At 50.4% G+C, this 57,671-nt stretch carries 37 protein-coding genes, 1 tRNA gene and 1 other annotated feature (2 of these 39 only partly in view); of the genes, 3 read left to right on the top strand and 35 right to left on the bottom strand.

The window, feature by feature from the left end:
• From GPK90_RS05880 to leuS, 21 genes are all read right to left on the bottom strand, one after another.
• On the bottom strand, positions 1-9,211 hold the 5' portion of the coding sequence (locus GPK90_RS05880) for a GLUG motif-containing protein (RefSeq protein WP_215702490.1). It extends 1,490 nt beyond the left edge of the window; the window shows 9,211 of its 10,701 coding nt (coding positions 1-9,211); the start codon lies at positions 9,209-9,211; the stop codon falls past the left edge of the window.
• A 22-nt stretch (positions 9,212-9,233) separates the two neighbouring features.
• Positions 9,234-9,962, bottom strand: a complete 729-nt coding sequence (locus tag GPK90_RS05875) for a hypothetical protein (RefSeq protein WP_118531987.1) — start codon at positions 9,960-9,962, stop codon at positions 9,234-9,236.
• Positions 9,959-10,459, bottom strand: a complete 501-nt coding sequence (locus GPK90_RS05870; protein WP_118597876.1) for a hypothetical protein — start codon at positions 10,457-10,459, stop codon at positions 9,959-9,961. The genes GPK90_RS05875 and GPK90_RS05870 overlap by 4 nt, the downstream gene beginning before the upstream one ends.
• A 4-nt stretch (positions 10,460-10,463) precedes the next feature.
• A complete protein-coding gene (locus GPK90_RS05865; protein ID WP_118531983.1) occupies positions 10,464-10,703 on the bottom strand; it encodes a hypothetical protein in 240 nt (79 codons plus the stop codon).
• 28 nt (positions 10,704-10,731) lie between these two features.
• A complete protein-coding gene (atpD, locus tag GPK90_RS05860) occupies positions 10,732-12,090 on the bottom strand; it encodes a F0F1 ATP synthase subunit beta (protein WP_118531981.1) in 1,359 nt (452 codons plus the stop codon).
• Between the two features lie 17 nt (positions 12,091-12,107).
• Positions 12,108-12,890: a F0F1 ATP synthase subunit gamma gene (locus tag GPK90_RS05855; protein WP_215702489.1), complete on the bottom strand. Its 783-nt coding sequence runs from the start codon at positions 12,888-12,890 to the stop codon at positions 12,108-12,110.
• The gene (locus GPK90_RS05850) at positions 12,877-14,223 is read right to left on the bottom strand and encodes a F0F1 ATP synthase subunit alpha (protein WP_215702488.1); all 1,347 of its coding nucleotides are present in this window, start codon (positions 14,221-14,223) and stop codon (positions 12,877-12,879) included. The genes GPK90_RS05855 and GPK90_RS05850 overlap by 14 nt, the downstream gene beginning before the upstream one ends.
• A gap of 12 nt (positions 14,224-14,235) precedes the next feature.
• Complete coding sequence (locus GPK90_RS05845) at positions 14,236-15,003, bottom strand: hypothetical protein (RefSeq protein WP_118531975.1); 768 nt, start codon at positions 15,001-15,003, stop codon at positions 14,236-14,238.
• A 21-nt stretch (positions 15,004-15,024) separates the two neighbouring features.
• Positions 15,025-15,270: a F0F1 ATP synthase subunit C gene (locus tag GPK90_RS05840; RefSeq protein ID WP_182426812.1), complete on the bottom strand. Its 246-nt coding sequence runs from the start codon at positions 15,268-15,270 to the stop codon at positions 15,025-15,027.
• 100 nt (positions 15,271-15,370) lie between these two features.
• Positions 15,371-17,326, bottom strand: a complete 1,956-nt coding sequence (locus GPK90_RS05835) for a hypothetical protein (protein ID WP_215702487.1) — start codon at positions 17,324-17,326, stop codon at positions 15,371-15,373.
• 17 nt (positions 17,327-17,343) lie between these two features.
• Positions 17,344-23,538: a hypothetical protein gene (locus GPK90_RS05830; RefSeq protein ID WP_215702486.1), complete on the bottom strand. Its 6,195-nt coding sequence runs from the start codon at positions 23,536-23,538 to the stop codon at positions 17,344-17,346.
• 508 nt (positions 23,539-24,046) lie between these two features.
• On the bottom strand, positions 24,047-24,886 hold the full coding sequence (locus GPK90_RS05825) for a hypothetical protein (protein WP_215702485.1): 840 nt from the start codon (positions 24,884-24,886) through the stop codon (positions 24,047-24,049).
• A gap of 281 nt (positions 24,887-25,167) precedes the next feature.
• Positions 25,168-27,150 carry an alpha/beta hydrolase family protein gene (locus GPK90_RS05820; RefSeq protein ID WP_215702484.1) on the bottom strand — a complete coding sequence of 661 codons (1,983 nt, stop codon included), beginning with the start codon at positions 27,148-27,150 and terminating at the stop codon, positions 25,168-25,170.
• A gap of 194 nt (positions 27,151-27,344) precedes the next feature.
• Positions 27,345-28,301, bottom strand: a complete 957-nt coding sequence (locus tag GPK90_RS05815) for an ABC transporter ATP-binding protein (protein ID WP_015554648.1) — start codon at positions 28,299-28,301, stop codon at positions 27,345-27,347.
• The gene (locus tag GPK90_RS05810; protein WP_118735511.1) at positions 28,301-29,305 is read right to left on the bottom strand and encodes an ABC transporter ATP-binding protein; all 1,005 of its coding nucleotides are present in this window, start codon (positions 29,303-29,305) and stop codon (positions 28,301-28,303) included. The genes GPK90_RS05815 and GPK90_RS05810 overlap by 1 nt, the downstream gene beginning before the upstream one ends.
• Positions 29,306-29,318: 13 nt before the next feature.
• Positions 29,319-30,215: an ABC transporter permease gene (locus GPK90_RS05805; RefSeq protein WP_021904909.1), complete on the bottom strand. Its 897-nt coding sequence runs from the start codon at positions 30,213-30,215 to the stop codon at positions 29,319-29,321.
• 12 nt (positions 30,216-30,227) lie between these two features.
• Positions 30,228-31,160, bottom strand: coding sequence for an ABC transporter permease (locus tag GPK90_RS05800; protein ID WP_117469697.1), 933 nt, complete (start codon positions 31,158-31,160; stop codon positions 30,228-30,230).
• A gap of 203 nt (positions 31,161-31,363) precedes the next feature.
• Entirely contained in the window at positions 31,364-32,956 is a 1,593-nt protein-coding gene (locus tag GPK90_RS05795; RefSeq protein ID WP_215702483.1) for an ABC transporter substrate-binding protein, read from the bottom strand.
• 267 nt (positions 32,957-33,223) lie between these two features.
• Entirely contained in the window at positions 33,224-34,111 is an 888-nt protein-coding gene (locus GPK90_RS05790) for a MurR/RpiR family transcriptional regulator (protein WP_215702482.1), read from the bottom strand.
• Positions 34,112-34,397: 286 nt separating this feature from the next.
• Positions 34,398-35,993 (bottom strand): ABC transporter substrate-binding protein, encoded by a 1,596-nt coding sequence (locus tag GPK90_RS05785; RefSeq protein ID WP_215702481.1) that lies wholly within the window; start codon positions 35,991-35,993, stop codon positions 34,398-34,400.
• A gap of 388 nt (positions 35,994-36,381) precedes the next feature.
• Complete coding sequence (gene leuS, locus GPK90_RS05780) at positions 36,382-38,793, bottom strand: leucine--tRNA ligase (protein WP_118531955.1); 2,412 nt, start codon at positions 38,791-38,793, stop codon at positions 36,382-36,384.
• A 178-nt stretch (positions 38,794-38,971) separates the two neighbouring features.
• Positions 38,972-39,244 (bottom strand) — a binding site (T-box leader).
• Positions 39,245-39,434: 190 nt separating this feature from the next.
• On the opposite strand from leuS, the gene GPK90_RS05775 reads away from it, so the two are divergent.
• Positions 39,435-40,193, top strand: a complete 759-nt coding sequence (locus GPK90_RS05775; protein ID WP_015554655.1) for a sulfite exporter TauE/SafE family protein — start codon at positions 39,435-39,437, stop codon at positions 40,191-40,193.
• A gap of 182 nt (positions 40,194-40,375) precedes the next feature.
• Here GPK90_RS05775 and GPK90_RS05770 read toward each other — a convergent pair whose 3' ends face one another.
• Entirely contained in the window at positions 40,376-41,395 is a 1,020-nt protein-coding gene (locus tag GPK90_RS05770) for a glycosyltransferase family 2 protein (RefSeq protein WP_215702480.1), read from the bottom strand.
• 407 nt (positions 41,396-41,802) lie between these two features.
• Here GPK90_RS05770 and arcC point away from each other — a divergent pair, with 407 nt between their 5' ends.
• A complete protein-coding gene (gene arcC / locus GPK90_RS05765; protein ID WP_215702479.1) occupies positions 41,803-42,732 on the top strand; it encodes a carbamate kinase in 930 nt (309 codons plus the stop codon).
• Between the two features lie 355 nt (positions 42,733-43,087).
• Here the strand turns inward: arcC and GPK90_RS05760 are convergent, their stop codons facing one another.
• The 10 genes from GPK90_RS05760 to GPK90_RS05715 form a co-directional block, all read right to left on the bottom strand.
• Entirely contained in the window at positions 43,088-43,882 is a 795-nt protein-coding gene (locus tag GPK90_RS05760; RefSeq protein ID WP_117484145.1) for an RnfABCDGE type electron transport complex subunit B, read from the bottom strand.
• 13 nt (positions 43,883-43,895) lie between these two features.
• Complete coding sequence (gene rsxA / locus GPK90_RS05755; RefSeq protein ID WP_021904899.1) at positions 43,896-44,471, bottom strand: electron transport complex subunit RsxA; 576 nt, start codon at positions 44,469-44,471, stop codon at positions 43,896-43,898.
• Positions 44,472-44,486: 15 nt separating this feature from the next.
• Positions 44,487-45,320, bottom strand: coding sequence for an electron transport complex subunit RsxE (rsxE, locus tag GPK90_RS05750; RefSeq protein ID WP_117484144.1), 834 nt, complete (start codon positions 45,318-45,320; stop codon positions 44,487-44,489).
• Positions 45,321-45,333: 13 nt separating this feature from the next.
• Entirely contained in the window at positions 45,334-45,951 is a 618-nt protein-coding gene (locus GPK90_RS05745) for an RnfABCDGE type electron transport complex subunit G (RefSeq protein WP_015554660.1), read from the bottom strand.
• Entirely contained in the window at positions 45,938-46,882 is a 945-nt protein-coding gene (locus GPK90_RS05740) for an RnfABCDGE type electron transport complex subunit D (protein ID WP_015554661.1), read from the bottom strand. The genes GPK90_RS05745 and GPK90_RS05740 overlap by 14 nt, the downstream gene beginning before the upstream one ends.
• 12 nt (positions 46,883-46,894) lie before the next feature.
• On the bottom strand, positions 46,895-48,223 hold the full coding sequence (rsxC, locus tag GPK90_RS05735; protein ID WP_021904897.1) for an electron transport complex subunit RsxC: 1,329 nt from the start codon (positions 48,221-48,223) through the stop codon (positions 46,895-46,897).
• A 242-nt stretch (positions 48,224-48,465) separates the two neighbouring features.
• On the bottom strand, positions 48,466-50,340 hold the full coding sequence (locus GPK90_RS05730; RefSeq protein WP_215702478.1) for an ABC transporter ATP-binding protein: 1,875 nt from the start codon (positions 50,338-50,340) through the stop codon (positions 48,466-48,468).
• Positions 50,337-52,097, bottom strand: a complete 1,761-nt coding sequence (locus tag GPK90_RS05725) for an ABC transporter ATP-binding protein (RefSeq protein ID WP_215702477.1) — start codon at positions 52,095-52,097, stop codon at positions 50,337-50,339. The genes GPK90_RS05730 and GPK90_RS05725 overlap by 4 nt, the downstream gene beginning before the upstream one ends.
• A gap of 58 nt (positions 52,098-52,155) precedes the next feature.
• Positions 52,156-53,505 carry an MATE family efflux transporter gene (locus tag GPK90_RS05720; RefSeq protein WP_215702476.1) on the bottom strand — a complete coding sequence of 450 codons (1,350 nt, stop codon included), beginning with the start codon at positions 53,503-53,505 and terminating at the stop codon, positions 52,156-52,158.
• Positions 53,506-53,706: 201 nt separating this feature from the next.
• Positions 53,707-54,699, bottom strand: a complete 993-nt coding sequence (locus GPK90_RS05715; RefSeq protein ID WP_215702475.1) for a DUF4397 domain-containing protein — start codon at positions 54,697-54,699, stop codon at positions 53,707-53,709.
• Positions 54,700-54,904: 205 nt separating this feature from the next.
• Between GPK90_RS05715 and GPK90_RS05710 the strand changes: the two genes are divergently transcribed.
• Positions 54,905-54,977: transfer RNA gene (locus GPK90_RS05710), tRNA-Thr, on the top strand.
• Positions 54,978-55,237: 260 nt separating this feature from the next.
• Here GPK90_RS05710 and rlmB read toward each other — a convergent pair.
• The 3 genes in view from rlmB to cysS are tightly spaced (each overlapping or abutting the next) and all read right to left on the bottom strand, a layout consistent with a single transcriptional unit that may run on beyond the window.
• Positions 55,238-55,984, bottom strand: a complete 747-nt coding sequence (rlmB, locus tag GPK90_RS05705) for a 23S rRNA (guanosine(2251)-2'-O)-methyltransferase RlmB (RefSeq protein ID WP_015554667.1) — start codon at positions 55,982-55,984, stop codon at positions 55,238-55,240.
• Positions 55,974-56,450: a Mini-ribonuclease 3 gene (locus GPK90_RS05700; protein ID WP_215702474.1), complete on the bottom strand. Its 477-nt coding sequence runs from the start codon at positions 56,448-56,450 to the stop codon at positions 55,974-55,976. The genes rlmB and GPK90_RS05700 overlap by 11 nt, the downstream gene beginning before the upstream one ends.
• On the bottom strand, positions 56,435-57,671 hold the 3' portion of the coding sequence (gene cysS, locus GPK90_RS05695) for a cysteine--tRNA ligase (protein ID WP_118531943.1). It continues 173 nt past the right edge of the window; only the last 1,237 of its 1,410 coding nucleotides appear in the window; its start codon lies beyond the right edge, outside the window — the gene reads right to left on this strand; the stop codon is at positions 56,435-56,437. The genes GPK90_RS05700 and cysS overlap by 16 nt, the downstream gene beginning before the upstream one ends.

Here is a 57,671-nt window from a genome sequence, read left to right as displayed (position 1 = left end):
GGTTTGTGAAGCTCTCCGGAAGATGGATCGACTCATTTAAGTCATGAAGCATTCCATCGGTTCCGAGAACTGTCAGATACTGGCTGTCCTGATATGTATCTGCGAGCACTGCCCCGTAGACAAGCTCCGGATCCGTCTCCAATCCGAACAGGGTTCCGTTCTTCACATAAGCGAGCCGGTCGAGGTCCTCCCCGTCGTAGTGGATGAACTGGTGGTAGACGGAAAGCTTCTTTCCATCGTATGTAAAGGTATGGACTGCCTTCGGTTCCTCCCACTGAATGTCAGAGAAATCGCAGTGCGATACGACGCTTCCGCTCTCCACATCCCAGACATCGCCGTTTAAGTCGAGCGCTTTTCCGTCGCGCAGGTTCAGGAAGCTTCCCGCGATCTGCTTTCCGGACGCACTCCGGATCCCGGAACCGGTCAGGTAATACTGATCCCCGTTCCATGCCATGACGGAGGACACAAGGTCCGTCGCCAGAACATCATAGGTCTGTGTAAATCCGAGTTCCGGTGCCGAGAGCGTTACGGTAAGCGGCGTACTGTAATTGTACGGCATCGTATAGATCCGGTCGGTCGTGTTGACACTTAAGACTTCCCCGGATCCATCTGCAACCGTCATCGTCACTCCGACAACGTCGGGAGCGAGTTCAAACGTGATGGACGCCGGTCCCGAAGCGGATACCCAGAGGTACTGCTCGTCGGTAAGATCCCGAAGTGACAACATCGAAGTCATCGCGCCTGTCGGGATCGGAACTCCCCAGAAGCCGTAGGAGCCATCCTCATAGTTGATGAGGTTTGTCTGTGTCTGATCCGGATACGGGTAGAAGCTCTCCCCCGTCTTTACATACGGGAAATGTGCCGTATACGTATCATTATTTCCAGGCTTCAGGTTCTTATAATCCCAGTAGCTGGAATTCAGGCTCAAAACATTCGTGTAGAACGCATTGGTACCAAACACATTCGCATCCGTAACAAAATACTGGTACGGAGCAACGGCTGCCGGATCATCGAATTTCGTCGGATCCTTCGCATTTGCATTCAGCTTAAGTTCCGCATACGGTTTTCCGCTTCCGGTGTAATCCTGGATCTTCGAACCGTTCTCGCCCCAGAGCGGTGTGCCGTTTAATTTCAGTCCGCCCCAGACAGCTGCCTTCGGAGCTGCTCCGTTCACGGTCCGGATCCCCTCATCGTCAAGAGTCCTTGTCGGTCTTAAATAAGTTGAATCCGTATCTGTGTACTCAGTCGTGTCCAGATAGAAAGTACCCCAGACGGTCGGTGTACTCGATCTGCCCGTCACGGTTACATCCGAAGTCAGAACGAGATTATTATAATTTTCGCTGCTCAGATAGTCATTTCCGTGGGCAACGACAGCACCCGTTGCATCTCTCTCCGGATTGCTGTAGGTGAGACGTCCGACAAAAGCGCCTGCCTGCTCAACAGATTTGACCGTTCCTCCGAAGATACCTTCCTTCACCATCGCGCGGTTGTATGAAATGTATCCACGGTTATCGTATTTGTAGTCGTAGAGGATTCCCGCAAATGCACCGGCTGCAGAACCAGTCGCCTCGACATCCGCATTGCAGTTCATATACGTATATCTTCCGGCGATCGCAATTCCGGTGATACCGCCAACCCCCGTGACGCCTTTGACCTTTGTGTTATTGACAACGAAGAAGCTGGCGGCCGTTCCGGTTCCCTCGTTTCTTCCGGCAATTCCGCCGACACCCATCGAAGTTGCTCCGGTTCCCTGAACTGTACATCCGACAACCGCAACCTGAGAGATCCCCTCCTGGGCAGATGTATTACCCATGATGCCGCCGATATAGTTTCCGCTTCCCTCGACCGTTGAATCAACGACGCTCGAGTAGTAGATACCGCCACTCTGCCCGTTTGAAATACCGGCAACGTAGGAAGTTCCGGTGATCACGGACTCTTTTACGAGTGCGCGGTTCACTTTCGCTCCACTCTGGATGATTCCCATCGTGTAGCTTCCGGTTCCCTTAATATAGGAGCGGTATACCATGGCATCATCGATCCTCGTCCACCAGCTTCCGATTCCGAGGATACCTGCGGTGGTTCCTCCGCCGGAGACATAAGTGTACTGCACCTTCGTGTTCGTGATCGGTGCACTGTCTCTCGTCGACTCGGAGAACAGGGAGCCGATACCGCCGGTATAGTTTTTGCCGCTTACAAAGACCGGATATCCGCTCTCACCGACCGTAAGGTTTCCGGACGGCACGCCCTGAGCGAGACGTCCGGCGATACCGCCGTTATAACTATAACCACTGACATAGATTCCTTTGACCGAAGCATCTGTAATCGTCGCTTTTGTTCCGCCGACGATACCGCCGACGCCCTCACTGTACGGTGCAACGATCCGGTAGGTAAAGAGTGTGTCCGATGGAAGACCGTCGAGGGACGTATAGTCCACCGCGTCTCCTTCCGCCATGATGTTGCTGATCGCACCGGTCGAGTAACCGGCAAGACCACCGACATAACTCGATGTCGAGGAAACCGAGATCTCGATATTCTTTAAGGAAGCATTCGTGATCGTACCTGTGTTCGTTCCGATCATACCGACCTGGGATGCCTGATAACCGGTAAGTTTTACCTTCTCGAACTCGCAGTTCTCGATCTTACCCTGGTTTGTGGAGACAATACCAAAACCGGTTCCCGCCTTTGTTCCGTTGTTGATCGCGATATCGGCAAAGCGCAGGTTCTTCATCTCCCCGGCGATCACGTTGATCATGGATTCCGCAGCACTCGCTGTGCTGTACTCCTTTCCGCCAAAGGTGATCGTATACTTTCCGCCGTCGCTCTTTGTCTCACCGACGAGGGAATTGATCTTTAAGCCCATCGGGATCTTTCCGTTCGTTACATACTTGGAAAGATCGATGTCCCCGGCGATCCGGAAGTTCTCGAAGTTCTGTCCCGCCTCTGTCATCGCAGCATACCACTCTTCCGCATCGCGGATCGTCCGCGCGATGACGGTTCCCTCTCTCACGAGGATCTGGATCGCAAGGCGCTTCTCCACACCATCTTTCTTAAAGACTGCGAATGCCGGGTAGACGGACTGGAATTTCGTCGGCTGTACATCCGAATACTGGATTCCAAGCCCATCGACTGCCTTTTTAGGATCTGAGGAGGAAAAATCGAGTCCATCCGCCTCAATGCGATTCAAAAGGAAACCGTTTCCGCCGTTCTCTGCGTATACCTCGACGTTATAGACACCACTGCTCAGCTGATAGATCTCCGCTCTTCTCACTTTCAGGTTTTCATCCGGAAGTTCGCGCGGGGTCTGATCTGCGAGAATTTCCCCGGAAACATTCTTTAACTGCGGAAGATATCCGTCCTCGATCCGATAGCCGCTGCTGCCCTCGATATCAAAGCTGTTTCCGATTCGTCCGCGGTTTCTGAAGAAGTTCTGGGTCAGGAATTCCCCTGCCGCAGAGAGGTAAGTCGCTGTAAGAAGCTCCACGGAAGTTCCCGTTCCGACGATCTGGCCGCTGTAGGCAGTGCCGTTTGTGACTGCACACTGTGCAACACCACGTATATTTCCGTAGATACGGTTGATATTGGAACCGCTTCCGGAGAGGTTTCCGATCGAGATGACATCATCAACCGAGACGTTATCCGTCGCAATTCCCAGAATTCCGCCGAGGTCTCCGGTCGAGCTTGTGATATCCGTCAGGGATACCGCCTCACTGACGTCGGAGCTTCCGGCTCCCACGATCCCGCCGGTGCCGCCAAAAGCGGTATTGATCGTTCCGTGAGAGTAAGCATTTGATACAGATCCGAATGTCTCGACGTATCCGACGAGACCTCCGACTCCGTTCGCACGGACTCCGTTCTTCGCCTCGATGTCAAGCCCCGATGCGTAGGAGTTCTTCACCGTGAGACCTTTTCCGTAACCGACAAGACCGCCGACCGAAAGGGCGCTGTTTCCGTAGGCTGCTGTCCGGATCGATACATCTTCCATCCGGCAGTCCTCGACTGTGCTGTACTCAAGGTAGGAAACAAGACCGCCGATGTTCGACGGCATATCGGAGAGCGTCACCTTTGAGGCACGGATATTCTTTAAAGTCGTGTTGTTTAAAACCTTTCCAAATATCCCGGCCTGCATGGACTTCGCCTTGTTGTCCGCGGAGTCATTTGTGATTAGTTCAACATTTTCAAAATTGATGTCTTTGATCTCCGCTCCGGATACGACCGAAAAGATCGTGGAGCCGACACCGCTGATATTCTTTACCGTATGTCCGTCACCGCTTAGCTTTCCGGTAAACGGAACCTTTTCCGTGCCGACCTGCATCGCTGCGAGGTTCTTTCCGGTGAAGTCGAGATCATCCACAAGGATAAAGTTCTCCGCCGGGTACTGGTCCAGATAGAGCCAATCCTCGAAGCTTGCGATCTCGCGGTAGAAATCAGCCTCAATATAGTTTCCGTCCTGACCGCAGGCGACAGTCGTCGTCTCGTGGCTCACCGTGTTGATCTCGTAGGTAATGCTCGTATAGAGATACTTTCCGGTAAAGGATTTCGGATCGCTGACCTTCACGCGGACGACGTACATGCCGTTTTCTGTATACTGGTCAGGAACCTCCGTCGTCAGGCCATCGATGCCGATTCCGGTAATCTTCTGCTGGTTGTTGCTCCGGTAGTAGAGGAGGATTTCCGCCTCTTTATTTGTCTGGCTGACCACACGGCTGCTGACAAATTCCGGAACATCTGCACCCGGTGCCGGCGGCAGGGCGATATTCTCCTGCGCCGTCTCCATCGCATCCGACATATTGATCCGCGGATAGTATCCGCTCGCGAGCTGGCTCTCGATCGTAAAGGCATCCGGATTCTTGAAAGCCTTCTCATACCAGACACCGTCCCAGAGTCTCTGGACCGCCGTCGCCGTTCCGAGATCCTTCGGATATACCGCTACGGAACTCATCGAGATATGGTAGAGATCCGTCGAGCGCGCGCCGCTGTTGTTGGCGCCGACCGTAGACCCGCCTTTATCGTAGATCTTGTAAACGGACTGTTTTCCGTTTTCATACGTATAATAGTAGGTGTCTCCGACAAAGAAGCTGTTCCGGACGGTACCGCTGTTTTCTCCGACAATTCCGGCAGTCCGGCTCATTGTCCACTCACTGTTGTTGTACTCGTTGACCGTATTGTTGATCACAAAGGTATCCTCGATCAGACCGGTCGCCGAGTTCGTACATGCCATCGCACCATATCTGCCGGATGCAACCGTCACATCGCCTCCATAGACGACGCTCTCCATGACAACGTCCTTTCCGTAGACAACGCCGCGGCGGATCGTTCCCTGGTTTTCGCTGCACACAATACCAATGTAGCTTCTCGCGTGGAGCTCCTTCTCAAGTTTGATGGAGAAGTTTTCAATCACGCCGGATTTATAGTTCGTATATACAAGGAATCCGTTGCTGTAGTTCGGTCTCGTCCGCCCGAGCGACATCGTCATCACAATATTTTTGATGGTTCCATAGTTCATGGTGACAATTCCGCCTGTCTGCGAGATCTGTGAAGTAGGAGAAACGGTTCTCCGGTAATTGAATACAATGTTCTTTACCACGCCGGTACTCTTGAGGGTTCCGATCACCGCTCCGTAGTTGCTGCCCTCCGGGAAGGAAAGCGTATGCCCCTGGAAGTCAACGGTTCCGGCAAAGTTCGATACATAGCTGGAATCCGTCCTCTCGATATCCGCGATGACCGCGAACTTTCCGTTCGGATTTGCATTCAGCTTCGTCCGGAACTCCGTCCAGTTCGAGATCGTATCCATTCCGGTCTCCGTCGTGAAGTTCACTTTTGAGAGGACAATGTCCTCGTAACCGCGGACGCTGATCAGGAGATCGACCTCATATGTCCAGAATCCCTTACAGTCAAAGCTCTTTGCCTCCGAGATTCCCTGGTCTCCCGCTGTATCATACGGGAAATCATAGGAAATCCGGCTGATCTCCTTTAACTTGGAGGAGTCAACGTCCATACCGTCCGCTCCTTTTAAGAGCAGGGTGTATGTTCCGTTCTTCAGTTCCTTCTTCCGGTCGTTTAACGTAACCGTCACGGAAGATTTCCATCCGGATCCCGCAGACACAATGGACTCGAGATCAAGCGAACCGGTAATTCCCTCACCTGTTGTAACATAGAGTCTGTTCGGATCCGGGAACGTGTAGTTCGTCTCATTCTTTCCGCTGTCGTAGTAGACGTTGTAGTTCTGCGCCGTGAACTCAATACGGTAATCCGTATCCATCTTCAGGTTGTTGAAACGAAGGCTTTCGTACTCCGTATTTGTCTTGATCATTCTGGTCTCGACAAGGCTTGCCTCCGATACAGAGTAGAGCTTTACCGTGATCGTTCCTTTATCGACGGCATTGTCCAGGTCATCGAAATAGAAGTGGTAGATCTCGATGAAGTTCGAGAGTGTGAACACGCCGTCATGGCGGATTCCCGCCGTCTGCTTCAGGGTACGGAGCTGAAGGCTGTTTGTCGACGCGCCAACGTTGTATTCACTTCCGCCCTGAGCTGCAACAGCTCCGACCGATACCGTGTAAACAGTCATGGAGTCAAACGGATCATCCTGTCCTTCTCCCTCGCGGAACTGCAGTTCTGCTCTCCAGCCCTTCATGAGAAGCTCCCAGGCATTCGTATTTTCCGTCGGTGCTGTTCCCGTGAGAACGACCTTCGGGACAGACGCATCTGTCGAATCGTGATCCTGAATCACCATGCTCGCAGTACCGGCCTGCACCGGCACTTTTTCGAGTTCTTTCCTTGAGAGGATCTCCTCGTTCTTCCATGTCTTTGTATCGGAAGAGATCTCGACCGGAAGGCGCTCCATAAGAGTCAAAAGACCCTCAAGTGTCTTATCTGTATCGATACTGAGTCCGATCGTGAACGAAGAATCCGTGATATCCGCGGAGTCGACATCCACATATGCGTTTCCGAGAAGACTGATCGGAGCCGTGTAGACGGAAAGTCTTCCTAGCTGCATGTTTCTCTGCCAGTTTTCCGTATTTTTATCATTCAGATCATAATCCGCACGGGCAACCATATAGAACGAGCTTCCGGACGGAAGGTTTGTGATCATAAACTCATTCGCTTTTCCATCCGTGGAAACTGCCCTGCGGTAGCGCGTATTGATCCCGTCTCCCGTCTCGTCAAAGGCCGGCACATCTTCTCCCTGCTGGTTGACCACATAGAAATAGCAGTTCTCCATCGCCGCATGGTCCGTGTTCTGGATCTGGACGGAGATCGTCTGGGTCCCGACCGTGTTTCCTGTCTCGCGGAGTGAAGCTTTCGGCTCCACTTTGCTCGTATGAGTCGATCCCCTTGTGATGCTGTCCGATGTCAGTTCAAATTCATTCCGGAACCGGTCCATGACGCGGATCGTGTAATCATAGGTCTTATTGGAAGAAAAACCTTCTTTGGAAAGCCAGTCTCCCGCTGTTCCCTTTTTGATATTTCTCACGATCGTACCGCCGACGTTGTAATCCTCACCGCCGGCCGTCACCTCGATCCTGCTGATGTACGGGATCGCGGAGATCCGTTCATCGGAAGTCGCGACATCCTCTGCGAGGATCCTGTCGATCCCGATCTGATACGGGAGGAAGGTATCTCGCTCAGAGAATGTCAGCCGCATCGGGCGAAGTGTCGTCATCGGAAGTGTCGAGATCTCGATGGCATCCATGAATGGCTTTGTCACCTTGATACCTTCATCGTTGCGGAAAACGATATCTCCGCTTAACTGGTACGTCGTTCCCGGTTCCAGGTTTGTAACCTCGAGCGTACCTTCTTTTTTCATGTTTTTACGGCTCTTCTGGGTTCCGTTGACACTGAACCGGAAGACGACACGAACAAGACGGCTCTGATCATCCGTGATCTCAACCTTGCCTGTCATGCCATATACGCCGACATTGATATTGGAAAGTGTCACTGTCGGTTCCTTAAATTCATCCGGACGTACGTCAGAATCGCCTCCGTCGGAGGATCCATCGCCTGTGTCTGCACCGGAATCGCCGTCTCCGGACTGGTCAACGCTGCCGCTGCCTCCGGATGGGGAGGACGAACTTCCGCCGCCTCCGCCGGAACTTCCGCTTCCGGAGCTTCCGCTTCCGCTTCCGGAGTCGGATGCTCCGCCTCCGCCGGAGCCGCCGCTGCTGCTTCCGCTGCCTCCGCTCGCAGATCCGCCTCCCGCGGAACCGGAGCCGCTGCCGGAATCGGAGTCGCCGGAGCTGTCTCCGCTGCCTTCCTCTGCGAAGGTGCTGTCCGTATAGAGACCGCTGTCATCGCTTCCGTTATTTCCATCCGTGCTGCCGGACTCATCGATCTCCTCGTTCACCTGTCTGTTCCCATCGGCTCCCGGTGTTACCGGAAGTGCCGGTGTGACAGAGGTGTCCGCATTTGCGACAGTCTCTCCGTTTGCATGCTCGCCGGAAGATCCCGGTCTTCTCTGCTCACGGTCCGAACGGTCGGCCGGGTTTGTCTCCGCCTCCGTCTCTGGCTGTATTTTCTGCTCTGTGGAGCTGTACTCTGCGACGAGACCGAGCTGTTTTAAAAACTCATCGTAGGACATGCTGACCGAACCGATCTTGACCGTGTCCCCGTAAGTGATCTTTGTCTGCCCGTAGACAAGTCTTCCGTCATCGTAGCTGTAATAGTGGATGCCGGAATCTCCAAGGTACATGATACTGTTTAAACGGATCCTTGATTCGTTACCGGAAGAGGTCACGGTCATCGGCTGGGTGTTGATGTAGAGACCTTTTCCTGCTGTGGAGAGGATATACTCCTCGTCCTCTGCTGTCTGACCGTCAATATCATATGCAGTACCATTGCTCAGGAGCATACCTTCATACGGTTCATACGACTCAAAATCGTTTGTGATGAGTTTGAGATCACCGTTTAAATAATAGAGCGCCGTTCCCTCCTGTGCAAATAACGGGTAGGTGATATCGACGGATTCTTTCTTATCGCCGATAAAGTACCGGTTTGCTCTGCGGTACAGCGCTTCATCCTCTGTGCAGGCACGCATCGAAAGGACCTCTTTGTCTTCCTCCGGCGTTCCGTCTGCCTTTAAGGTATCTGTGATGTCCTTTTCTGTCACTGCAAATGCCGGAAGCTGAAGCCAGGCCAGAGTCTGAAGGCGGTATGTGTAGGCAAATACCACCACCGCAAGCAGCATGGCTGCCATCGCGATAATTTTTTTCATAATCCAGTTCCCCCTTTGCTTCCTATTTGTTCTCCATTCTGTTTAACGTTCCCGGTCTCGCAACAAGAAGATACCAAGTTCCGTTCGCTTTCTTCATCGTGTCTGTTCCCATGTCAAGGACATCCCCGTTCGCAAAGGAAGCTGTGAGTTCCGATTCCCCTGTCTGGACAACCGTGCTCGTTCCTGCCGCATAGTCGAAATACTGGAGTGTATTCCCGTATCTCGCCACAGCATACGAAAGCGCCGGGACTTCCACACTGCCGCCGTCCCAGCGAAGTTCTGTATTTTCAAGGAATATATAAGTGTCCACGCCGTCGAAGAGATATCCGCCGGCATTTTCCGCCTTCAGATTTCCGTCTCTGAGAACGACCGAGTTGTTCTCGATCGCCATCGTACTGAAATGGGACAGGCGGTATACGCTGTCATTTCCCGCATACCACGCGTAATCAAACGGCAGAAGTGCCATTCCGTCCGGCTGGTACAACGGTTTGGAATTCAGGGTCTGCGTTCCGTTTTCATCCCGGATCGTCACCTCTTTATCCGTGTACTGGACTCTGCATTTTCCTGTATATTCGACTTTTACATCTCCGAAATAGTTGTATGCTCCGTCCTTTAAGACGACGGAGTCCATATCTCTCTTAAAGATCAGGACCAGGGCAGCGATCACAAGGACTGCAGCCATGATCCCGAGGCTTAAGAGCCGGTCCCGGAATCCTCTGCCTTTTCTCTCTAATTTTGTTCTGCCTTTCATGACTGCTCCTCCATATCTTTCAGTAAAAAGTACGCGCTGTAAACGATCAGGAAAATTCCGAGGAATCCGAGGATCACCGCAACATAGAGGTCAAACCTCGTCTCCCTCAGGTACCCGCTCAGGACATTTCCGACCAGCAGAGCGACAAAGATCAGAATGCTGTTCAGAAGATCCCTTAAGAATACGCGTCCGCCGCCTCCGGCGACTGCTTTTGCCGCCGCAAGGAGGAAAAGGAAAACCAGATGCGGCAGCTCCATCTCGACCCGGAAGATCACGGACGAGAGGACGAACAGGAACCCGAGAAGCGATACTGCAAAACAGACCGCCTCCCGGTCGCTCCGGTTTATGAGAAATCCATAGACGCCGCGCGCTCTTCCGTTCCACGAAAACTTTCTTGTTCCGATCACAGCGAGCAGGGAACCGATGATTCCCGCCGCAAGCGTCAGCAGTATGAAGTTTTTAAACAGGACGATTCCCGCGATCAGTTCATCTATCATAGTCTCATTCTCCCGTGATCAGAAGTTCAAATTCGTTATGGCTGTGCATAAAATATCCGGTTACATTTTCGTAAGTCTCCGTCCTGTCCCCGCTCACGATCTCAACATTTCCTTTGATCTCGCCAAGGACCGGCATATAGTCTTTCAGGATCAGAAGGTTGTAGGTGCTGCTCACGATCCGGATCAGATCGACATGTTCGAGGACCTTAAGGCCTTCGTGAAAGCCGAGGATCCTGGCTGTCATAATTCCCTCCAACTTGATTCCTCCCTTTCTACTGTTTCTGTTTCATGCTGCCGATCATGAAGAACTCGTCCTCATCCCGGTCATCGTAGGAACCGTTTAAGATCGCCTCCACATCGTCAAGGACGTCTGCGATCTCAACATAGACTCCCGGGATCCCGGTAAAGTCCTGAGCTACGAACATCGGCTGTGTAAAGTAATTTCTTAACTTTCTTGAGCGGTAGAAGATCTCCTTATCCTGCTGGGAAAGCTCCTCAATACCGAGGACTGCGATGATCTCCTCAAGTTCCTGATAACGCTGGAGATAGGCGATGACCTTTTCATGAAGATCATAGTGACGTTTTCCGACACGCTCCACTTCCATTAAGGTACTCGAAGTCTGGAACACATCGACTGCCGGATAGAGACCTTTCTCTGCGACCTTACGGCTTAAAACGACCTGACCGTCGAGGTGTCCCATGATCGTCTGAACTGCTGCATCCGTGATATCGTCGGCCGGAATATAGATCGCCTGGAAGGAGGTGATGGATCCGTCTCCGGTGGAGTTGATCCTCTCCTCGATCTCGCTGACATCAGAGTCTAAGGTCGCCGGATAGCCGTTCTCGATCGGCATACGGTTCTCCATCGCGCTGATCTCGGAATATGCCTGAACTGCACGGTAGATATTATCGATGAAGAGGAGGACATCCTGATTTTTCTCATCTCTTAAGTACTCCGCGAGTGTCAGTCCGCCGTAGATCGCATGGGATCTCGATGCGGAGTTCTCTCCCATCTGTCCGAAGACCATCGCGATCTTGTCTAAAAGTCCGGATTCTTCCATCTCGTCGTACAGCTCGCGGCCCTCTCTGGAACGCTCACCGACTCCGGTAAATACGGAGTTGGAACCGAGACCCTGATAGACATTGTGGATCAGCTCCTTGATGACAACGGTCTTACCGACTCCGGCGCCGCCTAAAAGTCCCATCTTGAAACCTTTCTGCATCGGTGCAAAGAAATCAAGCGCCTTGATCCCGGTCCAGAGCATCGATCCGTTGACATCGATCGTTCCGAGCGGAAGCGGATCCGGATATACCGTGCGTTTTCCCTGGCTTTCGATCGGTTTCTTATCGATCGGATCACCATACGGGCTGAACACGCGTCCGAGGATCGCATCAGAATATTCCATCTGAAGTCCTTCTTCCGCTTTATAGACTTCTGTTCCTCTTGAAAGTCCGGCTACATTTGAAAAGGGAACAAGGCTGGCTATGTTTCCCTCAATATCTTCTACTTCAAAGCGGTAGGTCTTCTCTCCCTTGACCGCGTACATCATGTCTCTCTTCTTGACCTGTACGCCGGAGAGCAGAACTTCTACCAGCAGATCTGAAACTGAAATGATTTTTCCTGCTAACATGTTTCTTCCTCGCCCCTTTAGTACATCTTATTTTTAATGAAGGTATCAACAACCTTCTGGAATTCCACGTTTCTCTTTTCCCTGCGCTCTTCCATCACTTTCTCCTCCTCGATCTCATCGATCTTCTTTAAGGATTCGGTCGTTGCATTCTGGCGCAGGATGTTCTCTGCCGCACGGCTGTTCACGACTGCCAGCATCAGTTCGTAATACACATACGTCTCCATGAGGCGGATCATGATCCGGTTGATGTCTCCCTCGATCGCAAAATCCTCGGTATGCGTTTTCTTTCCTGACTCATCCCGGCTGATCGGGAAGATCTGGAGTTTCCGGAAGTAGATGTTCGTCGTATTCTCATAGTGGTTGTAGATCAGGTTGATCCCGGAACACTTCTTTGTGCGGATCTGCTTTTCCAGAAATTTCTGGATCCGGCCTGATTCCTCCTCCAGACGGGAATATGGGATCTGGTCCCAGACATTTTCAAGACCCGCAGAGCGGAGTTTCTTTCCGATCAGGATCTTCACATCCCCCGCCGGATCCTTGTGCAGCTGGTCATTCACCTGGGAATTGTAGTTGCTGCAGAAGCCGAAGTCGCTTCCGATGTAGATATTGATCTTCGGGGCATCTTCATTCACCCGGAAGATCTTTTTATCGAGGATCAGGTTCCGGTTGTTGACGATCGCTTCCATCATCGCGTAAAGCTGGTCTTCCATCATCAGATACTTGTCTGCCTGACGTTTTGCCTTATCGACACGGATCAGGGAATGGAAGTTCATGACTTTGACTACATTACGAATGCTCATTTCCCTCTGCCGCTCCTTCCTGTAAAATCGCGGAAAACTTGGAAATACATGTCTCTGGTGACTGCGGGCTGTATTTGTACTGGATCAGACCCTCAAGGATCTTTGCGCCTCTCTTTAATTTTGCTCTCATGAGCGGGCTCATCTCATCCATATTGGCGAGCTCATAAACTTCCCTCGTCTCGAGGTAGCTTAAGAGTTCTCTTCGTACTTTTGTACCGAGTTTCTTTACCTTCTCCTCCTGTACCGCTCCGCCAAGACGGGATACGGAGAGTCCGTAGTTGATCGCCGGTTTCTGTCCTTTATCAAAGTTTTTCTTTGAGAGAACGATCTGTCCGTCCGTGATGGAGATGATGTTTGTGGAGATATATCCTGTGATATCCCCGCCCTTTGTCTCCACGATCGGAAGGATCGTGATCGAGCCACCGTTTAAGTGCTGACATCCTCTCTCCAGAAGTCTGGAATGTGTATAGAAGATATCCGGCGGATATGCCTCACGTCCCGGTACATGACCTAAGAGCAGGCTGATCTCTCTGTGGACATCCGCATGGCGTTTCAGGTCATCAAGAACGAGAAGGACATCGTTTCCCTCCATCATAAACTTCTCTGCGATCGAAGCCGCTACATACGGGGTCAGGTAGAGCACCGGCGGCGTGTCATCATTGAATGCCGCGAGAATGATCGTGTAGCTCATGCAGCCCTTTGCAAGGAGCTCCTGATAGACGCGCTTTACCTGTTTTTTCGTCTTGCCGATCGCCACATAGATACATACCATATTCTTTCCCTTCTGGTTTGCGATGGCATCTAAAGTGATCTGGGTCTTTCCTGTCTTTTTATCTCCGATGATGAGCTGACGCTGGCCTTTACCGATCGGGTAGATCAGATCGATCCCGGCGATCCCGGTCTCGAGCGGACGGCAGACTTTTCCGCGGTCCATGATGGAGATCGGCTCATTCTCGATCGCGATCGGCTCTGCGTCCTCGAGGACCTGATCAGTCATTCGGTCGCGTCCGAACATATCAACGACTCTTGAGAAGGAGCTTAAAGCGAATGCCGCTTTGTAGGTCTCCCCTGTTCCGCGGACCTGATCTCCGATAAATACCGGTCCATTGCTCTTTACGACGGTGACACAGATTTCCGATCTGCGGATCGCGTTGACGTATCCCTCCGCGCCGTTTCCGATCAGGACTCTCTCCATGAAAACGGCATTTTCCAGTCCACGGACCGTCAGAATGTATTCTTTTACAGCTGTCACCAGACCGATTTCATAACTGTTGCGTCCGGCTTTGATCTCTTCAATTTTTTTATCAACCAGACTCTTGCTGTAACTTTCCATCTTTGCTTCTCCTTATATACTGTAATCGAACATCCGGTTTCCGCGGACAACGCGGACTCCCTCGCAGATCCCTTCATCGTAGACCGTCTCGACCCGCCCGTCTTTTCCGGCACTCTCCGGATTTCCGGTATAGACAGTCGTCTTGTCACTGTAAAGATCCGAGAATACGGAGGCATACTCGCGGAATCCGCAGGCATCCATCGTACCATTCTCATCAAGATACTGCTCCAGAATCTTTAACTCTTCCTCATCCAGACACTGTCTTAAGATCTGCTCCTGCTCTTCCGGATCGAGAGTTGAAAGACTGTATGCAGTTTCGAGCGGAAGATCCGTAAGGATCCTGCCGGCCGCTTTTCCGGTCTCTGCCATCGGACCCGGATCCAGAGAAAGGATCCCCCGGATCTCTGCGCTTCTGTCCACCGCAAATTCGTTCCGGACATTTCTGTATGCTTCGCCGAAATCTGTCTGTCCTGTCGATGCCGGCGGCAGCTCCAGACCGGCTGCGGGTGTTTCTGCGACAGTCTGGACCTTCGCCGGATTCTTTGCAGGCGCGTCCTTTTTCATCAGGTTGACTCCATAGAGCCGCTCTTTTTCTTCCAGTTCTTCAAGCTTTTTCTTTTTTTCCTCATACAGCCGGTCAAAGACGGAGAGCTCGCGCATATACCGCCCGTTGACCTGCCCGGTTACCCGGTCCGATACCTGCCTGATTACCAAAAACATAAATGCGATCATAAGCAGGAGAACCACCAGAACCGCCAGGAATATCATGACATACCGCATGGTCTTGCACCTGCCTTTCGATTAGTAGATCAGTGGATTGAAATAGAGAAGCAGGAATACAAACGCGAACAGTAACAGGAGCAGGACGGTCAGCACGACCGCCACCGTCATAATCCCCTGAATAACGTCAGATTTTGTCTCCGGGTTTCTTCCAATCGCCTCTGCCGCCTTGGAACCGAGAATTCCAAGACCGATCCCGGCGCCAAGGAACGCAAGTCCTAACATCCAGCCGATCGCTGATATTGTTGTGGATAAGATTGTCTCCATTTTTCTTTCCTCCATCTTGCGGGGAAATGTTTTCTCCCCGCTGCTTTTTCTTTATCAACAGGATCCCGATCCTGTTTTTCTCATAATAACCTGTTTCCGATTACTCCCCGACCTTCGTCTCATCTTCAGTCCTGATGATCAGAGGCTTGTCCGCCGGGATTGTCTCAAACAGCGGTTCAGCGCTCTTTAAGACGATCTCCGAATTATTTTCGGAAGAAGATCTGTCCGCGTCATCATTCACCGTTGTCCCGTCCGAAACATTCTGGGAAGATGCATCCTGGGAAGAAGCATCCTGGGAGGATGTACCGCCGGATGTGCTTCCGCCAGATGTGCTTCCACCGGACGTGCTTCCACCGGACGTGCTTCCGCCGGACGTGCTTCCACCGGATGTGCTTCCGCCGGATGTACTGGAGCTTCCGGAACCGCTTCCGCTGTTGTAATACGGGTTCTTTGCCGTGATCGTCTTTAAGACAGTCGCCTGACTGCTGTTCGCTGCAAAGATCTGAAGCTCCAGACGGTAGGTTCTCACATCTTCTCCAACCGCTGCATCAAACCATTCTGTGACTTCACCGTTTGCCGCTTCGCTGACATCGACCTCATTTTCGCTGAGTTCGTTTCCGCTCTCACCATAGAGAACGGCTCTTGCGCTGTACGCCGGATAATCGTCGTTGATGCTAAGAGCATACTCGATACCGGAGCTCGTGATGGAACGGACGGTGAAATCGCAGTTGACCGTCTTCGTCCAGACCCTCATGGTATCCATGACCTTGAAGGAACCTTCGTCCTCATCGCTCTCATCATATTCCGGATAGTAACCAAGTACCACTCGGTATTTCGTCTTGGGAAGAAGTTTCTCTGTAAAACGGTAATCACTGTCATCCGGGCTCACAAACGCGTGCGCGATATAATTGTCATCATTCGCAGAGTGATTTGCCTCATAAACACGCAGCTCGATCACACCATAGTATCCGAACGGGTCGGAAATTGCAAATGAAGTATCAATATAGGAAGAATCACTTGTCACCTGTTTTAACTGCATGGACTGGCGTCCTAAGATCGCCTGGTCGGATCCGCTGTTGTCGATGCTTCCGCCATCGCCTCCTCGTCCGCCGGATCCACCGTTTCCTCCTGCTCCGCCATCACCGCCGTTTCCACCGTTTCCACCGGAACCGCCGTTTCCGCCGGACCCACCGATACCTCCGGATCCACCGATACCTCCGGTGCCTCCGGTACCTCCGGTGCCTCCGTTTCCACCGAGACCGCCGTTTCCGCCTTTACCGCCGAGGCCGCCGCTTCCGCCGACACCGCCGCTTCCGCCGACACCGCCGTTTCCGCCGTCTCCGCCGCGGATCGTGTAAGAGTAGAGCTTCTGGCCGAGATTATACGGATCTTCCACGACTTTTAAAGAGCCGAGGACCTGACCGAGATCGACCGTGCGCTCGAGTCCGAGATCCAGTGCTTCATCCTTCACGGTAAATGTGATATCCCCGGTCTTAAAGGATTGTGCATCAAGGATCTTGAGATCAAGAAGGTCGTTCATCACATGGACATTTCCGGAGCGGTCGCCCACCATAAATGCCCAGCCTTCTGCCTGAAGGCTTCCGGTGTTGTCGGTGATCCCGCTTCCGGTCATCAGATATTTCCGGTCTGTCAGTTTGTAAAAGGCCGGTTCACTGAGATCCGTAATCTCATAGCGGGAGTCAAGTCTTTCTACGGTTCCATCCGGATAAAACCGGTAGCCGCCTCCGTAGACCGTCAGGGATTTTGCCCCCGGATCATACGCAACTGTCTGGCGTCCGAGAGAATATTCTTTCTTATTATCATCGACCAGATTGTATCCTTTATTCCAGCTGCGGTATATTTTTCCTTCTGAGCCAATCTCGATCTTTGCGTAGCTGTTGTCATATACGGTCCCGCCTGCGGGCACCGCATATTTCTCCGACTGAGTATTGGCTGCGCTCACGACCCCCACGCTGAACCCTGCAACGGCTGTTGTCACAGCCGCTGCAAAGATCACGAAGGACCGCTTTGCTTTTCCTGTTAATGCTCGTTTCATCTCTGTCGCCCCTTCTGTTACGGAGTAAATATGATCGTATCTTTATAGATCTGACCACCATCTTCTTTCAGGAACTGGATCGTTACCGCATACTGGACATCGTCCTCCGAAAGTTCGATCGGAATTGTCGTCGTATAGGTTGACGTTGTTCCTTTCTGTGTAAACAGTCCTGTCGTTCCTGCTGATACCGTCTTACTCTCGGTATGAGCTGTACCCTGGCTGTCAACCCAGTTTACAGTCGTCTGGATCATCTTGATGTTATCAAGATTATAACCGTTGTATACAAGGATCTGGATCTGGTTTCCTGCATTTCTCTTGATCTGGATGCTGTCGAAACGACCTCCCCAGGTATCCATCGTCTTCTCTGCAGACTCGTAAGCCGCAAAGCTCTGCTTCTGGGCATCGGACATCTTTTCGATCTCGCCCCAGGTAAGTCCCGTCTCGGTTCCCTTGTTCTCCAGATCTTTTCTCGCATAGATGTGGAGCTTGTATTCTTTGTTTGAATCAAGGCTGCTGATCTTATCTGTCGTGGAAACGGTCACAATACCGTCCGAGACATTCTTTTCCCAGACACACATCTGATCATTGTTTTCAACGATCTTGTTGTCGCTGTCGTAGAGTGCGATCACATATTTACCTTCCGCAAATGCCTTGTTCGGATCCTGCGGGGTAACCGAGATGCTGAGTCCCTGTCCGTTGTTTACCGGTCTCGTTTCTACATAGAAGCCAGGATCGATCAGCTTATCCCAGTTGATCGTTGCAAAATAATTTCTGTTTCCGATCACGGACTCACCATTTGCGTCTTTCGCACGGATATAAAGACGGTACTGATGTCCAGGCTGCATCAGTGTGTTCTTTGAGAGATCGATCTTTTCGGTCATCTCAGACATGTAGCTTCTCGCGCGGCCGTCCTTGTCGATCCATGTTCCATCGCTGTTCTTTGTATAGCCCATTGCCGCAAGGATCGCGTCATTGCCTGCCACAACATGCTGCAGTTCAACACCATTTACGACTTCTTTCAGCTCATAAGTGATATCGAAGCCCTCTGTCAGGGAAAGACCGTAGGAAACATTCACACTCTTGTCTGTGTAGCTTACATAGTTGATATCCGATGCTTTAATTCCGGTGATATCCATTCCGTCCATCGTCTGGACAAAGTAGATCGCTTCGCTGTTCCTGTCGTTGTCAAGAAGCTCCTTTAAGGTATCACTTCCCATTGCCTTTCCAAGAACGTGGATCTCATACTCGGTATTCTGGCTGAGACCGGTGATCTGGCTTGTATAGTACGCAGCCTGATCTCCCTCGATCGGGATCTTTTCCTCAAAGACCGGATCTCCTGTCGTCTCACCTCGTCTGTAGACGCGGACCACGATATATCTCTTTCCGTCCTCTTCTTCCGCCAGAAGATCACGGCTGTTGGTACGGAACTGGAGGCGGCAGGTTGTAAGCGCTGTCGTTCTCATAACATCATTGATCGTCGGACTTAAGGTTCCAACGTTCACAGACATCTGGTTTGCATCCGCATCCTTGTCGAACATGAGTTTTTTCTCCACCTTGAGAAGCGGCTGGAGTGTTCCGCCGACTTCCTTGTAACCGGAAGTTCCGAGACGGAGCTGGAGGACCTGTTTATTGAATTCCTCCTCCTTCTGTTCATCCGTATAGGAGGACGGGAAGATATTCGATCTATTCTTGAACTTCAGAAGAATATCTCCATCCTTTTTGTTCTTCTTCGCATCCTCCGGCCAGAGACTGTCAATCTTCGTCACATCGTTGACTGTATACACTGCCATCCACGGAGTAGACCGAAGGTACGGATCCTTGCGGACAAGATTGCCGTTTGCGTTGATCGTATAGTACCACTCCATATACTGGCTGCTCTCACCGTTGTCAAGGGACTCCACGATATAATTTCCGGTCGTGCCTTCCGCGCTGTTTTCATTGGCCGGTGCATTCGTCAGATAGTACTGACCTCCGAAGCCGGAATCATACTGAAGGTTTACTGTAAAGGTTACCTTCTTTCCGCTCGTAATTCCTTTTAAGAGGGAGAGATCATAACCCACATACTGGTTTCCTCCGTCTGTCGTTCCGGTAAAACCAGCATAGTAAGAGGTATACGAAGTTCCGCCTTCCGGTGTTCCTGTCACGGTTACGCGGCTGACACGGTTCAGATCGATCGCATTATTCTTTACGATAAACTCAAAGCGCACCGTATTGGAATTGTTTGCATATGACACACGGATAGCAAGGTTGTTCTTTATATCGGAAGGTTCCATCGGCGGCGTATACATATGGGACGCCAGCGACAGGGTTGCGGAGGTCGGTTGGCTGCCGTTCTCCATGACATCTTTCTCATTATAGAGGACCTGATTCATCTTGATGGTGTAGGCCTGTGTGGCATCTCCCATCGCCATCTTCATGATCCCGTAATCGCCATCTGTTCCGATATAAGAAAGTCCATTTGTTGTCGGTGAAATTCTCTTCGCACCGAGAAATACTTCGCCGAGTGTGGTATCGTCCGTAATAGCCGTCTGTGCGAGCATGGATGATTCATCCACATCGTCGTAGTGGTATTTCCACTGCACTCCGCCCTTCTCGATCTTTTCGATATACATCTTTACGTCCGGAGACTGCTTCGGTGTGTCGACAACTCCCGATGAGAGCAGGGTGCCCTTACTGAAGCTTCCTGTCACATTGTTCGGGAAGATATAGTTGGAGTTGTTTCGGAAGGTCAGTCTCGCCTTGTATGCAAATACATAGTGCCATCCTCTCGTGACGTTTGAGTTTGGTCCCGCAAAGATCGAGACGGTACCGTTCGACGGACTATTGAAGTATGAAGCAGCTCCGCCGTTCGTGTTGCCGACCTTCTCCTCCTCGCTCATCCGGAGTCCCCAGGTGTTCCACACGGAATCCATCGTGCTCGTCACGCCGTTTACCGGATCCATAAAGAAGATATTGATCGACGGGAGCGAACGGTCATTCGCATTGACCGGAAGCGTAAATTTCAGTTTCGGGGAGTTATCCTTGCCCCAGTCTGTCCACTCGGTCGGATCATTTCCCTTATCTGTATCGGAATCGTTCTCATATCCGAGAATATCCTTCTCCGTCATTACATAGTAAGTGACAGAGTTCGCAAGTCCGCCTTCGTTGTTGTAGTTCGCGCGGAGGTTATATCCGACGATCGTGTCGTCCGCAAGGTTATCTTTTGTCGTTCCCTGCAGATAGGAGTTTGCCTTCGCGTTCGTGATGGGAGTCACAGTCACACCGGAAGTCAGCGGGCTCGGGAAATCCGGAACCTTCTCATCGTAGCTTACGGAGTAGTAAGTGGTACTTCCCGTCTCGAACGGAAGCTGGTTCTCATAATTTGACAGGTTCTGGGCAGAATCTGCCAGGTAGGAGTAGTTATATGTATAGTCGTAAACACCGAGGATCGCGATCGTATACTTGGATGCTGTCAGCTCTGCGGAGGAAAGGCCGAAGGTCTGGGCGCTGATCTTTAATGCGTCCTGACGTCCGTTTTCGCCCCAGTACTTGCTGACGAAATCACCCGTATACGGTTTGCTGTTGTTCGTGTTGTCGATATAGACGTCAACCGGACCGGCTCCCAGCGGAGTTCCGGAGGTGTTGGCACCTGTATAGATCGCAGCACGGACCATCTTGACCGATTTCGTTGAAAGATTTGCAGTGTCTTCTGTATCGGTATCTTTACCGAAGTAGACCGATACACCGACGTTCACAGAGGAGTCCGGAACAACGTTCACGGAGATCGGGCTGTGCTCGCCTGTACTTACAACGCAGTCACCGAGATATGTCCTCGTGAAATTCTTTGTCACCGGATCCTCAACGTAGCCCCATGCGGAGATACGGTAGCTGGACTTTGTCTTTAATCCGTACTGGAGGATCGGAATGTTGTATTTTCCTTCACCATCTGAGTAGTTGGAGTCCTTGGAGTTTAAATTGATCTTCATCGTTGAAGTGTAGTTTCCGCTGCTCTCGATCATGATCTCCAGCGGATGGGTCTCTGATGAAAAGATCGTTCCGTACTCCTTCGGGTCGATGGTAAGAACACCGTTGAGAGTTGTGTTCTTATCGAGGTCTGCGATATTCTCATTCCAGGTATAGTAAAGGGAAACCTCACCCTTGGAAGTCATCATGAATCCGTCGGACGGATCACTCGTAACTTCAACATTCTTTTCGTTATCGTAATAATTCATTGTGACGCGCACAATGTACTGGTGACCTTTTTCGATCTTGTTATTTCCATCTTTTGTCGGTCCGATATAGAGGGAGGTATTCGGCTTCGTGGAAGTCAGGGTTTCGATCAGTGCCCCCCTGTTCTCCGGATCCAGGATCTCCCAGGTATAACCGGTAACTGCCTCATCCTCATCCTGTACTTTTACAGAGAGATCAAAGTAGGTCTGGCTGTTTGCGTAGCCGGCCGGTTTTCCGTCAAATTTCGGAGTCTTCTTTAAGGTCTTCCATGTCTGGGTAGTACCGCTCGTCTTCCAGACTCCGCCCACATAGGACTCAAGTTTTACACTGTAAGTCTTATCACTCGTAAGAGTATTATTTCCGCCGTTTAAGGCTGTAAAGTCAGAAGCCGTGTCGAGTGTTACGAGATTGCTGTGATCTGCAAGCTCGGTCGCACTGACCTCTTTTCTCATGATCTCTTTTCCCTTGGAATCAAGGATCGTGATCCTTGCCTGGGTCGCTTCGGAGTAATCCATTCTCTCAAGGGTTACAACGAATCCGTCTTCCTTCGCATACGCCTTATCGAGGTTTAATCCCGAACTGTCTGTATAGAATGTACGGTTGATGTAATCCCTGCTTCCCGTAATATTCTTTAACAGATACCCGGATTTTACGACCAGACGGTATTCCTGATCCGGACTTAAGTTGGAACATGTCACGGTGTAGGTCTCATCTGCCGCGAAGTTGATCCTCGTGTTGTCCGCTTCCCCACTTACCTCAAGCTCGACCGGCTGGCCGTTCTTATCGTAAATGTAAACGCTGCCTTCCTGACCGTTTAAGACATCGTCCTCATCGGTTACAGTGAAGGTTGCATCAAGAGTACCAGCTGTCAGCGTGAATTCCGTGATCTGGAAGGAGGCCTGTGCCTGGGTCTCCGGATTGTTTAAGCTTCCGTTCGTACCCTTTTTTCCACCGGATCCGTTGGAACCGCTCTGACCGTTGGAACCGCTTCCGCCATCGGAGCCATCATCTCCGCTGCTTCCTTCATCGCCGTCCTGGCCTTCGTTTCCATCTTCACCGTCTTCTCCGTCTTCGCCGTTGTTTCCGATCTTTCCTTCTTTTCCTTCGTCACCCTGCTCACCAGCCGCACCGGTCTCCCCGGCCGCGCCTGTCTCTCCTGCCGCGCCTTCTTCTCCGGACTGACCGTCGATAACGTCAAACTTAAATTCCGGTGCTACCCAGTCTTCTGCGGACTGCACCTGAATATTGTCATCTGCGTTTAAGAGCATCTCCTGAAATGTCATACGGCTGTTTCCCTGGGCATCAGAAATAATCTGGTCACCGAAGTCATAGCGGACTCCATTGCCCAGAGTAATATAGGTTCCATCCGCAACGACCTGATACTGATGGTTCTCATCCGCAAGACAGATAATTCCCTGTTCCGGGTATTCTGCCTCTATCCATCCATCAACTGCTATCTCCTCGCCGGAGGGCAGGTGTAAGGACGCGCCGTTTGAGTAGAGCATAAAGCGGTCATCGCCGATCTTCCAGATAAAGTTGTTGAAGGAGATCTCATTCCCGTTGTTCTCAACGGAGAATCCACCGCTTGAAGCCGCAATAACGGTATTTTTTTCTACTCCATAGTGGTTTACAAGTCCTGTGTTGATATCATCCAGATTTACAAGGACGCCATCGGACAGCGCACTGGCAGAACCATCTGCATAGTGCAGGAAACTTTCTTTCCCAACGCTGCGCTTTGTTCCTTCAACATCGTGAAAGACAAGTTCATTCGGGAATTTTCCTCTTACCTTTGTTCCTCCGGAGAAATAGTACGATTCCGGGGCTGTTTCTTCGCTCCCACTTTTCTCGCTTTGCGTACTTTGCCAATCTGACGACAGAACATAGCCATCCGCCGCCATCGAGGATTCTCTCGCTGATGACATAAAGATCCCGGCTGATAATGTTCCTGCGGCGGCAAGCAGCGTCGTTGCGCCGATCGCAATCAGTTTTCCGTATTTCGACATTTTTTCTCACCTCTTGATTATGCTGGGGACATATCTGTAAGCTTTTTCACATACTTCTGTTCATAAGTATCCCATAATACATAATGCTACCATGTTTGGAAAAAAATGTCTATATTTCTATGGTTTTTTGCCTATTCGCGTCGATTTCTGTACTAAATACATAAAGTTTGATGGATTTTATCCATTCCGTTCAGTGAAATTTCAGAGCTGTTATCCGTGTAGCGACAGATTTTGTCCTGCTTCTCTTCCTATTATAATGTGTCTTTTTATAATATGTCTCTGTGCCATAGGGAACTTTTTGAATTTTCCAATCATAAAAATAGACTACACCTTGGCACATTCTCTTGTCTCGCGCGGTCGCTTGCGACAATCTACATCTTCGCGCGGGTGCGCACCATTGGCGCGTTAGTGCCTTTTGTGTAATAGGAAATTCCTCGGAATTTCCTATTACACAAAAAATGCCTCCGGATATCGTTACTGTATCCATGAGGCATCTTTCTCTTCTTATTTAGTTCACCATATCTTCCAGATCTTCTACTTCCCCGGCGATCATGATTCTGGTCCCGGAATCCATAGACTGGATCAGCATTCTCACATAGGACTGGGCGAGCTGGATCCCGCAGAGAGATCTGTTCTTCGCACCGGACTGCTGACAGTTTACAACCAGAGCCGGATAGCCTTCCGCACCCTCCTCCGGTTTTAATATCATTCCAAAGTTGGAAAAAGCACGCATTGCTTCCAGATTGACAAACTGAGTTGTCAGAAGTCCTTCCGGCTTCTTTCCGGCGATCACGCCGAAACCGTCTGCTTCCGGATCCGTGATCCAGTAATCATTTTCCGTAAGTTTCCGGTACGGTGCAAGACTGCCCGGATCATTCTCACTTCCGAAGGTGCTCTCCAGACGGTAAACACCATACACCTCAGAATCATCATCCTGTCCACCGGAAACATAGCAGTTGACCGAAAAATTTTCCTGCCAACCGGTATCCGTTCTCGAGAGGTAGAGAAGTCTCGAGTTCCCCGGAAGCTGTTTTCTCTTCGCGCGGACAACCTTCTCGCTGGAGGTACGATCTTTTGTTGTTTTTACTGTATCTGTTTCGGTGTCCAGATTATTGATGATCAGGAGCAGGCTGTTTACATCGTCACCAATCCCCATCTTATCGATCCAGCGTCCTTTATCCTGCTGGGTCTTCCAGCCGAGGTCTACCTCTACCTCATCATCGGGCATCTCTGCGTCCATCGTGATCGTATCGACTTGCGCAGATCTTACTGCGCCAGACGCAGTGCCGCCGAAAATCCCGATCGCCGCTGTCAGCGCAAGAACTATCGCAAATAAGCGTTTCCGCATGCAAAAATCTCCTTCTCTGATCCGGTCCCGCCGCAAAGCTTACTGCTTTCGCATTCCCACAGGGATCACGTTTTTCGAAAACCGGATATAAAATCGAATTCCTTCCGGGATCTGTAAAGACAGACCCACGCTTATATGTATCGTACCATACTTTACACCGCTTGTCACTGAAAAATCTACACTGACGAAATTTTGCCACAAAAATTCCATAATAAAGGCTGCCCTTTCGGACAGCCTCTTTCCTTTAATATAAATTGCTGATTTTTCTGTTGTCTGCCATCTTACTTCAAATACTTCTCAAACCACTCCATCATCTCCGTCATTCTGCGGATTCTGTGTTTCGGTTTACCGCTTCTTGAGAGTTCGTGGTTCTCGCCATGGAAGAGGCACATGCGGGCTTCTACACCAAAGTATTTTAACGCGGAGAACATCTGGATCGCGTCGCCCATCCAGCAGCGGTAGTCTTCGTCCGACTGGATAAAGAGGGTCGGGGTTTTCGCCATGTTAGCGTATTTTAACGGGGAGTGCTGCCACATCTTTTCCGGGCTGTTCCACGGATCTGCCTTGATCTGATCCATATTGAAGTAATAGCCAATATCGGTGGTCATGCACTTGGATACCCAGTTGGAGATACTTCTCTGGGAGCAGGCCGCTGCGAATCGTGTGGTGTTTCCGATCACCCAGTTTGTCATAAATCCGCCGTAGCTTCCGCCCATAACGCCCAGGTGCTTCTCGTCAACCTGCGGATAGCGCTTCAATACCTCATCTGTGAGTGCCATGCAGCATTCAAAGTCGATTCCGCCGTGCTTTCCGGTGATGTCTGCGAACTCATTTCCGCGTCCGTCACTTCCAAGCGGGTTCGTAAAGAATACGAAATATCCGGCATTCGCGAATACCTCACTCTCGTGGAAAAAGGTCGGTCCAAAGGTTGCCCGCGGGCCGCCGTGGATCGTTAAGATACCAGGATATGTCTTATTCGGGTCGAAGTTCACCGGTTTGATCACATAGCCGTCCAGCTCCAGATCTTTATATGTAAAGGTAAACTCCTCAACCGGGCAAACACTTCTCTCCGCCATCACCGCGTCGTTAAAGGAAGTGAGCTTCGTCTCCTCTTTTCCGTCAAAGGCGTAACACTCAGTGAGTCCCATATCACGCATGCCTGTAAAGTAAATGGTATCGCCGGACTTCGCCAGTGTGTGGACGCTTCCCTGGCGGTCCACGATCGTCTCCATGTGACCCTCAGCGTCAAAGGTACGAATCACGCTCTGTTTTCGCAGCGTCGCGATAAAGTAGATCTTGTCGTCGTCATGGATCGCGGAAGCTCCGTCCGCAAACTTGCAGTCGCAGCAGATCGAGTTGTGGACGCTGTCATCATAGTCGGAAAGAAGCTCTACCCTGCCGTTCTCCACCGTATACAGCTTGTCATTCTCATTAAAGCCGTATTCTTTCATATAGGAACCGAAGAAGGTTACTTTTCCCTTGAGGATGCACGCGTAATCGATGCTCATATCCTTTTGCTCTACAAGAGTCTTTAACTCACCCGTGGAGATCGTATACTGCTTTAATCCCTGGTAGACATCCTTTTTATCCGTGTAAAGGCTGGAAACATAGAGGATCGTATCATCGCCCTCGACCCAGGAACTCTCGACATTCTCGTAATCCGGAGTCACAATCTCACAGGAACCGCTCTCCATGTCATAGACTGCAAGTCTCGTTCTCTTCTTATTTACAATGCCCTGACCATTCGCCCAGAACGGAAGCTCATCGAAGACTTCATAGTCTTTCTCGTCCTTCCACGCCTTTAAAGCAGCTCTCTTCTCCTCGCCCTCTTCCATGTGGGAGAGATCCGGCTTGTTGTAATCATATTTCACTGTGAGGACAAGTTTCTTTCCGGCTTTTTTCATCTTCACTGCCTTATACGGAACAGCGAACGCGAACTGTGCCTCACCGCCATGGATGTTCAGGGTGTAGAAGCAGGTCCAGTCTTCCTCGTTCTTCGCTTTTTCCTGATAAGTCTTCTCACGGTCCGCAATAAAGAGGACAGTCTCGGAATCCATCCAGATAAACGTGCGCTCTTTCTTTACGCTTGTCAGTCTGGACGTTTTCTTTGTCTCCATATCATAGAGCCATAAGCAGGACTCATAGCAGTTGTCCTTCTCGTTGGCATCCACCACCGCCATCACCGCGTGCTTTCCATCCGGTGCCGGGGTAAAGATCGTGGGATAATGATAATTTGTAAAGTCTCTGATATCGATCTGTTTCATGGTTCCAGGTCCTCTCTTTCCTTTTTATATATGTAGTTTTATCGCAGGATCATTTCCCTGTCAAATTTATTATACTTACAAAAGAGGCTGCCCTCACAGCCCTGCACAGCATCCACTGCATCCATTTCTGTCGGCATTTCCTATTACACAAAATACCCCCGCCAGAATACCGGCGGGGGCATACGAATGTCTCCTTATTTGCCTTCCGTCAGATGGCATGCCACGAAATGATTCGGTTCGATCTCGCGGAGCACCGGTTCCTCGCTTCTGCAGCGGTCTGTCGCATACGGACAGCGGGCAGCAAAACGGCAACCTGGCTTCGGGTTGATCGGGGAAGTGATCTCACCCTTTAAGATGATACGCTCTCTCTTCTTTTTCAGGCTTGGTACCGGAATTGCAGAGAGCAGAGCCTGTGTATACGGATGAGTCGGCTTATCGAAAAGCTGCTCAGACGGAGCTTTCTCGATGAGCTGTCCAAGATACATAACCGCGATATCATCCGCAAAGTGGTTGACAACGGAAAGATCGTGTGTGATGAAGATATAGGTCAATCCCATCTGTTCCTGAAGATCCTGCATCAGGTTTAAGATCTGTGCCTGAATGGATACGTCAAGGGCAGAAACCGGCTCGTCGCAGACGATAAGCTTCGGCTTCATCGCAAGCGCTCTCGCGATACCGATACGCTGGCGGCGTCCACCGTCAAGCTCATGCGGATATGTATTGATCAGGCGGTCTGCAAGGCCTACGACCTGCATCAGCTCACGCACACGGTCCATACGGGCTTTCGGGTCTGTAATGAGCTTCTGGAGCTTTAACGGCTCAGCAATGATCTCACTGACTGTCTTTCTCGGGTCAAGGGACGCGTACGGGTCCTGGAAGATCAACTGCATGTCACGTCTTAAGAGACGGAGTTCATTTTTGTTCTTTTTACATACATCCTCACCGTCGAAAATGACCTCACCGGAGGTCGGCTCGATGAGACGTAAGATCGAACGTCCTGTGGTGGACTTACCGCATCCAGACTCACCTACGATACCGAGGGTCTTTCCACGTTCCAGAGTGAAGTTCACGTCATCGACCGCATGGAGCAGTCCCTTTGGAGTGTTGAAATATTTTTTCAGGTGTTTTACTTCAAGGATCGTATCTGCCATTACTGCTCACTCCTTTCAATGGAAAATCCAGGCTCTTCGTAGCGGACGCAGCGCACATAATGCGTATCGCTCGCCCACTTCTTTTCCGGTCTGTCTTTTTTGCACGCTTCTGTGCAGTACTTACATCTCGGGGAGAACGGGCAGCCTTTCGGAAGGTTTGTCGGATCCGGCATCAGGCCCGGAATCGGCTGAAGTCTCGCCTTGCGGTCCTCAATGTTCGGAAGCGAACCGAAAAGACCTTCTGTGTATGGGTGCATGGTATGGTTGAAGATATCTTCCAGAGTTCCATGCTCAACGATCTGTCCAGCATATACAACGGAGACCTCATCACAGACCTCTGCGATAATTCCCAGATCATGGGTGATCATGATCATCGCGGATCCAAATTTCTTTCTTAAATCCTTCATCGTCTCGAGAACCTGTGCCTGGATTGTCACATCGAGAGCGGTTGTCGGCTCATCGGCAAGAAGGAGCTTCGGGTTGCAGGCAAGAGCCATAGCGATAACGACACGCTGCTTCATACCACCGGAGAACTGGTGCGGATACTCGCCGAAACGTTCTCTCGGGATACCTACCACTTCCAGCATATCGCCGGCTCTCTGTTCAGCCTCTTTCTCACTGATCTTATCATGGAGCTTGATAACCTCGGCGATCTGGTCGCCGACGGTGAGCACCGGGTTTAAGGATGTCATCGGATCCTGGAAGATCATGGAAACGGTATTTCCACGGATCGCCTCCAGCTCCTTCTGCGGCATATTTAAGATATCTTTTCCGTCAAGAAGGATGGAACCGTTTTTAATAACTCCCGGCGGGTCCGGAACGAGACGCAGGATTGAAAGAGCGGTTGTTGTCTTTCCGGATCCGGTCTCTCCTACAAGTCCTAATGTTTTTCCGTGCTCTAACTGGATATCGATGCCGTTTACCGCCTCTACAACGCCGTCATCGGTCTCATAATGGATCACAAGATCCTTAATATCAAGAATTAAGTTTTTGTTATCTTCCAATATTTTGTCCTCCCTACTTCTTCAGTTTCGGGTCTAACGCATCACGAAGACCATCGCCTAACAGGTTCAGGGAAAGGATCGTAATGATGATCGCAATACCCGGGAATACGGTCAGGTGCGGAGCGTTTCTTAAGTAAGCACGTCCGCCGGAAAGCATTGCGCCCCACTCCGGTGTCGGAGCCTTTACGCCGAGGCCCAGGAAGCTTAAACCGGATGTGGAAAGGATCGCGGATGCAACCTTTAAAGATACCTGAACGATGATCGGTGCCATACAGTTCGGGAGAATATGGGAGGAAATGATCTCGAAGTTGTTTGCTCCGATACATTTCGCCGCCTCTACAAATTCCTGATCCTTTACGGTAAGGACGGAAGCCCGGACGATTCTCGCATAGCCAGGGACAGAAGAGATCGCGATGGCAAGCATTAAGTTGAAGATGCTCGGTCCAAGTGCGGATACGATCGTGATGGAAAGAAGAAGGCTCGGTACCGCAAGGAAGATATCCATGATACGCATGATCACGTTATCGATCTTTCCGCCGTAGAAGCCTGCGATCGCTCCTAAGGATCCGCCGATCAGAAGTGCGATGGATACGGCTATAACGCCAACGCTTAAGGATACTCTTGATCCGTGAACAAGACGTGCCAGAATATCGCGTCCGAACTCATCTGTTCCGAGCCAGTGAGCTGCGCTCGGAGTCTGGAGACGGATAGCTGTGTTCTGTTTGATAACAACGGTATTGTAATCGAACAGGAAATCCGCAAAAATGGAGATCAACACGAGGAAAACGACGATCCCAAGTCCGATCATTGCCATTCTATTCTTTTTCAAACGGCGCCAGATCTCTTTAAACTGGCCGCGCTTCTTTACAGTCGCGCCGGATGCCGCTTCCTGATTCTTTGATGTTCCCATACGCTTTCCTCCTTATTTTTTCTTATACTGCGCTTTGATACGCGGGTCAATGAAAGCGTAGAGAATGTCCACGCAAAGGTTTACGATACTGAAGGTAATGGTCATCATGATAACGCCGCCGAGGACTAACGGGGCATCTTTACTCTTGATGGAGTCTACCAGGAGACGGCCAACGCCCGGCCATGCAAATACGGTCTCGGTAAGAGTCGCGCCGCCAAGAAGGGAACCGAACTGAAGTCCGATAACGGTAACGACCGGGATCAGCGCATTCTTTAATGCATGTTTCCGGATCACCATCTTCTCCGGCACACCTTTCGCTCTCGCGGTACGGATGTAATCCTGACGGATGACCTCAAGCATGGAGGAACGTGTCATACGACAGATCAGCGCCGCATCGCCAGTACCGAGTGTGATCGCCGGCATGATGTAGTTCTTCCAGGATCCCATACCACCGGACGGAAGCCATCCAAGGTTTAAGGAGAATACGATGATGAGCATTAAGCCCAGCCAGAAGTTCGGGGTCGCGACGCCTAGCAGGGCGGCGACCATTCCGACATTATCGATCGCGCTGTACTGCCTCGTCGCACTGATGATACCGATTGGGAGTGCGATCGCTACTGCTACCAGGATCGACCAGAACGCAAGCTTTGCTGTATTCGGGAATGCAGCCATGATCGTCGGGAAAACATCACGTTTTGTCTTGTAGGATTTACCCATATCGCCGTGAAGAAGGTTCAGCATATATTTTCCGTACTGAACGATAACCGGCTGGTCAAGTCCGAGGTCTTTTCTTGTCGCTTCGATCGTCTCTGCGTCTGCCGACTCACCTGCGATCATCGCTGCTGTATCACCTGGTGAAAGGCTTAAGATGAAATAAACCATAAAGGTTACGCCGATCAGTACCGGGATCAGCATCGCAAGTCTCTTTAACACATATTTGCTCATGCACACCATCCAATCTACCGCATCCCGCGGCTGTTTTTTTGTGTTTCCGAAACCCGTCTGTCGGGGCCGAAGTTCCGGATCCTTGTCTCAGGGTTTCTGGAATGTTTTCCGGGCTTTCACCGGATTCTGGAAAGAGGTACGGATCCCTTTTCGTGACCCGTACCCTGTTTTTGCATGGACTCTGTCCTTTTGGGGATCAGATATTATTTTTCGTAATGGCAGTTGCCAAGGTAATGCTGTGCGCCTTTGTGAAGCTTGAAGCCTTTTAAGTCTGCGCGGACACCAACATTATCGTATTTGTAGTATAACGGGCACCACGGGGAAATCTCGTGGAGACGATCCTGAAGCTCCTTGTAGAGACCCATACGCTTGGTATCGTCGCTTTCCTTCTGAGCAGCGATGATGAGCTCATCGACCTTCTCATCTGTTAAGAATGCACGGTTACCGGTCGCACCATGGTTCTCAGAGTAGAATAACTGGTAGGTGCTTCCGTCTGCGTCAAAGCTTGTGTTGGACCATCCGAGGATGAACATCTCATGATCGCCTGCATTTAAGGAATCAAGGAATGCGCCCCACTCATATGTAGAAATATCAACGGTGATTCCAACTTCAGCGAGCTGTGCCTGAACGATCTGCGCGGAACGTGTACGAACGTCACCGTTTACATAGAGGTTGCACTCAAATCCATTCGGATAACCTGCTTCTGCAAGGAGCTCTTTTGCCTTTTCCGGATCATACGGATAAGCTTCCTCCTCTTCAGACCAGCCCGGGATCGTGGAGTTGATATAGCTGTTTGCTACAGTTCCACGTCCCTCAACGATCGTATCAACGAAGGTCTGCTTATCCAGTGCGTAGTTGATTGCCTGACGGACTCTCTCATCGGAGAACTTCTCTTTCGTTGTATTCATTCCGAGATACTCGATGGAAGAAGACGGCTGGGAAAGAAGCGCTACGTCGGAGTTTGCTTCCACATTCGCACAGTCTGTCGGGTCAACGTTCCATACAAGATCGACTTCTCCTGCCTCAAGAGCGATCGTTCTTGCACTTCCCTCCGGGATTACGCGGACGGTAATGGAGGTTGCGATCGGTTCCTCACCCCAGTATTTTTCGTTTTTTGTAAGGGTGTAGTGATCGTTCGGAACCCACTCCGTAACCGTGAACTCACCGGATCCGAGTACATTCTCCACATCGCCGTAAGCATCGCCTGCTGCTGTGACAGCTGCCTCAGAAACGATACTTAAGTTTGTCTGGGTAACGATTGTCTTGAACGCTGCGTATGGCTGTGTAAGCTTGAAGGTTACGTGGTAATCATCGTCAGCGATAACCTCTGCGATCTTTGAAGTATTGGACTTTGTCTTCGGCATATCCTTCGCACGGTCATACGTAAACTTTACATCCTTCGCAGTTACCGGCGTTCCGTCAGAGAAGCACGCATCCTCACGGAGCTTGAAGGTATACTCTGTATCACTCTTCATCTCATAGCTCTCAGCCAGATCAGGAACAAGGTTACCGTCATCGTCGATATCCATCAGTGTGCTGTATACGTGATGGATCAGTACTCCGGATGTGGTATCCTGCTGTCCTGCCGGATCCAGTGTTACAACATCTGCACCCTGAGCCACAACGATATCCGTCTTTGTGATCTCGCCGCTTCCGCCGTTATCGGTAGTTGTCTGCGCGCTGCTGCCTGCCGGTGCGTTTATAGACTGATCAGCGTTCCCTCCTCCGCAGGCTGTAAGGATCATAGCTGCTGCCATTGCCATTGCTGTTGTTCTTGCAATACCCCTTCTTTTCATTCACAAATTCCTCCTGTTATTTTCTTCCGCTCCCCACAGCGGTCGTACTTCATAACGGTAGCATATGTCAGTATTCACTATACCCGTCATGCAGTACTTAGTTCGTTCTTATAGACCAAGAATAACAGTTTTGAACATATTTGTCAATAAAATTCAATTTACAAGGGGTTGTTTTAGCAATTTTCACAAATTGCTGTGACCTTTTTTGTATTGTATTTACTATACTCCTATTAAGCTAATAGGTTGAACTGTCCGAAGATCCACTGCCTATAAACCGTCTTTAACGAAGTCGATGCTGCCGATCGCACTTCTCACTTCCGAGAGGCGCCCACGGCGTTTATTCGTCTCCTCCGGGTTATCCATGGCAGAGAAATATATCAGGGCGTTCGCCACAGACATATATCCCATCACGGAATTATAAAAGAACAGGTCGTGGTTATTGCAGGTAAAAACGGTCGTTCCGTAGGACGCGATCGGTGAAGTCCTCTGATCCGTGATGGCGATCTGCGGGATCTTCTTCTTGTCGAGATATCTTGCGGTATTCACGATATGTTTCGCGTATCCGGGTGCGGAAAAGATGATCGCGCAGTCCTCCGGCGTGGCGTGGGCCAGATAGTTATTGTAGAGAGCCCGGCTCAGATTCGAGAGATCGAGCGCCTCCAGTCCCAATGTCAGGAGTCTTCTCGTCGTATAGGCACAGAGCCCTGTCACCAGCTCGCTTCCCACCACATAGATCTTCCGGGACTGCCTGATGATGGCCACCGCGGAGAGGATATCCTTTAAGGAGACCTGTTCAAAGGTCTTCGCGATCACATTTTTCTCGTTCGTGACAAACTCCCGGAACATTTCTTCCTTATCGTGGTCACCGTACCGGATCCCGCCCACATGATCCGCGATTCTGTTTAAACCGTCCCCATGGACCAGTCTCGTCTGTAAATGTTCCCGCAGACGGTTCTTCATTTCCACGAAGCTCTGGGCCCCGATCTTCTTCGTGAACCTTAATATGGTCACCTCCGTCACACCCAGTGTCTCCGAAAGCTCTTTCAGGGAGTAAAAGCAGACCTGATCCGGATATTTGAAGATAAAATCCGCGATCCTTTTCTGAACCGGGCTGAGTTTTTCATAGCTTGCGTTTACTTCTTCGAGAATTCCCATGCTCATCTCCTCCTGTTTTACTATTCAGCCCTATCCCCATTTTATCAGCGAATTCCCTGAATAGTTATAATTCACTATACATCGTACTATACATGATAGTGACATTATAACCGAACAATCCATGCATTTCCAGTATTTTTTGTGTAATTTTCAAAGAATGTGCCCTTACACCTCCGGGCATCCCGTGTGACCGCTTGCGGCGATCTGCATCTTCGCACGGTTGCGTGTCGTTGAAAAGGGGCAGACACCTTCATGTCTGCCCCCGTCTTTCACATTTTAAATATTATCAATCTTCATAGTGGCAGTTGCCAAGGTAGTGCTGTGCGCCCTTGTGAAGCTTGAATCCCTTTAAGTCTGCGCGGACACCGACATTGTCGTTTTTGTAGTATAACGGACACCACGGGGAGATCTCGTGGAGGTATACCTGAAGCTCTTTATAGAACTCCATACGCTTGGAATCATCACTCTCTTTCTGTGCGTTGATGATCAGCTCATCGACTTTGTCATCGGTTAAGAATGCACGGTTACCGGTTGCTCCATGGTTTCCAGAATAGAATAACTGGTAAGTACTTCCATCCGCGTCGAAGCTTGAATTCGACCATCCGAGGAGGAACATCTCATGCTCACCTGCATTTAAGGAATCGAGAAGAGCGCCCCACTCATAGGTAGAGATATCAACCGTGATTCCAACCTCTGCAAGCTGGGCCTGAATGATCTGGGCGGAACGGGTACGAACGTCGCCGTTTACATAGATCTTGCATTCGAATCCATTCGGATAACCGGCTTCCGCAAGAAGTTCTTTCGCCTTCGCCGGATCATACGGATAAGCTTCCACCTCGTCGGTCCAGCCCGGGATCATCGAGTTGATGTAGCTGTTTGCTACAGTTCCACGACCCTCAATGATCGTATCAACAAATGTCTGTTTATCCAGCGCGTAATTGATCGCCTGTCTGACTCTCACATCCTTGAATTTCTCTTTTGTCGTATTCATACCGAGATATTCGATGGAAGAAGACGTCTGGCTCAACAGCGTCACATCCGGATTTGCCTCGATGTTCGCACAGTCTGTCGCGTCAACGTTCCATACAAGATCGACCTCTCCTGCCTCAAGGGCAATGGCGCGGGCGCTTCCCTCCGGGATCACGCGGCAGGTGATCGTTGTAGCGATCGGCATCTCACCCCAGTATTTTTCGTTTCTTGCAAGGGTGTAGTGATCGTTCGGAACCCACTCGGTAACTGTGAACTCACCGGATCCGAGAACATTGTCAACATCACCGTAAGACTCTCCCGCTGCTGTGACCGCTGCCTCGGAAACAATACTAAGGTTCGACGAAGTAACAATGGTCTTAAATGCCGCATATGGCTGTGTCAGCTTGAAGGTAACATGGTGATCGTCATCTGCGATAACCTCTTCGATCTTGGAGGTATTGGATTTCGTCTTCGGCATATCCTTCGCACGGTCAAATGTAAACTTTACATCCTTCGCTGTAACCGGCGTGCCATCAGAGAAGCATGCGTCCTGTCTCAGGGTGAAGGTATATTCCGTGTCACTCTTCATCTCGTAGCTCTCTGCCAGATCCGGAACAAGGTTGCCATCATCATCGACATCCATCAAGGTACTGTACACATGTTTCATAAGTACACCGGAAGTGGTATCCTGCTGTCCTGCCGGATCCAGGGTCACGACGTCAGAGGCCTGGGCAAAGACGATATCTGTCTTTGTGATATTTCCGCCGCCGGAGCTTTCCGCTGTTGCCTGAGTCTCACTGCCGCCTGCTGCCGCGGTCGTTGCCGCTGCATTGTTTCCGCCTCCGCACGCTGTCAGCACCATTGCTGCTCCGACAACGGCTGCCACCGATCTCGCTGCTGTTCTTTTTTTCATTCACATGCCCTCCTTCAAGTTATTTCTGTTTCGTCAGAGTGTTGTTGGTAATCGTTGAATGTAAATATTTACTATACCTATATATACACTCTTTTCTGAATTTCATGATTAAAGAATATCATTTTCTAACATCTTTGTCAATAAAGTTTTCCTTTCTGCGTATTTTTTGTTTAATTTGTTTGTTTTATTTGGTTTCAGCCTTTCTATAGTCATAATCTGTTTACAATTTGTTCAAAATTAACAAAAGGAGGTTTCCGGCATGTATAGTAAATACTGACATTTCGGCAGTGAAAAAGGGCGGGACCGCAAGGATCCCGCCCGGAATTTTTTCAAATACTTATATTGGCACGAATTTTTCAGATGATCCGACAGTTTCTGTCACTCCATCTTATTTTACAACAAGGTTTACGATCTTCTTCGGAACATAGATCTCCTTCACGATGTTTCCGGTGATCTTTCCTTCTACCGCAGCTTTACCTGCAGCGATCGCATCCTCTTTTGCGATGTCAGCCGGAACCATGATGACCGCTTTTACCTTACCATTTACCTGTACGGCAACCTCGATCTCATCGTCCTTCATTGCTTCCTCATCGCACTCCGGCCATGTTGCATGGAATACGCTGTCCGTGCCGCCGAGTTCTCTCCAGAGTTCCTCGCCAAGATGCGGTGTGAACGGAGCCAGTAAGATCACGAATGTCTTTAATGTCTCCTTGTCGATTCCGCCCTCTCTCTTCGCAACGTCTGTGAGCTTGTTGCAGTACTCCATGAATCCGGATACTACGGTATTCAGGCTGAACTGGTTGAAACGTGTCTCGATATCGTAGACAAGCTTGTGGCGGAGCTTCACCATCTCCTTTGTCTCCTTGATATCCTTGTCCTTGCTGTCCATCACAAGGTTGTAGAAACGATTTAAGAATCTGGCAACGCCCTCGATTCCTCTGTCGTCCCACTCGGCATCCAGCTCCGGCGGTCCAACGAAGAGCTCGTACATTCTTAACGCATCACAACCGTAATCTCTTACAAGATCATCCGGGGAAACAACGTTTCCTTTGGACTTACTCATCTTGATACCGTTCTTGCCGGTGATCATACCCTGGTTGAACAGCTTCTTGAACGGCTCATCGAAGTCGATCACTCCGATATCGTATAAGAACTTCGTGTAGAATCTGGAATACAGAAGGTGAAGAACGGCATGCTCAACACCGCCGATATACATATCTACCGGAAGGTACTTGTCTGCTTTCTCTTTAGATACAAGTTCCTTGTCGTTCTTGTTATCTACATAACGTAAGAAGTACCAGGAGGAACCAGCCCACTGAGGCATTGTGTTTGTCTCACGTTTTGCCGGAGCGCCGCAGCACGGGCATGTGGTGTTTACCCAGGAGTCGATCGCCGCAAGCGGGGACTCACCGGTACCGGTCGGCTGATAGCTCTCAACCTCCGGAAGTTTTAACGGAAGCTGGTCTTCCGGAACCGGAACATTGCCGCACTTCGGACAGTGAACGATCGGGATCGGCTCGCCCCAGTAACGCTGACGGGAGAATACCCAGTCACGGAGCTTGTAGTTCACAGTCTTCTTACCAATACCCATCTTCTCGATGATGTGCGGAGCTTCTTTCTTTAATACGGAGGACTCCATGCCGTTCCACTCACCGGAATTGATCATGGTTCCCTTCGCGTCTGTGTAAGCTTCTGTCATATTCTCGATCTCTTTGCCATCCTGGGCGATAACCTGAATGATCGGGAGACCAAATTTCTTTGCAAACTCAAAGTCACGGTCGTCGTGTGCCGGTACGCACATGATCGCTCCGGTACCGTAGTCAGCGAGAACATAATCAGACAGCCAGATCGGAACTTCCTTGCCGTTTAACGGGTTGATCGCATAGGATCCTGTGAAGACGCCTGTCTTTTCCTTGCCCTGGAGACGGTCTACGTTGGACTTCATGGAAGCGTCGAAGATGTACTTCTCAACAGCCTCTCTCGTCTCATCCGTTGCAAGCTCTTTTGCAAGCTTATGCTCCGGGGAGAGTACCATAAAGGTTGCGCCGTGAAGCGTATCCGGTCTTGTTGTGTAGACAGTGATCTTCTCGTCGCGTCCCTTTACCGGGAACTCAACCTCTGCACCGTAGGATTTGCCGATCCAGTCGGTCTGCATCTTTTTAACCTTCTCCGGCCAGTCGAGCTTGTCGAGGTCGTTTAAGAGACGGTCTGCATATGCAGTGATCTTTAACATCCACTGACGGAGGTTCTTCTTTGTAACCGGTGTACCGCAGCGCTCGCAGCAGCCGTTTACAACTTCCTCGTTCGCAAGGCCTGTCTTACAGGACGGGCACCAGTTGATCGGGAATTCCTTCTCGTATGCAAGACCTTTTTTGAACATCTGTACGAAGATCCACTGGGTCCATTTGTAGAAGGACGGATCTGTCGTGTTTACTTCCATATCCCAGTCATAGAGCGCCGCGATCTGGTTGATCTGACGTTTGATATTTTTGATATTGGACGCTGTGGAGATTGCCGGATGAACGCCCATCTTGATCGCGTAGTTCTCAGCCGGAAGACCGAATGCGTCCCATCCCATCGGATGGATCACATATTTGCCCTTTAATAACTGATAACGGCTCCATACATCGGAGATTACATAACCTCTCCAGTGACCTACATGAAGTCCGCTGCCAGACGGATATGGGAACATATCCAGGCAGTAATATTTTTCTTTCTTTCCATCATTGACATTGATCGGATTCTTTTCCCAGTTCTCACGCCATTTGCTCTCAATGGCGGTGTGGTTGTACTGTGCCATGACGATTTTCTCCTCCATTTCATATCGTTGAAGGCGGTACAGAAATACGCTCCGCGGATTTCGCCCGCCGCCGCTGCATTTACCAGAATCCAGGAAGATCCTGATTCTGTTTCATTGCCCCTGAGCGCCCTTTAAAGACGTCCGGCAATAAAAAAAGTCCCTCTATCTCTATCATTTTTATAGAGACGTGGGGGACTTACATTCTCACGCGGTACCACTCTATTTCATACTGGGTCTTCACCCGTATGCACTCTTTTTCCGATAACGGCGGAAACCGGCAATGCCTACCAAGAATACCGACGGGCAGTGCCTCGTTTTTCACTGCTTACGCCCACTTTTTCAGCATGCTGCTCCGAGGCGAGTTCGGAAAGCTTCTGGATGCTGCCTCGCACCGGCCGGCAGTTCTCTGTGCTCCGTATTCTCTCTTACTGGTCCTCTTCGACGCATTTTAACTCAATAAATTTACCATAGAATCCAGGTTATGTCAAGGTGTCCTGCACGGTTCGATTCTGCAGAAAACCGATTGACTTTTTGAAAATTCTTATATAGTATGGAAGGACAGGTCTCTGCCTGAATTTTATCAGAAAAAGCGGTATTGCGGCATTTTTTCTGCCCGCCGCCAAAATACAAGGGGGATATCCATGGAATACATCCATAATCTGATCTGGCTCTGCCCGCTCCTCTTCATTGCGGGATTTATAGACTCTATCGCCGGAGGAGGCGGCCTGATCGCGCTTCCGGCTTATATGATGTGCGGAATGCCGATCTACTATGTTTACGGCTGCAACAAGTTCCAGTGCGCCTTCGGAAGCACCGTTGCGGCATGGAAATACTTTAAAAACGGCTGTCTCGACCTTAAGATCACGCTGATCAGCGCAGTGACCTCGTTCCTCTGCTCCATGCTCGGAACCAGAATCATCTTTTACCTCAAAGAGGAACAGATCCGCTCGATGTTAATGGTACTGCTTCCACTCACCGCGGTCCTCGTGATCTTTATGAAGAACGCCTGGAACTATACCGATACGAAAAAGCCGCTGATCCTACCGAATGTGCTCCGCGCCCTTTTCATCGGAATGACCATCGGTCTTTACGACAGTCTCTACGGGCCGGGCGGCGGTACGATCGCCATGCTGCTCTTCACGTTTCTTTTAAAATACGATGTCCGCACTGCCTCCGGAAACGCGAAGCTCACGTTGATCGTTTCCAACTACACAGCGCTTCTCTCCTATATCCTTTCCGGAAATGTGTTCTACATGATCGCGATCCCATGTGCCGTAAGCAACGTTCTCGGAAACTATATCGGTGCCGGCTTCGCCATCAAAAACGGCGCGAAGATCATCCGGCCGGTGATGATCTGCGTGGTCACAGTGCTGATCGTGAAAATTGTTCTTGGAAAGTAAGATGATACGAGCGTGCTTATTTTACATAGGCACGCTCGTTTACTATCATCCATTCAACCGTATCCGTTTTCCCGCTATTTCCCTCTTACCAAGCCGGAAACTGCCTGCGCTTTCCATCCCAGCTTCCGTCCGGGATCGGGTTGAAATAGTACCATTTTTCATTGATCTCGATCTCTCGGCACTTAGTTAAATCCAAAGAACTTCTGCGCGATCTTATATCCCGCGATGGAGAGGGATCTTCCGCCTTTTCCAGGAAGGTTCATGCCCTGTCCCAAGAAGCCCCAGCGGAGGCGCAGGTAGAGCGCCGGATTGGATTTCTTTAACTCTTCCCACAACGCTTTCTTCTTTGCCATATTCTCCTCGCTGCCGGATTTGATCGCGAGGATCGAGCAGATGACCATCATGATCTCTAAGTAACGGACCATATAGTGGCGGAGCTTCTTATTCTGGATCTTCGTCACATCATAGTAGCCAAGCATCAGCTTCGTCACGCGGATCTGCTGGTCGATTCTTCCGATCATGACCTGTTCATTGACAGACTGGTCGGAGCGGCCGATAAAGTAGCGGTAGAAGTTCACATCCAGGTAGTACATCGTATGTACATGCGGGAGCGGCTCGTAGACGAAGATATTGTCCACGTAGAATGTGTGCTCCGGGAGCTCCAGTTTACAGTCTCTCAAAAGTTCCGTTCTGTAAACGACAGAATGCATCAGGATATACTGGCCTGCAACGAACACCTTCACATCGCTCCAGGTAAAGATCTCGTTCTTCGGAAGCGCCAGATTATAGTTCATGACTTTCTTGTGCTTCGCGCCCTGTTTCTCATAGACAAAGTTTGTGATCAGCATATCCAGGGTATCTTTTCCGTAAACAAAGCGGCGCAGGGTGTCGAGCACCTGCCTGTAGGCCTGCTCATTTACCCAGTCATCGCTGTCCACAACCTTAAAATAGATTCCGGTCGCGGCCTTTAATCCCGCGTTAACCGCAGCGCCGTGTCCACCGTTCTCCTGGTGGATCGCCTTACAGATACCCGGATATTCTTTCTCATAACGGTCAGCGATCTCCGCCGTATTGTCTTTTGTGGAACCATCATCCACGATCAGGATCTCCACCTCATTTCCGCCCGGAAGCAGAGACTTGATACAGTTTTCCATATACGCCGCTGAATTGTAGCATGGAATTGCTATCGATAACAGCTTCAAAATTGTTTCCTCCTTACGTTCCCCGTGTTGGGGATCATTCACTGCCGCCACACAGAGCGCACGCCACAGTGATCTCTCGACTCAGTTGTTCCTATTTTAGCATAAGTTATCTGAAAATGCAAAAAATTATTTCTTTCAATTCTCTTTCATTCCGGCATAAAATTCATCCCGTAAGCTTCTGCCGCCGCAGCGCCATATATAATTTTCAGTTCAGGAAATTTCTCCTGTACTCAATCATAAAACTTTGAGTTTTTTCTTCCATAATCTATCAAAATATGGTAAAATATCTGAAAATACACAGGCGCAGACCGTTTTGTGCCGGTCCGCGGAGAAAACTTATCCGCGGCTCCCGCGCAATTTTATCTGCCCAGACGATATCGGTACATAATAGAAATGAGGTATTAGATATGGCAAAGAAAAGACTTGTTTTAGCACTTGGACATGACGCTCTCGGAACGAACCTTCCGGAGCAGAAGACAGCCGTTACAAAAACAGCGAAAGCCATCGCTGATTTTATTCAGGACGGCTGGCAGGTTGTGATCACCCACGGAAATACTCCGCAGCTCGGTATGATCCACACCGCGTTAAATGAATTTGCGAAAAATCATGAAGGTTACACTCCGGCTCCGATGTCTGTCTGCTCCGCAATGAGCCAGGGATATATCGGCTACGATCTCCAGAACGCTCTCCGCTCCGAGCTTATCAAACGCGGCATTTACAAAGCTGTATCTACGATTTTAACACAGGTTACAGTTGACCCGTACGATGAGTCCTCCTACACTCCGATGAAGGTGGTTGGACGTGTGATGAACGCCGAGGAGGCAAAAGAGGAAGAGGCAAAGGGTAACTTTGTAGTAAAGGAAGGCGACGGCTACCGCCGTATCGTTGCGGCTCCGAAGCCGGTCGCAATCGTTGAGATCGACGCGATCCGTGCTCTTGCGGATGCTGACCAGCCGGTGATCGCCGCAGGCGGCGGCGGAATTCCGGTTATGGAACAGGGCTCCCACCTAAAGGGTGCCAGCGCTGTCATCGAGAAAGACCGTGCGGCAGGACTTCTCGCGAAAGAACTTGACGCTGATGTCCTGATGTTCATCACAGGTGTTCCGAATGTCGTATTAAACTACGGCAGTGACCATCCGATCAACATCGATAAGATGACAACGGCTGAGGCAGCCCGCTATGCCGGGGAAGGCCACTTTAAGACAGGGTCGATGCTGCCGAAGGTTGAAAGCTCCATCGACTTCATCAACGCAGGAAAAGGTCGACGCGCGATCATCACTTCCCTTGATGGTGCAAAGAGTGCTTTAGCAGGTAAAGGCGGCACGACGATCCAGTAGGCAATACATTCTGATTTGGCTTAGGTCAATCTTATTTAAATCTGGAACAAACAAGAATATGATCCCAGGGAGTTCTATACAGGCACTTCTCTGGGATCTTTTTTCAAATAATCTTCTCCCAACTGTTCTAATCATCCAAATCTCTTTAGTGAAAATAATAAAGAATGCACCTTGGCGTATTCTCGCGCGGTCGATTGCGACAATCTACATCTTCGCGCGAGTATGTATCATTGTCACGTTAGTGCCTTTTGTGTAATAGGAAATTCCTTGTACTCTCCTATTACACAAAAAAGACCCGCCAAAAAGCATTTCTGCCTTCCGCGGGTCTTTCATTTTTCTACAAGTTGTTATCCAATCAGATAATAACATGTGCCGGGCACTTAGCCGCGCACTTGCCGCAGCCGGTACACTTTGTATAATCGATCACAGCAACGTTGTTATCCATATGGATCGCATCGAATTCACACTGCTTTGTGCAGAGCGTACATCCGATACAGCCTGCCTCGCAGACCTTCTTGACAGCCGGTCCTTTGTCGTGGGAGCTGCACTGTACGAGGTGGTTTGCCTTGTACGGAACAAGCTCGATCAGGTGACGCGGACAAGCCTCCGCACACTTACCACAGGCAACACACTTCTCCTTGTCGACAACGGCAACACCGTTTACAACATGGATCGCGTCAAACTGACATGCCTTCACACAGCTTCCGGAACCGAGACATCCGTAGTTACAGCCCTTGGAGCCGCCGCCCGGAACTGCATCTGCGATCTTGTGACAGTCGTCAATACCATAGTAGTTGTATTTCACAGTTGCCTTATCGCAGGTACCTTTACATTTTACAAATGCAACCTTCTTCTCAGCGGAACCAGCCTCAACGCCCATGATCGCAGCGATCTTTTCTCCTACCGGAGCGCCGCCGACCGGACACTGGTCAACCTTTGCCTTGCCCTCTGCAATTGCTTTTGCAAGAGCGTCACAGCCTGCGTAACCGCAGCCGCCGCAGTTGTTGCCCGGAAGCTCTGCACGAACCAGAATTTCCTTCTCGTCTACTTCTACTTTAAACTTCTCGCTGGCGATTCCAAGGAGTACGCCGATGACGATACCGACGATACCGACAACCGCAGCAGCGATGATAATGCCTGTCATGTTCATCTCTCGTTCCTCCTTAAATCATTCCGGAAAATCCGAAGAGAGCGATCGACATTAAGCTTGCTGTGATCAGGACGATCGGGGATCCCTGGAAAGCGTGCGGCACATCATTGTGCTCGATCTTCTCACGGATACCTGCAAGCAGGACGATGGCGATCAGGAATCCAACGGAAATACCGATACCGTTTACGACACTCTGAATGAAGTTGTAGCCCTTCTGTACGTTTGTCAGCGCAACACCGAGAACCGCACAGTTTGTTGTAATTAACGGAAGGTATACGCCGAGCGCCTCATAAAGGCTTACCATGTTCTTCTTTAAGAACATCTCAACGAACTGAACCAGAGCCGCGATTACAAGGATAAATACGATCGTCTGTAAATACTCGATATGGAGCTTTACAAGAACGAAATCATAAACAAGGCTTGTGCAGGCAGATGCGATCGTAATAACGAATACGACTGCAGCGCCCATACCAGCTGCTGTCTCTGTTTTCTTGGATACACCAAGGAACGGGCAAAGACCGAGGAACTGGCTTAAAACAACGTTATTCACCAGGGCAGAACCGATGGCGATCAATAAAAGTTCTTTCATTTTTCCATTTCCTCCTTAATTTTCTTTGCCGGCGTCTGCTGCTTCCGTCTTAGCTGCCTCTGCCGCTTTTGCAGCCTCAGCTGCCTTCTTAGCTGCGAGAGCCTTCTCTGCCGCTGCCTTCTTTGCTGCCGCTGCGGCTGCTGCTTCCTCTGCCTTCTTCTCAGCAAGAGCAGCATGGTTTGTCATGCTGACACAGCCTGCACAGCTTGCGCAGTTACCGCCGCATACAAGGTCAGACTTCGGTGCGTCACCGTTGGTCGCGCATGGAAGACGGAGCTTGTTCTGGATCGCGGAAAGCATAGCCAGAGTGAACAGAGCACCCGGTGCAAGGATGATGATGGAAATGTGGTAAGCTTCCGGAATGATGGTGTGTCCGAAGATCGCACCTGCACCGAAGAACTCACGGCACATACCGATGACGGTAAGGGAAAGGGAGAATCCAAGTCCCATACCAAGACCATCGAAGAAAGATTCAACCGGACCGTTCTTGCAGGCATATGCCTCTGCACGGCCAAGGATGATACAGTTAACAACGATAAGCGGGATATAAATACCCAGGGATGCATACAGGGACGGAACGTAGCCCTGCATTAAGAGCTGTACGACTGTAACCAGGCTGGCTACGACTACGATGAATGCCGGAATACGGACTCTGTCCGGAATGATCTTACGCAGTGCGGAGATCAGCAGGTTGGAAAACATCAGTACGGCTGTTGTGGAAAGTCCCATGCCGAGACCGTTGATGGCGGATGTTGTCGTCGCAAGAGTCGGACACATACCTAACATCAGGATGAAGGTTGGGTTTTCCTTGATAATACCGTTATATAAACGTTCTACGCATTTATTCATGAATGCCCACCTCCTAGTTTAAGCAGTTATGCAGATAGTATAAAGCTGCATTGACTGCGTTTGTTGTAGCGTTTGATGTGATGGTGGCACCGCTGATGGCATTGATCTCAGTGTCAGACGCAGAACCGGATTTTGTTACGCTTAAGCTCTCGCAGTTCTTGCCAACGTACTGATTTCTGTAGTCATCATCTTTTGCCTTTAAGCCAAGACCAGGAGTATCACTTGTCTCACGGATACCAACACCTGTGATAGTGCCGTCTGCATCAAAGCCGATGGAGAGCTTGACAGCTCCGCCGTAGGAGTCGTTGGACAGGGAGTTGATCACATGTCCTACTACTTCGCCGCTTGCGTCCTTTGCCTCGAGAACGGACTCGATCGCAACGCCGCCGAAGCCGAGGTTTGCGATCTCATCAGCTGTCTCAGCGATCTTTTCTGTGGAACCTTCCACATCATCGAAGCTCTCTGCCTCCGGAAGGACCTGTTTGTAGGTTGCGTTGTTGGCTGCGATGGTAGCCGCCTCGATCGGAGCTTTTGTCACATCATAGACAACACCGAGACATAAACCGGAAACCAGGGTGATCGCAAAAAGGATCAGGGCATCTTTCATAAATCCAGACTTACTTGCTGCCATTTTTCTTACCCCCTTTTCCGAATGCTGTCGGGAGAGTTACCTTCTCAATCAACGGAACAAGCATGTTGCAGAAGATAATTGCGTAGGAAACGCCCTCTGCACCGCTTCCGAAGATACGGAACAGTCCTGTTAAAATACCAAGGCAGATACCGAATACGATCTGTCCTTTTGCAGTGATTGGGCTTGTTACATAGTCGGTAGCCATGAAGAATGCACCGAAGATCAGTCCGCCGCCGCAAACCTCTGCGAGCACGTAGTTAATATTGTGCTGGCCGAAGATAAATGCGAATACTGCGAAGGAAAGGATGTATGCTGCCGGGATGCGGATCGTAATTACTTTCTTAACGAGCAGGTAAGCTGCACCGATTAAAAGGGCAATTACGGAAACCTCACCGATGGTTCCCGGAATCTTACCAATGAACATAGCTGCAAGATCATATGTATCACCGGCTTTGATCGCCGCAAGAGGAGTTGCACTCGCAACTGCGTCTGTTACCGGGTCTGTGAACTTTGTCATAGCCTGTGCAAAGGAGATCAGCATAAAGCATCTCGCTGCCAGAGCCGGGTTCATCCAGTTCTGACCAAGTCCGCCGTAAAGCTGTTTTACGACGATGATTGCGAATACACCGCCAAGGATCGGCATCCATAACGGAATTGCCGGCGGCATATTTAAGCCTAAGATCATACCTGTGACAAGGGCACTGCCGTCACTGATGGTAACCGGCTTGTGCATCAGTGTCTCAAAAAGGTACTCACTGAGTACACAGGAAAGAACCGTTGCAACAACAACGATAAGGGAATAGATACCGAACTGCATCACGCCCCAGATCGTAGCCGGAAGCATTGCGATCGCCACATCGTACATTAAGTTCTTTGTGGAAACACCGCAGCGTACATGAGGGGATGATGATACGTTTAATAATTTACTCATTTGTCACACCTCCTACGCTTTCTTTCTTCTGGCTGCCATGACAGCTTTACGCATCTCTTTGAATGCCTGTGTCAGCGGTCTGTGTGCAGGGCAGATGAAAGTACAGGAGCCGCATTCGCAGCACTCCATACCATTTAATTTTTCGAACAGGGCAAGATCATTTCTTTCTGCTGCCGCCATCATCATCTGCGGAACAACATGACCTGGACATACCTCGATACAGCGTCCACAGCGGATACACGGAGATTCCGGATTTGCTGCAACCTGATCTTTTGTGAAGCAGGTCAGGGCAGAGGAGTTCTTCATAACCGGAATGTCCAGAGAGAATAATGCCTGTCCCATCATAGGACCACCAGAGATCATCTTCTCCGGCTCTTCCTTAAAGCCGCCTGCAGCTTCAAGGATCTCGCGGTAGCACATACCAAGCGGAACCTGGAAGTTCTGCGGGTTTTTAACCGCATCACCGGTAACAGTAATGATCTTACGAATTAACGGTGTGCTCTCGCAGACAGCGTTATAAATAGAAATAACAGTGTCTACGTTATCTACGATACATCCTGCATCCGCCGGAAGCATCGTGGAGTTGATCTCGCGTCCGCCTGTAACCGCATAGATCAGGAAACGCTCGCCGCCCTGCGGATACTTTGTCTTTAACGGACATACCGTGATCTTTGGCTCGTCTTTTACGAGACCTTCCAGAAGCTTGATCGCCTCCGGCTTGTTCTCCTCGATTCCGATCACGCCTTTCGCGTTCGGGAACATGCTTAACATGACTTTGATGCCGCCGATCAGTCTCTCCGGCTGCTCCATCATCAGGCGATAGTCACTTGTCAGATACGGCTCACACTCAGCCGCGTTTACGATAATGTGATCGATCGCGTTGTCATCCTTCGGTGCAAGTTTTACGTTGGTCGGGAAACCTGCGCCGCCAAGACCTACGATACCGGCTTCTTTTACGATATTCCGGATCTCTTCCTTGGAAAGTTTTGTGTAATCGCGTTTTTCGCCAAAACCTTCGATTGCTGTGTACTCGTTATCGTTCTCAACGATAATGGACTGTACGATTGCTCCGTTCGCAACCAGACGCGGTTCGATTCCCTTTACTGTACCGGATACGGAACAGATAACATTTGCGGAAATGAAGCCGCCTGCTTCAGCGATCTTCTGGCCAACCAGAACCTTGTCACCCTTGGCAACAAGTGGTTTCGCCGGAGCACCGATATGCTGGGAGAGAGGATAAACCAGCTCACCCTTCGGCTGGATCACCTGAATCGGCTTATCTGCGGACAGTTCTTTTCCCTCATAAGGATGAACGCCGCCTATAAATGTGCTCAGACCCATTTAACAAACCTTCTTTCTATAAAATTTCATAGTACCCATCAACTCGTAGTATAGCATATTTGGAATTTTTCTACAATTGGAAATCGGTTAACTTTTTAACAGAAATGGCCTTTTTCGGCGTTTGTATCAAAAAAAAAACAAAAATATGGTGGGAAACCGCTTAAGAAAATGAAGTTTTCAACAAAAAAAGCGGACAGGAACCGCGATTCCGTCCACTTTTTTCCATTTTCTGTTAGTTTTTACTAATTTAATTCAGCCATACCTGTATACAATCGGTAATAACGTCCTTTTTCTTTCAGGAGATCCTCATGATCACCGCGCTCGATGATCTCTCCATTCTCCAGAACCATGATGGCGTTGGCGTTCCGCACGGTGGAGAGACGGTGGGCGATCACGAAGGTGGTCCGTTCTGCCATCAGACGATCCATGCCCTGCTCGATGTGCTTTTCTGTTCTCGTATCGACAGAACTCGTCGCTTCATCGAGGATCAGGATCGGCGCCTTGGATACCGCCGCTCTCGCGATATTAAGAAGCTGCCTCTGGCCCTGGCTCAAGTTCGCGCCGTCGCTCTCAAGAACGGTGTCATAGCCCTTTGGAAGCCGCATGATAAAGGAATGGGCAGATGCCATCTTCGCCGCCTGAATGACCTCCTCGTCTGTGGCATCAAGCCTTCCGTAGCGGATATTCTCCATGACCGTTCCCGTAAACAGGTGGGTGTCCTGAAGAACCATGGCGATGTGGCGGCGCAGCTCGTCCCGCTTAATATGGCAGATATCAACGCCGTCGATAGTGATGGTCCCGCTCTGGATATCGTAGAAGCGGTTGATGAGGTTCGTGATCGTCGTCTTTCCGGCTCCTGTGGAACCCACGAAGGCGATCTTCTGTCCCGGCCTCGCGTAGAGGCTGATATCCTTTAAGATGACCTTGTCCGGGTTATAGCCGAAGGTCACATGATCTAATACCACTTCCCCGCTCATACCGTCCATGGATACTGCGTCCTTATCATCCGCCGCCTCCGGCTCCTCATCCATCACGGAGAAAACGCGCTCCGCTCCGGCGAGGGCTGAGAACACGTTGGAGACCTGCATGGAGATCTCGTTGATCGGCCTTGAGAACTGTCTCGAAAAGTTCAAAAATACCGTGAGCCCGCCGACATCGAAGTTTTTCACCACACAGAGGATCCCGCCGATGCACGCCGTCAGGGAATAGTTTATCTGGCTTAAGTTGTTCATCACAGGTCCCATCATGCCCCCAAGGAATTGGGCGCGGATCTGTTTTTCGCGGAGATCCCTGTTTAATATATCAAATTCTTCCTCCGCGATCTCCTCGTGGCAGAAGACCTTTACTACCTTCTGTCCGGTGATGGTCTCCTCGATGTATCCATTTAAAGCACCGAGAGCCGACTGCTGGGCGCTGAAGTATTTCTGACTCCGCTTCGCGACTTCTCCACCGGCCCGCAACATGAGCGGGATCATGATCAGGGTCACAGCTGTCAGCCAGATGTTCGTGTAAAGCATGAGGAACAAGGTTCCGATAATGCTTAAGGTTCCGGAAAAGAGCTGCACAAGAGTACTGCTCAGCATATTTCCGATGGTGTCCACGTCGTTTGTGAAGCGGCTCATCAGATCCCCGTTGGAATTTGTATCGTAAAATCTCACCGGAAGCTTCTGCATCTTTGTAAAGAGGTCTGTCCGGATCCGCACAAGGGCGCTCTGGGCAACCTCTAACATCAGTCTTGACTGGAGATAATTTGCGATAACTCCCAGAAGATAGACGCACGCCATCATGATCAACCCTTTAAAAAGTCCCGCCACATTTCCGGGACTTCCGTCCGGCGGTGCAATAAAGCGGTTGATGATCGGGCGCAGCATATAGGAACCGGTCAGTGTCGCCACCGTGTTTACAATGACACAGAAAAATGCGATCCCCATCCGGAGCCTGTCCGCTTCCAGATAGGTCATCAGGCGCTTTAAGGCCGCTCCTGTGCTCTTTGGGCGTCCTCCGCCTCTGGGAGCACCCGGTCCTCTTCCCATTCCTCTCCTTTTCGGTGCGGCTGCCACGCGTCCGGCATATCGTTTTTTCAGACTCGCTTCGCGGTCTGCTCTCGTGACGCTCATACTGCCGCCTCCTCTCCTGCCCCAATGGACTGATTTCCGATCTGGGTCGTATAGATCTCGCTGTATGTCTCACAGGTCTTTAAAAGTTCCTCGTGGGTTCCGTGACCGATGATCTTTCCGTCCTCCAGTACCAGAATCTGGTCTGCCTCCTGAACGGAGGAGATCCTCTGGGCGATGATGATCTTTGTGGTATCCTTGAGATCATGATAGAGACTCTCCCGGATCTTTGCCTCCGTCGCCGTGTCAACAGCGCTGGTGGAGTCGTCGAGGATCAGGATCTTCGGGCGCTTTAAAAGTGCTCTCGCAATACAGAGACGCTGCTTCTGACCTCCTGAGACGTTGACACCGCCCTGCCCCATCTCGGTATCATATCCGTTTTTGAAGGTCTTAACGAAGGGATCTGCCTGGGCGCTCTCCGAGAACCGGATCACATCCTCCATCGGCGCGTCCTCATTTCCCCATCGAAGATTTTCCTCGATCGTTCCCGAGAAGAGGATATTTTTCTGGAGGACCATGCCGACGCCCTCACGCAGGTGTTTTAAAGAGTACTCTTTGACGTTCACGCCGTCGACAAGGACTTCGCCTCCGGTCACATCATAGAGTCTCGGGATCAGCTGCACAAGGGAGGTCTTTCCGCTTCCCGTGGAGCCGATGATCCCGATCGTCTGTCCCGGTTCTGCCGTAAAGGAGATCCCTTCCAGAACGAGATCCCTTCTCCCGTGCTCTCCGCTGTAGCCAAAGCTTACATTTTTAAACTCCACACGACCTTCCGTGACTTTTTTATCCTTATTTTTCGCGTTATCATCATTTAAGCCGATCTCTGTGTCGAAGATCTCATTGATCCGCTTCATGGATGCGCTGGCGCGGGAGCTCTGTAAGAATACCATGGAAAGCATCATGAGGGACATCAGGATCTGCACGATATACGTCGTAAACGCAGTGAGATCCCCCACCGGCATCTTTCCGGCAATGATGATATTTCCTCCATACCAGACGACAGCCAGTGTCGTCACGTTCATGGCGAACATCATCACCGGCATCGTGGTGATCACGATCCGGAGGGCCCGGAGACTGCTCTCCTTTAAGTCGCGGTTCAGTCTGCTGAATTTTTCGATCTCATGATCCTCCCGGACAAAGGATTTGACCACGCGGACATTCGTCAGGGATTCCTGAATCCCGGAATTCAAACGGTCCAGTCTCCTCTGCATCTCCCCAAAGCGCGGGAATGCTGTCTTTAAGATCAGAATGATCGCCGCGAGAAGAAGTGGGATCACGATGAGGATGATGACCGCAAGCTGACGGTTCATCATAAACGCCATGATCAGGGCGCCGAGAAACATTCCGGGCGCCCTGAGCGCCATGCGTAGCCCCATCATCAGGACGTTCTGAACCTGCTGGACATCGTTCGTGAGCCTCGTGACGAGAGAACCGGTGCTGTAGCCGTCGATGTTCTCAAAGGAGAACTGCTGAACCTTTCTGAAGAGATCGTTTCTCATGTCACTGGTAAAGGAGATAGACGCCTTTGCGGAAAAGTAGGCGCCGAGGATCCCGCCCACCGCCATAAAAAGGACAGTAAGAACCATCAGTGTACCCATCTTTCCGATATAGGCAACATTTCGACTTGCGACACCGTTGTTGATGATCATGGACATAAATTTCGGGAGCATGACCTCTCCCGCCACCTCGGTGAGCATCATCAGCGGACCGATCACGAAGGCACTGAGATACGGGGTGATGTATTTTTTGTATCGTTTCAATTCTGTTGTTTCCTTTCTGGTCAGATCTGCATTCGTTGGATTCTTTTGATGCTGTTTATCACGCATCTTCCCTCGGGAGTTTTCTCCTAACGATATAGAAGCAGATCATATGGGCCGTCGCCGTGACGATCCAGGTAAACGGATAGGATAAGTATAACACCGTCAGGTTATGGTATACTTGGAACACCGTAAAGATCCAGACGATCCGGAGTCCGCACGCTCCCAGAAGGGAGACGCACATCGGCATGACGGAGTATCCGAGACCGCGGATGCTGCCCACCATCGTATCCATGATCCCACAGAGGAAATATGTCGTTCCAAAGACCACAAGTCTTCTCATTCCGTATACCATGACCTCCGGATCCGAGGAGTAGATCCGAATCAGGGCATGTCCGCAAAGATAAGCCGGAATTCCCATTCCGAGTCCCACGGCTGTCACAACGCCGAGGCAGGTAACCATGATCCGGTTGATCCTCGAATACTTTTTGCCGCCGAAGTTCTGGCTTGTGAAGCTTAAGTTTGCCTGATAAACCGCATTCATGGCATTATAGATGAATCCCTCAATATTCTGGGATGTCGTATTTCCCGCCATCGCGACAGAGCCGAAGGAATTCACAGAGGACTGGATCAGAACGTTGGAAATCGAGAATACTGCGCCCTGCATCCCCGCCGGAAGGCCAACCTGAATGATCTGACGAAATTTCGAGCGGTGGATCTTCAGATCTTTTAAATGAAGCTTCAGACTGCCCTCGCTCTCCATCAGACAAAGGATCACCAGGAACGCCGAGATCGCCTGAGAGATCGCGGTCGCCAGAGCAACTCCCGCCACATCCATCCGGAACATGATCACGAAAAAGAGGTTTAAGACCACATTGATCACGCCCGCCGCCGTAAGGAAATACAGCGGGCGTTTCGTGTCTCCCACCGCGCGGAGGATCGCGCTTCCGAAGTTGTAGATCATATTCGCAGGCATGCCGATAAAGATGATCCGCATATAGATCGTAGATTTATCGATCACATCGTCCGGGGTTCCCATGAGTTCCAGCATTGGCCTCGAGAGAAGCTGGCCCACAATGATCAGGAAAAGACCGCTGACGATGCTGAGTGCCATGGCCGTATGGATCGTATCCTGCACATCTTTTTCCCGCTTCGCTCCGTAATATCTTGCCACGATGACATTGACACCCACGGACAGTCCGATAAAGATATTGATCATCAGGTTGATCAGCGCCGTTGTGGAACCCACCGCCGCCAGAGACTGGCTACCCGCGAAACGTCCCACAACGATCACATCCGCAGCGTTGAACAGAAGCTGCAGGATTCCGGAAAAGATCAGCGGAATCGTAAAGGTGAGCAGTTTTCCGAGGATCGGACCGCTGCACATGTCCATTTCGTAATTTTTCTTCATAATACTCCTTTTTCCCGTATCTGTATTTTCTTTCCGGCAGCATCCGGAAAGAAAAGCAGACTGGCATTTCCCGCCCCTGTCCGTCTGCTCATTCTATCCACGGCTGCTCCCGGTGCCGGAATGCGTAAGGCACATTCCTTTTATCTATTACGCAGATTATAGACGATTTTTACAAATAATGCAATCCTGCCACAACATGCTTCAGTCCTCAAGGACATACACCCGGAAGAGGCCGGACCACGGATTTCCGATAATATAGCAGGTGTAGGCTCTTCCAGCACGAACATTGACGTTGAAGGTGAGAAGCGGATTCGACACGGTGCAGGTCGGACAGGAAACGCCGACGATAGAAGAAAGGACAAGGACCGGAAGCTCGCCTAAGGCCGAAACTGCATACTGGGAACCTGTCACAAAGAAGGTATAGGTTCCGCTGGATGTCTGTTTATAGCTCGTCACTTCCTTGTATCCGACCCCCGCAAATGCTGTCTGGTTGTTGAAGGTCCGCACATCGTAGCTGGATCCCGCGTAGGACATGTTCGCGACACGGAGGCAGCCGTAACCTGACGGAACGTTCGTACAGCCCATGTCGGAGACACGGGTCAGGGACACTCCGGAAACCGTGTCTAAGATCACCATCGTGAGCCTCTCACCGGACACAAAGGCAATCGTCTGCTGATAATAGATCTGACCGTTGGTCCTGCGCACAGTGACGGTATGGAATCCGTCCGTCACGCGGATATAAGAAGAGATCGTGGCAAATTCGGAACCGGAAAAGATATTCCGGCCATCGATATAGACGTCCAGAGTTCGGCCCGAAGTGCTGGCATTTAAAAACCGGACTCTGCTGTAGTAATTTCCTCCTGAGACCGTCGGATATGTGACCGGAAAAGAAATCGCCGGAAAGCCCGGGCGTCCGATGGTATTGTCGGGATAGACAGGGCGACCGCCAGACGGCGCGACCGGTGTCGTCGGGATTCCAGCGAGATCGTCATCCCCAGGATAAACAGGTCTTCCGCCCGGTGAAGCGATGGGCGGCACAGGGATTCCCGCAAGATCATCGTCTCCCGGATAAACAAAAACTCCTCCTAATGGCTCGGCCGGTGTCTCCGGTACATTTGCGTCATTCTTCCCTGCTACAACCTCCGCCGTATTCTCTCCCGACGGTTCCGGCATTGATGTTGGATTCTCTGGCATATTAACACCTCAATATCTTTTTTACTACAAAATATGAAAGCAGAACGGAAAATGTTCCCTGCACATGTTTGAACCTCCATGAGCTTTCCGAGGAATTGATCTTTTTGTATGAAAAATTTATTCAAATTTTTTTATTTTTATCGTTGACAAACCTGTTGATCCATGATACTATATTGGAGGTTCGAAAAACACAGTAAATGTGTTCGCTGCCTTGGCTCAGCTGGTAGAGCGTCGCCTTGGTAAGGCGGAGGTCGGCAGTTCAAATCTGCTAGGCAGCTTAAACCATGAGGCTTTCCGGAATATCCGGGAAGCCTTTTTTCGCGTGACAGGGAATTTCCTGTTGTACGAAAAGGTACGAACGCGCCAGTGATGTACACACACGCAGGACGCCCGGACATGTCAGAGCAATTGTTTATTACAATTGATAAGACTCCCGCCTCTTTCAGGCGGTGAGTACTTGCAGGAAATCCTTCGCGCACAAAAAAGACCCGGGAAACTCCTCTCCACGGGTCTTTTTTCATAATCAAAATTTTAAATTCTATGCCTTCGCCAGTCTCTGTCTCACGATCTCATACGCGAGAACACCTGTCGCAACGGACGCGTTCAGGGAATCGATATCACCCTTCATTGGGATCGACGCGATCATATCGCATTTTTCCTTCACAAGACGGCTCACGCCCTCCCCCTCATTTCCAATCACAAGGCCGATCGGTCCGGTGAGGTTTAAACGGTACATGCTCTCTCCACCCATATCGGCGCAGACGAACCAGATGCCGCGTTTCTTTAAATCCTCGATCGTCGCCGCCATATTGGTGACCTTTGCGACCGGCGTATAGTTTAACGCACCTGCGGAGGTTCTCGCAACCGTCGCGGTAAGTCCCACCGCGCGGCGTTTCGGAATGATCACTCCGTGAGCGCCCGCAAGGTTCGCGGTACGGATGATCGCTCCAAGGTTGTGCGGATCCTCAATTCCGTCAAGCAGGAATAAAAACGGCGGTTCGCCCTTTTCTTCCGCAATTTTCAAAATATCTTCCACCTCAGCGTACTCATAAGCAGCGGCATACGCCATCACGCCCTGATGGTGTCCCGTCTCGGACATGGAATCCAGACGTTCCTTCGGAACAAAGTTTACGATCGTGTCATGCTTTTTCGCCTCTCTCACGATCGTGCGCACCGGTCCGTCCTGACATCCGTCAAGGACAAACAGCCGGTCGATGGTCTTTCCAGAGCGGAACGCCTCCAAAACAGCATTGCGCCCTTCAATCGTCAGTTCTTCATATCTCATCGGAGTTCTCCTCTTTTTGTTTTTCCGTATCGCCGGAGTCAGCTTTTCCGGTCTTTGTCATTGCCAGCGCCACAAGATCCACCATGCGTTCCGTTCTTCCGGACAGGTAAAGATATCCCATCAGAGCCTCAAAGCCTGTCGCCATCCGGTAATCCTTCATCGTGGCATTCTTGGCCATAGAGAAAGACTTCGCGTTTCTTCCCCGTTTGTAGACCGCATGCTCCTCCTCGGTCAGGTCATCCTCGATGGCCATCAGGAATTCTGCCTGGGCTGCAGCCTTCACAAGAGTCGAAGACTTCTTGTGAAGCTTATTCACCTGCATATTTCCCTCACTGACCACAATGGTACGGATCAGGATCTCGTAAGCCGCATCACCGAGATAGGCGAGCACAAGCGGAGAGTACTGGCCTGCATCCGTATCCTTTAAGTGGAATTTTTTCTTTAAAAGCATTAAGCTCTCTTCCATTTTACGCCCTCTCTTGTGTCCTCGAGAACGATTCCCATGTCGAGAAGCTTTCCTCTGATCTCATCTGCAAGTGCAAAGTTCTTTGCCTTTCTCGCCGCCTGTCTCTGGGCGATCAGGTCCTCCACCTCAGAGTCAAGAACCTCTTTCTTCTTCTCCGTGATGATTCCCATCACATCGCAGAGTCTCTGGATCTCATTCTTCATCCAGGAAACATATGCCTTTGTACTCGTCTCGGATACTGTAGAGTTGGAGAGCTTGATAAGTTCGAAGATCGCGGAGATCGCGTCTGCGGTGTTGAAATCATCATCCATCGCCGCCTCATACTTTGCAACGAGCTCCATTGCCTTTTTCTGATTCTCCTGCTCTTCCGCTGTCATCGCGTCTCCGGATACCTTTGCCTCCATCTCGCGGAGTTTCTCCATTCCGGTCAAGATCCTCTCAAGACCGTTCTTGGAAGATTCCATCAGATCTGCGCTGAAGTTTAACGGGCTTCTGTAGTGGGCGCTCAGCATAAAGAAACGGAGCACCTGAAGATCATATTTTTCGCTGATCTCACGGACGGTAAAGAAGTTTCCGAGCGATTTGGACATCTTCTTATTATCAATATTTAAGAACGCGTTGTGCATCCAGTATTTCGCGAAGGGCTTTCCGTTTGCTGCCTCACTCTGGGCGATCTCGTTCTCATGATGCGGGAAAATTAAGTCCTCGCCGCCCGCATGGATATCGATCTCATCACCGAGGTATCTCTTTGCCATAACGGAGCACTCGATATGCCAGCCCGGACGGCCTTCGCACCACGGGGACTCCCAGTACGGCTCACCTTCTTTTTTCGGCTTCCAGAGAACAAAGTCGTTCGGGTCCTGTTTTCCTTCCTCACCGGTTACCTTGATCTCACGGAAACCGGACTGAAGATCATCCAGGTTCTTGTGGGACAGCTTTCCGTAATCTTTAAACTTGCGGACACTGTAATAAACCGTTCCGTCCGCAGCAACATAGGCGTAGCCTTTCTCGATCAGGGTGCTGATCATGTTTAACATGCCGCAGATCTCTTCCGTCGCGAGCGGATTCTTTGTCGCCGGTTCGATATTCATGCCTTCCATGTCTTTTTTGCACTCTGCGATGTAGCGTTTGGAGATCGTCTCGGCGTCAACGCCTTCCTCGATCGCTTTCTTGATGATCTTGTCATCGACATCGGTAAAGTTGGATACATAATTGACATCG

The organism is Clostridium sp. MCC344 (assembly GCF_018785365.1).
Lineage (GTDB): Bacteria > Bacillota > Clostridia > Lachnospirales > Lachnospiraceae > Pilosibacter.
The sequence above is the reverse complement of the archived record's forward strand: the minus strand, read 5'-3'. Positions and strand labels throughout refer to the sequence as shown.

What these genes read in the sequence shown, in the direction of transcription:
- GPK90_RS05875 (WP_118531987.1), bottom strand. Translation starts at nt 9,962, where the DNA reads ATGAAAGGCAGAACAAAATTAGAGAGAAAAGGCAGAGGATTCCGGGAC.
- GPK90_RS05870 (WP_118597876.1), bottom strand. Translation starts at nt 10,459, where the DNA reads ATGATAGATGAACTGATCGCGGGAATCGTCCTGTTTAAAAACTTCATA.
- GPK90_RS05865 (WP_118531983.1), bottom strand. Translation starts at nt 10,703, where the DNA reads ATGACAGCCAGGATCCTCGGCTTTCACGAAGGCCTTAAGGTCCTCGAA.
- atpD (WP_118531981.1), bottom strand. Translation starts at nt 12,090, where the DNA reads ATGTTAGCAGGAAAAATCATTTCAGTTTCAGATCTGCTGGTAGAAGTT.
- GPK90_RS05855 (WP_215702489.1), bottom strand. Translation starts at nt 12,890, where the DNA reads ATGAGCATTCGTAATGTAGTCAAAGTCATGAACTTCCATTCCCTGATC.
- GPK90_RS05850 (WP_215702488.1), bottom strand. Translation starts at nt 14,223, where the DNA reads ATGGAAAGTTACAGCAAGAGTCTGGTTGATAAAAAAATTGAAGAGATC.
- GPK90_RS05845 (WP_118531975.1), bottom strand. Translation starts at nt 15,003, where the DNA reads ATGCGGTATGTCATGATATTCCTGGCGGTTCTGGTGGTTCTCCTGCTT.
- GPK90_RS05840 (WP_182426812.1), bottom strand. Translation starts at nt 15,270, where the DNA reads ATGGAGACAATCTTATCCACAACAATATCAGCGATCGGCTGGATGTTA.
- GPK90_RS05835 (WP_215702487.1), bottom strand. Translation starts at nt 17,326, where the DNA reads ATGAAACGAGCATTAACAGGAAAAGCAAAGCGGTCCTTCGTGATCTTT.
- GPK90_RS05830 (WP_215702486.1), bottom strand. Translation starts at nt 23,538, where the DNA reads ATGTCGAAATACGGAAAACTGATTGCGATCGGCGCAACGACGCTGCTT.
- GPK90_RS05825 (WP_215702485.1), bottom strand. Translation starts at nt 24,886, where the DNA reads ATGCGGAAACGCTTATTTGCGATAGTTCTTGCGCTGACAGCGGCGATC.
- GPK90_RS05820 (WP_215702484.1), bottom strand. Translation starts at nt 27,150, where the DNA reads ATGAAACAGATCGATATCAGAGACTTTACAAATTATCATTATCCCACG.
- GPK90_RS05815 (WP_015554648.1), bottom strand. Translation starts at nt 28,301, where the DNA reads ATGGCAGATACGATCCTTGAAGTAAAACACCTGAAAAAATATTTCAAC.
- GPK90_RS05805 (WP_021904909.1), bottom strand. Translation starts at nt 30,215, where the DNA reads ATGGGAACATCAAAGAATCAGGAAGCGGCATCCGGCGCGACTGTAAAG.
- GPK90_RS05800 (WP_117469697.1), bottom strand. Translation starts at nt 31,160, where the DNA reads ATGAGCAAATATGTGTTAAAGAGACTTGCGATGCTGATCCCGGTACTG.
- GPK90_RS05795 (WP_215702483.1), bottom strand. Translation starts at nt 32,956, where the DNA reads ATGAAAAGAAGGGGTATTGCAAGAACAACAGCAATGGCAATGGCAGCA.
- GPK90_RS05790 (WP_215702482.1), bottom strand. Translation starts at nt 34,111, where the DNA reads ATGGGAATTCTCGAAGAAGTAAACGCAAGCTATGAAAAACTCAGCCCG.
- GPK90_RS05785 (WP_215702481.1), bottom strand. Translation starts at nt 35,993, where the DNA reads ATGAAAAAAAGAACAGCAGCGAGATCGGTGGCAGCCGTTGTCGGAGCA.
- leuS (WP_118531955.1), bottom strand. Translation starts at nt 38,793, where the DNA reads ATGGCACAGTACAACCACACCGCCATTGAGAGCAAATGGCGTGAGAAC.
- GPK90_RS05775 (WP_015554655.1), top strand. Translation starts at nt 39,435, where the DNA reads ATGGAATACATCCATAATCTGATCTGGCTCTGCCCGCTCCTCTTCATT.
- arcC (WP_215702479.1), top strand. Translation starts at nt 41,803, where the DNA reads ATGGCAAAGAAAAGACTTGTTTTAGCACTTGGACATGACGCTCTCGGA.
- GPK90_RS05760 (WP_117484145.1), bottom strand. Translation starts at nt 43,882, where the DNA reads ATGAACATGACAGGCATTATCATCGCTGCTGCGGTTGTCGGTATCGTC.
- rsxA (WP_021904899.1), bottom strand. Translation starts at nt 44,471, where the DNA reads ATGAAAGAACTTTTATTGATCGCCATCGGTTCTGCCCTGGTGAATAAC.
- rsxE (WP_117484144.1), bottom strand. Translation starts at nt 45,320, where the DNA reads ATGAATAAATGCGTAGAACGTTTATATAACGGTATTATCAAGGAAAAC.
- GPK90_RS05745 (WP_015554660.1), bottom strand. Translation starts at nt 45,951, where the DNA reads ATGGCAGCAAGTAAGTCTGGATTTATGAAAGATGCCCTGATCCTTTTT.
- GPK90_RS05740 (WP_015554661.1), bottom strand. Translation starts at nt 46,882, where the DNA reads ATGAGTAAATTATTAAACGTATCATCATCCCCTCATGTACGCTGCGGT.
- rsxC (WP_021904897.1), bottom strand. Translation starts at nt 48,223, where the DNA reads ATGGGTCTGAGCACATTTATAGGCGGCGTTCATCCTTATGAGGGAAAA.
- GPK90_RS05730 (WP_215702478.1), bottom strand. Translation starts at nt 50,340, where the DNA reads ATGAGCGTCACGAGAGCAGACCGCGAAGCGAGTCTGAAAAAACGATAT.
- GPK90_RS05720 (WP_215702476.1), bottom strand. Translation starts at nt 53,505, where the DNA reads ATGAAGAAAAATTACGAAATGGACATGTGCAGCGGTCCGATCCTCGGA.
- GPK90_RS05715 (WP_215702475.1), bottom strand. Translation starts at nt 54,699, where the DNA reads ATGCCAGAGAATCCAACATCAATGCCGGAACCGTCGGGAGAGAATACG.
- rlmB (WP_015554667.1), bottom strand. Translation starts at nt 55,984, where the DNA reads ATGAGATATGAAGAACTGACGATTGAAGGGCGCAATGCTGTTTTGGAG.
- GPK90_RS05700 (WP_215702474.1), bottom strand. Translation starts at nt 56,450, where the DNA reads ATGGAAGAGAGCTTAATGCTTTTAAAGAAAAAATTCCACTTAAAGGAT.